The following is a 57,671-nucleotide window of genomic DNA, read 5'->3' as shown; positions in this document are numbered from 1 at the left end:
TGCCCCGCCCGACCGGTCCCAGATCCCTCCCGGATCCACTCCTGACACCAACCTCCGAAAGGTTCTCTCATGTCCGACGCCACTCCCGTCCACATCGGTGCGGTGGACCTCGGCGCCTCCTCCGGACGCGTCATGGTCGGCACCATCGCCGACGGACACCTCTCCCTCACCGAGATCCGCCGTTTCTCAAACAGCGTCGTCCCTGTACCTACCAGTGACGGCGAGCGTCTGTTCTGGGACGTGCTCCACCTGTGGAACGAGGTACGCCAGGGGCTGCTCACCGCTGTTCGCAGTGTCGGCCCTCTTTCCGCGATCGGCATCGACACCTGGGCGGTGGACTACGGGCTGGTCAATTCCTCCGGCGCCTTGTCCACCCAGGTCCACGCCTACCGCTCAGCACGCACCCAGGGGGTTCCCGAACAGGTCTTCGCCAGGATCCCCGCGCAGGAGGTCTACGCCATCAACGGGTTGCAGGTGCAGGACTTCAACACATTGTTCCAGCTCATGGCCCAGGAACGAGACGACGGCTTACCTCGAGAGCCTGACGGCACCAACACCCACACCTTGCTGCTCCTGCCGGATCTTCTCGCCTGCTTCCTCACCGGCAAGCGGATCGCCGAGGTGACCAATGCATCGACCACCGGACTGGTTGATGCATGCCGCAGGACCTGGTCCCTTCCCCTGCTGAAGCGCCTGCGCACGGAGATCGGTCTCGACCTGGATGATCTCCTTCCTGACATCATCGAGCCGGGAACCGTCATCGGAACAGTTCGGCCCGAGGCGGCGGATATCGTCGGCCCTGACGGGAGGCCCACTCCCGTCATCGCTGTCGGCAGCCACGACACGGCCTCAGCAGTCGTCTCCGTGCCGGCCACGGATTCCGACTTCGCCTACATCTCCTGTGGAACCTGGTCGTTGGTCGGCCTGGAGCTTGACGAGCCGGTGCTCACTGAGGCCTCTCGGGCCGCCAACTTCACCAATGAGCTCGGTGTCGACCACACCGTTCGCTATCTCAAGAACATTATGGGGCTCTGGGTTCTCAACGAGGCCGTTCGCACCTGGCACGACCAGGGCATGGAGATCGCCCTGCCTGAGGCCGACGCCGCCGCGGCAGACGCCGAGCCGTTACGAACCGTCGTCGATATCAATGATGCCTCCTTCTACAGTCCCGGCGACATGGCGGCGCGCATTGATGAAGCCGCACACGCCACCGGACAGCTGTGTCCTCGAGATATCGGGGAGTACATCCGCTGCATCAATGACTCCCTCGCCCTGGCCTACCGCCGCGCGGTGCGCCAGGCGGTGGAGCTCTCGGGGCGAGAGGTGAAGGTGCTGCACATCGTCGGCGGTGGTATCCGCAACCGGCTTCTGTGTCAGCTTGCCGCCGACGCAACCGGGCTCCCCGTGCTAGCCGGCCCTGCAGAGGGCACGGCCCTGGGAAACATTGTCATCGCCGCTCGAGGAGCCGGTGTGATCGACGGAAATCTGAGCGACCTACGGCGCCTGATCCGTAGCTCAAGTCGGCTGACGCGGTACACGCCCAACCTCGACGCCTCCTCCGACTGGGATGACGTAGAACGTCATCTCTTCGGCTGATCCGCGCCCGACCAGCCTCCCTCCGCACGAGAAAACACACGACTGGAGACAACAGAACCATGACTACTCAGAAGACCACTCACCTGACTCTGGATAAGATCCTTGCGCGAATAGGAGCCGCTGGACTCCGGCTGGATCATATGAACGCCGTTGAGGCAGGTGCTGGCAATATCTCGGTGTCGGTCACCGCAGACGCCGACGAACTGGGTCTGGCCGAGCACCTTCCGCAAGCACATCCTGGTACGAAGCTGCCACTGCCGGCTCCGGCGCTAGCCGGCCGGACAGTCTTCGTCACCGGCTCAGGATGCCGCCTACGCGACATTGCCGGCGCGCCCGAGGCGAATGTGTCCGCTTTCGTAATCGACGATGGCGGAGCCACCGGTACCTGGTACACCCACCCGAAACGGGAGTACCTGAGGCCGACGAGCGAGTTCAACTCCCATCTGTCCGTCCATAACGATCAGGTTGAGCGGCGCGCCGTGGGCTTTCAATCCGTCATCCACGCCCAGCCCCCTTACCTGGTCCAGCTGTCCCACATGAGAGATATCCGTAGCACCAAGGAGCTCAACCGCCGCATCCTGCGGTGGGAGCCGGAGACGATCGTTCAGCTGCCGTCTGGCATTGAGGTGCTCGACTTCATGGTCCCCGGCTCTCAGATGCTGATGGAAAGCACTGTGAAGGCCTTGCGCGATCACGTCATGGTCATGTGGTCCAAGCACGGGGTCATGGTGCGCTCCGATACCGACCCCTTGGCCGCCGTCGACAAGGTGGAGTATGCCGAGACCGGCGCCATGTACGAGGTCCGCAACCTCATGACGGGAGGTCTCGGTGAGGGGGTTACCACCGATGAACTGCGCGCGGTTGCCAGAGCATTCAATGTTCCGACCGACCTTCTCTGACGTCATCACGTCGATCTGACCACAGTGGCGTCTCATGACTTCTGAGCGATGATGAGCGCCCCACTCCACTAGGAAGACTCTTGACTCACTGAAACGACCCGACCGCGATTTTCCCAGATTTTTCCCAGGATTCTGTCCCTCGTCTTCACAGGGTAAGGGCGTTACATAGTCATCACCGCCGGACAGGGACGGTCTCGAGGGTTGGGGAGCCCAGTGACAGATCGCGACTCTGAGATGGTGTCGGGTCATAGGGAGCCCGGCGTCGCCGCTCCGGCGAAGGAGGAACCTCCTCCTCGGGTGCATGGGACCCCGGGTTGCAGGTGGGACCTCGCGAGGCTTGGGCCCGCGGTTCGGACTTCCGAACCGCGGGCCGAGTCCTTTCTCAGCCCCGCTGACACGCCCTCCCTGGCTTCTCCTGTCCCACCCTCGCGCTATCAGAGAATTCGTAGAGACCGCGGCGGACGAGGTACGCCAGGATAGGACGCATGACCGACTCAGCACAGCCCGTCTTCTCCCGCCGCTCCACCGCTCGCGTGAGCACGGACCGCCCTTCGCGCTACGGCAAGCAGCTGGCCGCTCACATGGGCCGCAAGATCACCAGCTCGTGGGATGAGGCCGCCCAGGCCGGTTCCCTGACCTTCGACCGCGAGGGGACGACCACCGGCGTCGTCGGGCTCTCCTGTCATGAGGGCGTCCTCCAACTCGACCTGGCCGCCGACGACGAGCACCTCGAGCGCCTCGAGCAGGTCACCGGAATCCACCTGGCCCGTTTCGGCGCCAAGGAGGGCCTCGTCGTGAGCTGGATCCGTCAGGACGGGACCCCGGGCACCACCCAGGGGCCGCTGACTCCGGAGGATCTGGAACGCATGCGTGCCGAGCGCGAGGCCCGCCAGGCCTCATCCTGATGAGGCATCGCGCGTTCGTAGGGCAGGTCGCGCGTTCGCACCCTATAACCCTCGAACGCGAGCCCTCAGGTACGACCCCGACGGCGGCTGCCTACGCGGCCGTCTCCTCGTCGGCGACGGGGTTGCCCACGCGCAGCATGAGGAGCAGACCGGTGGCCAGCACGGCGACGATCCCGAGGATCCCCCAGTAGTTCGCGCCCGGACCGACGATGCGCGTCCCCAGGTAGATGAAGATGCCGTACATCGCGGGCGCCATGAAGGAGACCGCGCGCCCGGTCGTCGCGTAGAGGCCGAAGATCTCTCCTTCCTGCCCCTCCGGGATGAGGCGGGCCAGGAAGGACCGGGCGGCCGACTGGGCCGGCCCCACGCAGGCCGACAGGAGCAGGCCCAGCACCCAGAAGGCCACGGTCCCGGCGGTGTGCAGGAAGAACACCAGCAGTCCGGCCACCACCAGGATGATGAGGCTGGCCATGATGACGTTGCGCGGGCCGAAGCGGTCATCGAGCCGCCCGGCCCAGATGGTGGCGATGCCGGCCACGATGTTGGCCACGATGGCGAAGATGATGACGTCGCCCGATGAGAAGCCGAAGGTGTTCTGGGCGATGATGCCGCCGTAGGTGAAGACCCCTGCCAGCCCGTCCCGGAAGACGGCGGCGGCCAGCAGGAACCACAGCAGGCGCGGCTGGAGGCGGTGCAGCTGGAGCAGGGTGCGCCACAGCAGCTTGTAGGACGTCAGGATCGATTCCTTGTGCCTGCCCTGATGGGAGACGGCCTCCTCCGGCTCAGCCTCCATGGCGGCCCGGTCTCGTCCCGGTTCAGCAGTCACCATCCCCTCACCGACCTCCGCGACGTCCTCGGCGCTGGAACGCCCAAGGCTGCGGGAGCGGTTGATGAGGACGGGAAGGGCGGACACACCGAACCAGGCCGCCGCCACCAGCATGGCGACACGCACCCCCATCCCGCTTCCAGCGGCGAAGGAGATCAGGGGGCTCGGCCCCACGAGGGCGACGTAGAGGATGAGCAGCAGGACGATGCCGCCGAGGTAGCCCATCCCCCACCCCAGGCCACTGACGGCACCGATGCGGTCCTTGGAGGCCAGGTGGTTGAGGATGGCGTTGTAGTTGACCGAGGCCAGCTCGAAGAAGATGTTGCCGAGTCCCAGCAGGACGATGCCGAGCCACAGGTAGCCGGGCTCAGGTCGCACCAGGAACAGAGCAGCCGAGACCACTACCACCACCGCGGTGTAGCCCCCGAGCCAGAAGACGGTTCGCCCGCCTCTGTCAGAGCGCTGCCCGGTCACCGGCGCCAGCAGGGCGATGAACAGACCGGCGATGGCCAGGCCGATGGACAGCGCCGACTCGTTGTCCGCCTTGGCCCCGAAGGAGTCACTGACCAGGTAGACGGTGAAGACGAAGGTGGTGATGACCGCGTTGAAGGCCGCCGACCCCCAGTCCCACAGGCCCCAGGCGATGACGGGCCAGGACAGGAGCCGGGTGCTGGAGCCGGCCTGCGTCGGAGCAGTCACTGTCGTGCTCATGGAAGAGACGATAGAACCATCCGGGCCGGTGAAGGTACCGAAAGGGGAACAGACCTGATAGTCAGTTCTCCCCGTTCCCCTCGGCGGGGCGACTCCTCTGAGCGGGCCGCTGCTCCAGGAGCAGCTCGGCCAGCGCCAGATCCATCGGCGTGGTCACCTTCATGGCGCGCTCGTCGCCGGGAACGACGACGACGCTGCCGCCACTGGCCTCAACGAGGCCCGCGTCGTCGGAGGCGGCGAGCGCCTCGTCTCCGGCCCGCGCTGCCCCGGCACGATGGGCCGCGACGAGCACGGAGGTCGCGAAGGCCTGGGGGGTCTGGACCGCCCGGAGCCGGTCCCGCCGGGGGGTGCCGACGACGGGCTCGGGCTCCCCCTCCTGGCGGGCCTCGACCTCCTTGACGGTGTCGGTCACGGGCAGCGCCGGAACCACGGCCTCGTGTCCGGCTCGCACGGCGGCGATCACCCGCTGCGTCACCTCCGGCGGCGTCAGCGCCCGCGCGGCGTCGTGGACGACGACGACGTCGGCCTGCGGCACGGCGGCCAGGGCCGCCGCGAGCCCCAGGGCCACGGAGGCCTGCCTGGAACGGGGCGACCCGGCGACGACCTCGATACCGCCGCACCGGCCCGCCTCAGGCCCGGCTGATTCGTCCGACAGGCCCTCGAGCTCGACGCGGAAACGGTCGGCCTCCTCGGCGGGGGCGGTGACGACGATGTGGCTGACGACGCCCGAGGCCATGAGTCCTGCCGCCGCCCGCCGCAGAAGGCTGACGCCACCCACCGGGACGAGGGCCTTGGGGACCCCGGCTCCCAGACGAGAACCGGAGCCCGCCGCAGTGAGAACAGCGACCGCCCCACCCGGAGCGGAATCGGGCGGGGCGGATGATTGCGATGAAGGGCTGGTGCTCACGAGCAGGACGCTACCGCGTACCCGACGGCCTGAGCACGAGCGCTGCGCGACCTAGGAGGCGAGGACCTCGTCCAGGCGGGACTCTGCCTCCTCCTCGGGAGTCTTCTGGGCCAAAGCCAGCTCGGAGACGAGAATCTGGCGGGCCTTGGCGAGCATGCGCTTCTCGCCTGCGGACAGACCGCGGTCCGTGTCACGACGGGAGAGGTCGCGCACGACCTCCGCGACCTTGATGACATCCCCGGAGGCGATCTTCTCCTGATTGGCCTTGAAACGGCGAGACCAGTTCGTGGGCTCCTCGGTCAGCGGCGCTCGCAGCACCTCGAAGACCTTTTCCAAACCGGTCTCGTCAACCACGTCACGGACACCGATGAGCTCAACGCTTTCGGCGGGAACCAAGATGGTCAGGTCACCCTGGGCCACCTCGAGCTGCAGATACGTCTTCTCCTCACCGCGTACCTTGCGCTGCCGGATATCAATGATCCGGGCGGCTCCGTGGTGCGGGTAGACGACAGTCTCACCGACTTCATAGGTCATAAGGATGACTCTCCAGACTGGTTTGCGGACCTCTAGTTTATCAGGTCATTCCGCGCAAAGATCGGGGACGTATCTCACAGAGGTCACGTCGGGTGAGGCCTGGGACCGGGGTCGAAAACTCCGGTGTCACCCGCACACGCAGATCAGTGCTCCGAGTCCCCATCCAGGCGATAGCCGAGTCCCCTGACCGTGGTGATAAGAACCGGTTTGGAGGCGTCCGACTCAATCCTGCCCCGGAGTCGTTTGACATGGACGTCCAGAGTTTTCGTGTCGCCCCCGTAATCGGGCCCCCACAGACGCTCAATGATCTGGCTGCGGGTGAGCACGCGGCCGGGGTTTCGCAGAAACAGCTCCAGGAGCTCGAACTCCCGCAGCGGCATGGCGACCACCTCGCCGTCGACTCTGACCTCGTGCCGTTCGACGTCCATCCGCACCGGGCCGGCGCCCAGAACCGGTTCGGACTCGGGGGTGGCGGCGCGGCTACGGCGCAGAACCGCCTTGAGCCTGGCCAGGAGCTCCCGGTAGGAGTAGGGCTTGGTGACGTAGTCGTCGGCCCCGATCTCCAGGCCGACGATCTTGTCCAGCTCGGTGTCCTTAGCAGTGAGCATGATGACCGGCACGGAGGAGGTGCGCCGGATGCGCGTGCACACCTCGGTCCCGTCCAACCGCGGCAGCATGAGGTCCAGCAGGACCAGGTCGATGGGGCCGACACCACCGGGGCGCCGGGAGGCCTCGAAGATCTCGACGGCGCGCTGACCGTCCTCGGCCTCGACCACCTCGAAGCCGTCGCGCCGCAGGCCGAAGGCGAGCGGGTCGCGGAAGTTCTCCTCATCCTCGACCAGGAGGATTCGAATCGGACCGCTCACCGGCATCATCGGCGACGTGGCCGACGCACCGGAGGGTGCGACCGGCCCTGCACCCGCCCCAGTGCCCGACGCTGCGGAGTGCCCGGCCGGGCTCATGACCCGCTCCCCGAGGAGTCACCCGCTGCGGCGTCGGCGGGCTCGCCCTCGGGCAGGCGCGGCAGCACGAGGGTGAAGGTGGAGCCGCGCCCCGGGGCGGACCACAGCTCGACGGTGCCACCGTGGTCGGCGGCCACGTGCTTGACGATACTCAGGCCCAGGCCGGTGCCGCCGGTGGCCCGCGAGCGGGCCTTGTCGACCCGGTAGAAGCGTTCGAAGACGCGCTCCTGCTCCTCCTTGGGGATGCCGATGCCCTGGTCGACCACGGCGATGCGCACGATGTCGGGGTCCTCCGCGTCCAGCGAGACGCCCACCGAGACCCGGGTGCGCGGCTCGGAGTAGCGGATGGCGTTGTCCAGCAGGTTGCGCACGGCGGTGGTGATGAGGGCGGCGTCGCCGCGCACCCGCAGCCCCTTGGTCCCCCCGGCCACGAGGGTGATCTGGCGGCCGTCGGCCTCGACGCGCACCCGGTCCACGGCCTCGGTGACGACGTCGTCGATGTCGACGGCCTCGGGCTCTGCCAGGGCGTCGCCCTCCTGGAGGCGGGTGAGCTCGATGATCTCCTGGACCAGGACGCCCAGGCGCCGGGCCTCCTTGCGCATGCGCCCGGAGTAGTCGCGCACGAAGTCGGGGTCGTCGGCACCGGCCTCAACGGTCTCGGCGAGCAGCTGGATCGCGCCGACCGGGGTCTTGAGCTCATGGGAGACGTTGGCGACGAAGTCGCGGCGCATGGCCTCCACCCGGCGGGCGGCGGTGTGGTCCTCGATGAGGATGAGGACACGCCCCTGGCCGATGCCGGCCACGCGCACCTGCAGGTGGAACTGGCCCGCGCCCGGCACCCGCCCCCGAGCCACGGTGACGGCCGCGTCCTGCGCCTGGCCCGAGGCGCGCACGCGGCTCACCATCGCCACCACGGTCGGCTCGATGACGGCGTCGTCGCGCACGATGTTGAAGGTGTAGGCCGACGCCGAGGCGCGCAGGACCTCGTCGTCGTCATCGAGGACGACGACTGTCGAGCGCAGCGCCGCCAGCACCGGGACGGCCGTGTCGGTCCCGGCCAGGCCGGCCAGGTCGGCGGCGCTCGTGGCCGCCCTGCGCTCACGCCGGGACAGCGCGATGCCGATCACCACCCCCAGGCACATGAGGCCGGCGGCGGCGAGGAGGAGAACGGTGACGGTCAGGCCCACGCTTCTAGGGTAGTTGAGTCCCCACGGCGCCTACCGGCCGGCTCCGGCCCTGGGCGTGCCGCTTGCGGCGGCGTCGTGGGGCTGCTGTGCTTAGGGACAACATCCTTGGCGGCGGCCTCGGCGGGATCGTCGAGCAGCGCCGTCGAGCCACATCGCCGACCGGCCCGATCCATCGGCCCTCGCCCGGAACAGGAGCAACCTCATGCGCGCCATCTTCAACCAGGAGCTCAAGCAGCTGGGCTCCGACCTCGAGTCCATGGCCAACCAGGTCGCCACCGCGATCGAGCGGGCCGCGGAGTCCCTGCGCCAGGGGGACATCGTCATCGCGGAGCAGGTGATCGACGCCGACGAGCGCATCAACGACCTCCAGCGCGACATCGACGACCTGTGCGTCATGCTGCTGGCCCGTCAGCAGCCGGTGGCCGGGGACCTGCGTAACGTGCTGTCCGCACTGCGCATGGCCCAGACCCTGGAGCGCCAGGGCGACCTGGCTCGCCATGTGGCGGCCATCGCCCGCGGCCGTTACCCCGAGCCGCCGCTGCCCGAGCCGGTCCTGGGCCTCATCCTTGAGATGGCGGACCTGGCGGTGCGCGCGGGCAAGGACGTCGCCCGCCTCATCTCGACGCGGGACCTGGAGCTGGCCTCCGTCATTCAGACCAACGACGCCGAGCTCGACGCCCTGCACCGCCGCTCCTTCCAGATGATCCTGGATCCGGCTCACGACCTGAGCCGCCAGCAGGTCATCGACGCCGTCCTCATGGGCCGGTTCCTGGAGCGCTTCGGCGACCACTCGACGTCGGTGGCCAGCCGCGTGGCCTACCTCGTCTCGGGCGCCTCCATGCCGGAGACGCACGACGCCGAGGATGCCGACGCGCTCCACTGAGCACCCGAGACTGACGAGACGGGCGGCGTCGGACCTTCCTGCAGGTTCGACGCCGCCCGAGTCATTCAGAATGCGACAGGCCGCCGGGGCTCACTTGCCCTGGTTGGCCACTGCCGCGATCTTGGCCTCGGCCTCGGGGTCGAGGTAGCGGCCGCCCTTCTTGAGCGGCTTGAGGGTCTCCTCGTCGAGCTCGTAGACCAGCGGGATCCCGGTGGGGATGTTGACGCCGGCGATGTCGTCGTCGGAGATGTCGTCGAGGTGCTTGACGATGGCGCGCAGCGAGTTGCCGTGGGCGGCGATCATGACGGTCTTGCCGGTCTTGATCTCGGGGACAATGGTGCCCTCCCAGTAGGGCAGGAGGCGCTCGAGGACGTCCTTGAGGCACTCGGTGGCGGGGATGGGCTCACCGGCGTAGCGGGGGTCGGTGTCCTGGGAGAACTCGGAGCCGGGCTCGATGGCCGGCGGCGGCACGTCGTAGGAGCGGCGCCACTGCATGAACTGCTCCTCCCCGTACTCGTCGCGGATCTCCTTCTTGTTCTTGCCCTGCAGGGCGCCGTAGTGGCGCTCGTTGAGGCGCCAGTCTCGCTCCACCGGGATCCAGTGGCGGTCGGCGGCGTCCAGGGAGAGGTTGGCGGTCATGATGGCGCGGCGCAGCATCGAGGTGAAGAGCTTCTCGGGGAGGACACCGGCCTCCTTGAGGAGCTCGCCGCCGTGGACGGCCTCGGCGCGGCCCTTGTCTGACAGCGGGACATCGACCCAGCCGGTGAAGAGGTTCTTCGCGTTCCATTCGCTCTCGCCGTGGCGGAGCAGTACGAGGGTGTAAGCCATGGGCCTATCCTGCCAGGATCACAGGCATGGCGCGAGGCCCTGAAGGCCGACCTCGGTGGGTGAGAGCGCAGCGCCACCCGCTCCCGCACTCATTGAGCTCATCAGGTAGCCCGCCGGATTCACTATGCGGACTGTCAAGGGTACCGGCGCATCGGCTCGGCGGCACCACTCACAGCGATACCGCCCAGTCACGGGATGAATTCACGTATTGAAAACACAACGGCTCTGGCGATGCGCCTGAGCGCATGACCAGAGTCGAGGTGCGAGGTGGCAATCAGCTCGAGAATGACTCGACGCGGGGTGCCGGCTCAAGTGAACCCGGCGCCTCCTTGTTCCCTCAGTTGCCGGGGTTGACCTCGTAGTAGGCCTTGCGCACCTCAGCGGAGACGCGACCGCGGTCAGAAACCTCAAGGCCCTGCTCACGGGCCCACTCGCGAATCTTCTGAGTGTCAGAAGGACCGCTGGAACGGCGACGACCGGAACTACGACGACCGCCGGTGCGACGCGCCTTTCCGACCCATTCCTCAAGGGACTCACGAAGAGCGGCTGCGTGCTCGTCGTTCAGGTCGATCTCGTAGGAGACACCATCAAGGGCGAAGGTGACGGTCTGATTGGCCTCGGACCCGTCGACATCGTCGACGAGGATGACCTGAGTCTTCTGTGCCATGATTCCTCATTCTGACTGGGGGGAGCGGGTCGGAAGGATGTATCCCGCTGCGGACAACGTTAGATTAAACAATAGTCGCCCTCAATGCAACACAGTTTTCGCCGCCCGCATTACCGGCCACCCGCCCGCTAATCACACGGTGATGCGTGGCGTCATACCACCCCGGACGCCTTGATGGTCGAGAAGAAAACTGTGAAAGCACTGAGGCACCCTTTGGAGATCCTCACGAGACCCAGTCGAACAATCCGGACACGACACGCACTCTCCCCCGACCCGCTAGAGGTATCCAACGATCAGTCAATCCGAGACGTCACATCTCCCAGATGACTCTCAGACAGCAGTAGGGGATTCTCTCAGCCGGAAGAGAATGTCCATGTCACCGCGGTTCTTGCTCTGCGGACGCCTCATGTGAAGCCGGGAGAATCCACCCCGGACCGAACCATCACCCACCTCCAACACTCGACGGCGAAGGATTTCAGCCACACGACCATCCCGGAAAGCGCGCACACGGAACAACCGCCGGAGCCACCGAATGTGCCGGAAGGCACATCGAGGGGCCACAGGTGAGGAGCAGGGGACACAAAAGCCCCGGGAGGCATTACCTCCCGGGGCTGAACGAGCCGCCTGTGGGAATCGAACCCACGACCTATTCATTACGAGTGAATCGCTCTGCCGACTGAGCTAAGGCGGCGCTGGCACAAGCAGCAGAGCCGAACATACCGGCCCTACGGCCGCCACCGCAATCCAGCGCCACAAGGAGAGCCGTGTTCCTCGACACAGTCAACCGTCCTCCTTGCCGCATCACAGCCGCGTCCGGAGACAGAGGCTCCTCCCTAGCCCCAGAAATCCCCGGTTTCCCCCGGCTCGGCAGTGGAACATGACAGCGGCCGGGCGCATCCTGGAGAGGATGCGCGGTCGGTCTCAGAAGCCGCCTCGTACCATCCGAACCGACCGGTCCCGGTATTCTCCGCACATCACATTCACCAGTCTCCCTCTCCGTAAGGATCCCCATGAGCGAGTCTCCGTCCAGTCACTCCCCCACCTCTTCATCGCCACAAGCGGGTGCTTCACCTTCGCCCTCCAGCACTTCCCGGCACGACCAGATCCAGGACCGTGGCGACGCCGGATACAACAAGGCTCTGAAGAATCGCCATCTCCAGATGATCGCCATTGGCGGCTCCATCGGCACGGGCCTTTTCATGGGTGCCGGCGGCCGGCTCAAGGACGGCGGGGCGGGACTGATGTTCGCCTATGCCGTCTGCGGAGTCTTCGCCTTCCTCATGGTGCGCGCTCTGGGCGAGCTCGCCATCCGCAGACCCTCCTCCGGCGCATTCGTCTCCTACGCCCGTGAGTTCCTCGGTGAGAAGGGCGCCTACATCACCGGCTGGTTCTTCTTCCTGGACTGGTCGGTCACCGTCATGGCCGACATCACGGCCGTGGCCCTCTACCTCCACTACTGGACGGTGCTGAAGGTTGTCCCGCAGTGGGCCTTCGCGCTCATCGCACTCATCCTGGTCTTCATCCTCAACATGCTTAACGTCAAGATGTTCGGGGAGGCTGAGTTCTGGTTCGCACTCATCAAGGTCGCCGCCATCGTGTCCTTCATGGTGGCGGCCATCGTCGCTATTTTCCTCGGGCTTCACACCGGAACAGACTCAGATGGAGGGGCGATCACCGCAGGGGCTCATAACATCCTCGGAAACGGGGGCTTCTTCCCGGAGGGATTCCCGATCGTCTTCGCCCTGACCCTCGGTGTGGTCTTCGCCTTCGGCGGCACGGAGATGGTAGGAGTGGCCGCCGGAGAGGCGAAGGACGCGGAGAAAATCCTTCCCAAGGCGATCAACTCAATGATCCTGCGTATCTTCGTCTTCTACGTCGGCTCGGTCATGCTGCTGGCGCTGGTCCTTCCCTACACGTCCTATTCGAAGACCGAGTCGCCCTTCGTCACCTTCTTCTCCGGGATCGGCGTGCCCTATGCCGGCGACATCATCCAGGTCGTGGTCCTCACCGCCGCGCTGTCCTCTCTCAACGCCGGCCTGTACGCCACCGGGCGCACTCTGCGCTCCATGGCCGTGGCCGGCGAAGCACCTCGGGTGGCGGCGGGACTCAACAAGCACCAGGTTCCCGCCGGAGGCATCATCATCACCTCCTCCCTGGGGCTGCTCGGCGTCATCCTCAACGCCTACCTGCCCGGTGACGCCTTCGACATCGTCATGAACCTGGCCGGAATCGGCATCGCCGGAACCTGGGGAGCCATCCTCGTCACCCACCTCGCCTTCCTGCGCCGGGTGCAGGAGGGCAAGGAGGTACGACCGGCCTACCGGATGCCCTTCGCCCCCTGGAGCAACTACGCGGCCCTGGCCTTCTTCACCGTCGTCGTCGCCTCGAACGTGGCCGACCCGGCGGGACGTTGGACCCTGGGCCTGTTCACCATTGTCGTTGTCATGATGGTGGCGGGCTGGTACGCGGTGCGAGGACGCATCCGGGGCGACCTGCTCGATGAGGTCCTCGCCGCCGAGGTGGACGGGGCCGCGTCCGCCCCGGCGCACGAGGCCTGACCGACAGGAGGCTGAGCCCATGCACGTCCACATCACCTACACCGGAGGAACCATCGGGATGGTGGACTCCCCTCACGGCCTCGTACCCGGCGCGGATCTGGAGGGGTGGCTCGACTCGCTGCTGGCGGGCACGCCCCTGGCGGACTCGGTGACAGTGACCTCGCTGGACCCGCTCATCGACTCCTCGAACGCCACCCCTCTGTCCTGGCAGGCGATCGTGGATGACCTGCGCGCCCACGCCGCTGCCGACCCACAGGCCGCCTTCGTGGTCCTGCATGGGACCGACACGATGGCCTACACCAGCGCCGCCCTGTCCTATGCGCTGACGGACCTGTGCGTTCCCGTCGTCCTCACCGGTTCCCAGCTCCCGCTCGGAGAGGTGGGAAGCGACGCCTCGGCGAATGTCACCGGGGCGCTCAAGGCCGCCACCTCCGGGCGCATCGGCGGGGTGACACTGTTCTTCGGCAATCGGCTCCTGGCCGGCAATCGGGCGACGAAGTCCTCCTCGTGGGCCTTCGCCGGCTTCGAGTCCCCCAATGCGGCCCCTGTGGCCACCACCGGCGCCCCATGGCAGTGGGCTCAGACCGCGCGGGCGGGGGCCGGTTGGGGGGATGCCGCTCCCTACTCCCGCCACGACGTCGTTGTGGTCGACCTGGTCCCGGGCATCACTGCGGCGCGTCTGGAGGCACTGCTGACGCCGCTGCCCGAGGCCGTGATCCTGCGGGCCTTCGGAGTCGGCAACGTACCGTCCCTCGAGCCGGGGCTGACCGACGTCGTCGAACGGGTGATCGCCGCCGGGACGGCCGTCATCGTCACGTCCCAGTGCCACGAGGCCGAGGTCCTCCTGGGGCACTATGAAGCCGGTGACGCGCTGGCTCGCAGTGGCGCCGTCGGCAGCCGCGACATGACCCTGGAGGCCACCTACGCCAAGGTCCAGTTCCTGCTCTCGCAGGGACTGGCAGGTGACGATCTGGCCAGGTGGATGGGACGCTCCATCGCCGGCGAGCTGAGCGAGTGAGCCGAAGGGGCCAGAAGCCCCGCAGCTCCGGCGGCTCCACCGCCCCGCTGAAGAATCGGTCCCGGATGACCTGAACGTCGTCCGGGACCGATTCTCACGACCTCCGGGAGCCGGGCCTGCCGGACACCCCCGCGATGGTCAGCAGGTGAGTCCCTTGTCCGGCATCGTCCCGTTGAGCAGGTAGGTGTCCACGGCCTTCTTGACGCAGTCGTTGGAGCGCCCGTAGGCGGTGTGGCCGTCACCCTTCCAGGTCAGGAGCTGGCCGGACTCGAGCTGATCGGCCAGCGCCTGGGACCAGGCGTAGGGCGTGGCCGGGTCACCGGTGGTGCCCACCACGAGGATCGGTGCGGCACCGGAAGCCGTGATCTTCTCGCGCTTGCGGCTCGACGTGTGGCCCCAGCCCTGGCAGTAGGCGTTGGGGTAGAGCAGCTGGGAGCTGAAGGTGGGTGAGGCCTCCTTGACGGCCTTGGCATTCTCCTCCCAGGAGGCGTTGTCCCCCTGGACCGGGTAGTCCAGGCAGTTGACCGCCATGAGGGCCTCAGTTCCGTTGTTGGAGTAGCTGCCGTCGCCCTTGCGGGAGGAGATGGTGTCGGCGATGGTCAGCAGCGTGCTTCCGTCCGGCTTCCCCATCTTGCCCATCGCCTGGGACAGTCCCAGGTTGAGGGTGGGCCACAGCTGGGTCTGGTACATCGATCCCAGTACCCCGTACACAGCCAGGTCGTAGGTCAACGGCCGCTTGTCGTCGGAGGTCGGGAGCGGCGCCGTCTTCGTGGACTCGAGGAACTCGCGGATCTGGGAGACGCCGGAGTCGACGTCCCCGCTCAGGGGGCAACCCACCTTGGAGCTCTGACAGCTCTGCACGTAGGCCCGCAAAGACGCCTCGAAGCCCTTGGCCTGGCCCATGGCCAGCTCCTCAGCACCCAGGGTGGGGTCGACGGCGCCGTCGAGGACCAGCCGCCCCGTGTTGGCCGGGAACAGCTCGGCGTAGGTGGCCCCCAGGTAGGTGCCGTAGGAGAAGCCCAGGTAGGTGAGCGCCTGCTGGCCGTCGACCGCACGCAGGATGTCGAGATCCTTGGCGGCACTGATGGTGTCGATGTGGTCCAGGAGTCCCGAGGTGCTGGTTTTCGACTCGCACGAGGCGTTCATCTTCTGAGCCCGCTCCTGGGTGGCCGTGGCCGAAGGGATCGCCGGGTCGTTCGCCCCGGCCCGTTCGGCGTCGAGCTCGGCGTCGGTCAGGCAGTCGACGGCCGTGGAGGCGCCCACACCCCGCGGGTCGAAGCCGACGACGTCGTAGGAGTTGGTGAGGTTCTTGGAGAAGTAGGAACCGACGCCGTCGACCAGCTCGATGCCCGACCCTCCCGGCCCGCCCGGGTTGACGAACAGCGACCCGACCGAGTCCTCGCTGGCGGCCCGCTTCTTCACTGCGATCTCAATCGTCTTGCCGCCGGGGTTGTCGTAGTCCAACGGCACCTTGACCTTGGCGCAGGTGAAGCCGGTGTCCTGCCCCGACTTCGCCTTAGCCATCCCCGTCTTGGCACAGGCGTACCAGGAGACCTTCTGGTTGTAGAAGCTCTCCAGCCCGGCCGGGACCGCTGCCGAGGCCGACGCCGTTGCCGGCGAGGCCTTGATGTCGGTTTCGTCCTGGCAGGCGGTCAGGCCCGCGCACGCAAGAAGCGCAGCGAGCGCCGAGACCAGACGCTTGGTACGAGGCTGATGAGAAGTCGCAGTAGTCACGACGTGAACCCTATGTTGCCGAACCACTGGGGGCCTCCTCCTGAAGGCGGAATGGGGACAAGTTCCCGTCGAGGCGCCCGGGCCATGGACGGGCCGGCCTCACTGACCGTTCTTGCAGGTCAGACCCGGCTCGGGCACGGTCCCGCTGATGAGGTAGGCGTCAACGGCGTTGTGAATGCATGGACCCGAGCGCCCGTAGGCGGTGTGGCCGTTGCCCTCCCAGGTGAGGAGCCGACCGGACTCGAGCTGATCGGCCAGCGCCTGGGACCAGGCGTAGGGCGTGGCCGGGTCACCGGTGGTGCCCACCACCAGGATGGGGGCCGCCCCCTTGGCGTGGATGGGTGCGGGCTTGCGGGTCCCGTTGTGCCCCCAGGCCCGGCATCGCGCATCCTGGTTGCTCAAGGCGGCGCCGAAGGTCGGCGAGCTCTGGAGGTTCTGCCGGTACTCCTTCTCCCAGCTGGTCACGTCGCCCTGGACGGGGATGTCCTGGCAGTTGACGGCGTAGAAGGTCGGTGTGCTGCTTCCGGCCGTCGCCCTCCCGTAGAGCACCTGGACGTAGGAGCCGTCCTTCTGGGTGATGGCCTGGTCGAGCGCGTAGGTGAGGAGGGGCCAGTACTCGGAGGAGTACAGGAAGCGGCGGACAACGCTGCGGATCGTGCGGCCGTCCACGGTGACATTCGGGTCCGCGGTCTTCAGCGGCGTCTGGTCGGCCGAGGTGATGAGAGCCCGGATCTGCTGCACCCCGGCATCGGCGTCACCCGTCAGCGGACATCCTTGGCCCTCCTGGACGGCCTGACCGGACTGGCACTGCTCGACGTAGGTGCGCAGCGAGGTCTCGAAGCCCTTGGCCTGCCCGGCGGCCCGGCCACCCAGTGACAGGGTGGGGTCGACGGCGCCGTCGAGGAACATGCGGCCGGTGTTGGCCGGGAACAGGTCGGCGTAGATGGCCCCCAGGTAGGTACCGTAGGAGAAGCCCAGGTAGTTGAGCTTCTGGTCCCCGGACAGCGCCCGCAGAACATCGAGGTCCCGGGCCACCGAGACGGTGTCCACATGGTCGAGCAGCCCGGCCGGCTTGGTGTGGGCGGCGCAGTTGGCCTCCTCCTGCTTGAAGTCCTTGGTGATCTCGTCGATCAGGGTCGGGAAGCTGATGTTGCCCTCCGCACCGCCGTCGGCGGCAGGATCCTGGGCGTCCCGGAAGGGGGTGGGGTCGTCTCCGACGGCGTCGGCGATGAGGGAACCGGGCAGGGGGTCGTCGACTCCCATGCCCCCCTGGGCGGCTCCGGCGGGCTGCTGACCTGCGCCGTCGTCGCAGGTGATGGCGGTGGAGGAGCCGACGCCGCGGGGGTCGAAGCCGATGATGTCGTGGGCCTGGTTGACGGTGGGCGAGAACTGGGTCTCGTTGTTCTCCACCATGTCCACCCCGGAGTAGCCGGGACCGCCGGGATTGGCGAAGAGGGTGCCCTGGCGCGTCGAGCCGGTGGCCAGGTGCTTCTTCATCGCGATCTCAATGGTCTGCCCATCCGGCTGGGAGTAGTCCAACGGCACTGTGACCTTGGCGCACTGAAAACCGGTCTTGTCAGCCGACTTCTCCATCCCACCGGTGGCTGCGCAGTCATACCAGTCGACCTTCTGACCGTAGAAGGACTCCAGCCCCTGGGGGACCGCCGCCTTGGCAACCGGAGCCGGCCCCGCAGCAGGCACCGCCGCGGCAGGAACCACGGCCCCCGCCCCCAGGCACACACCCGCCACAGCAGCCAGCGCCCCAGCAGACACCCGACGGCGCCTTGAAGCGACTCGTCGCGGACCGGAGAATTCATTCACGCCATTTTTCATGAACGTTATATTACAAACAGTAAACGGAACATGCCCGCGTCATGTGCAGGCATCTGAGGGACGAAAAAGAAGCGTGGTTGGGGCGCTTGACTCCAGCGTCCCAACCACGGTGACGAGTACCCACGACGCTCCTTGACGATCCTCAGTGGAGAGCCGGTAGGAGAGCGGCGGTTCCTCGAGGGCTCACTCCGTGCCGTGGCACGTCAGCCCCTTCTTGGGCATGGTGCCGGTGAGCAGGTAGGTGTCGACCGCCTTGGTGACACAGGGGCCGCTCCCGGAGCTGGCGTAAGCCGTATGCCCGTTGCCCTCCCAGGTGAGGAGCTGGCCGGAGTCCAGCTGATCGGCCAGGGCCACGGCATCCTCGTACGGAGTGGCCGGGTCGCCGGTCGTCCCGATCACGAGGATCGGCGCGGCTCCCTTGGCGTGGAGCGCCTTGGGCGGTTGGGTGCCGGTGTGCCCCCAGGCCTGGCACCCCAGTTCGACTCCATCGAAAGTGGATGCGAACCGAGGTGAGATCTTCTGCAGCTCCTCACTCTGCGCCTTCCAGGTGGCCATGTCGCCCTCGACCCGGTAGTCCAGGCAGTTGACGCTGATCAACGCACCGGTGCTGGCCAGGGGCTGAGCGTCAAGCTGGTCCGCGATAGACCTGAAGGCCCAGGCGTTATTCTCGTTGACGACCTCCCCAAATGCCTCATTCAGGGTGTCCCACGCGGTTTCCGGAGAATAGAGCATGACCGACACGACCTGCTTCATGTCGTCGCCCGTCACCGGACGGGTCACGTCCGAGGAGGGCACGGGCGACTGGTCGGCCGAGGTGAAGATGTCCCCGATCTGCTGGACGCCCGCGTCGACATCACCGGACAGGGGGCAGCTCTGCCCCGACTGGCACCAGGCGACATAGTTGCGCAGCGCCCGCTCGAAGCCCCGAGCCTGTCCCTTAATGAGCTCGGTGAAGCTGAGACTGGGGTCCTGGGCGCCGTCGAGGAACATGCGGCCGGTGTTGGCGGGGAAGAGCTCGGCGTAGTGAGCCCCCAGGTAGGTGCCGTAGGAGAAGCCCGCGTAGTTGAGCTTCTGGTCCCCGGACAGCGCCCGCAGCACGTCGAGATCCCGAGCCACCGAGACGGTGTCCACATGGTCGAGCAGCTCAGTCGGCTTGGTGTTCGCCGCGCAACTGGCCTCGAACTGCTTGAACTGTGCGGAGATGACGGCGGCACGCTGCTCGAACGTCATGCCGCCTTCTCCGGCATTGACCGGAGTACCTTCCGACGCCGCCTCCAGCTCGGTGTCGGAGGTGCAGTTCACGGCGGTGGAGGAGCCGACACCGCGGGGGTCGAAGCCGATGATGTCGTAGGCCTTCTGCACGCCGGCGAAGGTCGAGGTCACCGACTCGCCGATGTCGTTCACCCCGGATTCACCGGGGCCGCCGGGGTTCATGAAGAGGGTGCCCTGGCGCGTCGAGCCGGCGGCCAGGTGCTTCTTCATCGCGATCTCAATGGTCTGCCCATCCGGCTGGGAGTAGTCCAACGGCACCTTGACCTTGGCGCACTGAAAACCAGTCTTATCAGCCGACTTCTCCACCCCGGCAGTGGCCACGCAGTCATACCAGTCGACCTTCTGACCATAGAAGGACTCCAGCCCCTTGGGCACCGCAGCCTTGGAATTGGAAGAGGCTGCCGGAGCCGGACCCGCGGCAGGCACCGCAGCCGCAGGAACCACACCGGCCCCCACCCCCAGGCACACACCCGCCACAGCCGCCAGCACCCCGGCACCCACCCGACGACCTGAAGCGGTTCGACCCGAACAGGAGGAGTGTTTCACGTCATTTTTCATGGTCGCCATATTACAAATGCTAAACGGAACATGCCCGTGTCATCGGCAGGCATCTGAGGGACGAAAAAGAACCGTGGTTGGGGCGCTTGACTCCAGCGTCCCAACCACGGTGATGAGCATCCGCAGCACTCCTTGACGATCCTCAGTGCGGAACCTGCAAGAGGGCGGCGGTTCCTCGAGGGCTCACTCCGTGCCGTGGCACGTCAGCCCCTTCTTGGGCATGGTGCCGGTGAGCAGGTAGGTGTCGACCGCCTGGGTGACGCAGGGGCCATGCCCGGGATTCGAGTAGGCCGCGTGCCCGTTGCCCTCCCAGGTGAGGAGCTGGCCGGACTCCAGCTGATCGGACAGGGCCACGGCCCACTCGTGCGGAGTGGCCGGGTCGCCGGTCGTCCCGATCACGAGGATCGGTGCGGCTCCCTTGGCGTGGAGCGCCTTGGGCGGCTGGGTGCCGGTATGCCCCCAGGCCTGGCAGCCGAGGTCACCGGCCTCCGAGATGGTGGCGAAGCGGGGAGCGATTCTCTCCAGCTCCTTGCTCTGCGCCGTCCAGGCGGCCATGTCGCCCTCGACCCGATAGTCCAGGCAGTTGATGCCGACCGTCGCACCCATGTTGACCAGCGGGTGAGCGGTGAGCTGGTCCACGATGGTCCTGAAGGTCGAGGCGTCGTGCTGGTTGATGACCTGTCCCAGGGCTTCATTCACGGTGCCCCAAGCAGCTTCCGGAGAATAGAGCAGGAGCCCCACGACCTGCTTCATCTCCTCGCCCGTGACCGGACGGTTCGGGTCCGAGGAGGGCACGGGCGACTGGTTGGCCGAGGTGAAGATGTCCCCGATCTGCTGGACGCCCGCGTCGACATCACCGGACAGGGGGCAGCTCTGCCCCGACTGGCACCAGGCGACGTAGTTGCGCAGCGCCCGTTCGAAGCCCAGGGCCTGCCCCTGCCTGCGTTCGCTGTAGGTCAGGCTGGGGTCCATGGCGCCGTCGAGGAACATGCGGCCGGTGTTGGCGGGGAAGAGCTCGGCGTAGTGAGCCCCCAGGTAGGTGCCGTAGGAGAAGCCCGCGTAGTTGAGCTTCTGGTCCCCGGACAGCGCCCGCAGAACATCAAGGTCTCGGGCCACCGAGACGGTGTCCACATGGTCGAGCAGCCCGGCCGGCTTGGTGTTCGCCGCACAACTGGCCTCCAACTGCTTGAACTGCGTGGAGATGGCGGCGGCCCGCTGCTCGAATGTCGTGGCGCTGGCTGCGGCGTTGACTGGAGCGGCCCCCGCCATGGCCTTCACCTCGGTGTCGGAGGTGCAGGTGATGGCGGTGGAGGCACCGACGCCGCGGGGGTCGAAGCCGATGATGTCGTAGGCGCTCTGCACGCCGGCGAAGGTCGTCGTCGCCATGACGCCAACGCTGTCCACCCCGGACCCACCGGGGCCGCCGGGGTTCATGAAGAGGGTGCCCTGGCGCGTCGAGCCGGTGGCCAGGTGCTTCTTCATCGCGATCTCAATGGTCTGCCCATCCGGCTGGGAGTAGTCCAACGGCACTGTGACCTTGGCGCACTGAAAACCAGTCTTATCAGCCGACTTCTCCACCCCGGCAGTGGCCACGCAGTCATACCACTCGACCTTCTGACCATAGAAGGACTCCAGCCCCTTGGGCACCGCAGCCTTGGAATTGGAAGAGGCTGCCGGAGCCGGCCCCGCAGCAGGCACCGCAGCCGCAGGAACCACGCCGGCCCCCACCGCCAGGCACACACCCGCCACAGCAGCCAGCGCCCCAGCAGACACCCGACGATGCCGGAGGCCTCCGGATCGTCCCCCTTTGTCCACAACCGGGAGCAAGGACCGATCGGAGCAATTCCTTGGATGATGCTTCGTTCTCGTTATCGTTTCCATACCGAAGATGGTATGAACCGATCGGTCAGTGTGTGATCCCTCTCAGGGATGAGATGGACCGTTGCTCTCTCCCCCGCGAGCCCCATCGTCCTGCGGATCCTCGCAATGCACGAGCCCCCAGGACACGGCCCAGGCCCATATCCGATCGAGCTCCTCCTCCATGAGGTAGTGAGCCCGGGCCTCGGTGAGCGCCCGAGTACTCATTCCTCCCAGCGCCACCGTGCCTGCCTCGCTGCGCACTGTCGCCTGCACGCTCGGGCCTGCGCCGCGGATGGGACGAGCAGTTCGGGGGTCTCGAGCGATGACGAAGTCGTCCCGGGAGCCGGGCCAGGCGACGTCGTAGGAGCGCAGCAGCGTCCTGCTGTGGATACCGGTTCGGTCGAAGACGGTCCGCGGCCGCAGGGTCAGGTACCCCATGAGGAGGCACAGTGCCGCCGCGGCGAAGCAGGCGAGCATCCCCCGGTACTGCGCGTAGGTCATGATCGCCGCCCCGATGGCCACGCCCAGGGCGCCGACGGCGATGAGCCCCCAGGCGATGACTCGCTCCTGCGGGCTCGACCTACGGATGATCGGCTCGAACCGAGCGGCGCGGCCACCGCTTTCGGCCCCTGACTGTGTCACGGTCATGTCACGACTCTTGCACACCCGGCCGTGGCCGTCTTGGTTTTGGAGGTTGCGTCGGCCGGTGCTCCGGCCCTACGGAGGACACCTCACGCCACATCACAGGTCGGATGGGGCAGGGGGGGGCTCACCGTCCTTCGGCCTGGGGGCGCAGCTGCACCATGAGCGCCTCGACGGCCAGCAGGGGGGCGGCGTTGGAGCGCAGGCGGCTGCGGCACTCCTCGATGGCCCCGATGCGGGCCAGGGACTGCTCGGGGCTGGTCGTGCGGGCGGCCTGGTCGACGGCGTCGGCCAGGTCGAGGTTGACGCGCTCGACGTCGCTGCCCATCTGGGTGGTCAGGACGTCGCGGTAGAAGGACAGCAGGTCGATCATGGCCCGGTCCAGGACGTCGGTGCGGGCGCGCTTGGCGCGGCGCTTCTGGTCCTCCTCGAGCTGACGGATCTGGGCTCGCAGGGCCGCCGGGATCTTCCCGTCGCTCTCCAGGCCGAGGGCGCGGGTGAGCTCGGCCTTCTCGCGGGCGTCGCGCTCGGCGGTGGCCTCCTTGGCCTCGGACTCGGCGGCATCGACCAGGGAGGCGGCGGCCAGGACGGCGTCACCGACGCTGCGCAGCGAGACCGGGGCGAGCAGGAGACGGCGGCGGCGGTCCCAGGCGCCGGCGTCGGTGGCCAGATGGCGGGCGAGCCCGATATGCGACTGGCTGGCCCGGGCGGCTCGGGCGGCCAGCTCGGGGTCGGCGCCGTCTCGGCGCACGAGGAGCTCGGCGACGGCGTCGGCCGGCGGGATCCGCAGCGTCACCAGGCGGCAGCGGGAGCGGATGGTGGGCAGGACGTCGTCGGCGCTGGGGGTGCACAGCAGCCAGACGGTCTGGGGCGGGGGCTCCTCGATGGACTTGAGCAGGACATTGGTGGTGCGCTCGGCCATGCGGTCGGCGTCCTCGACGAGGATGACGCGCCAGCGTCCGGTCCAGGGGCGGCGCTGAGCCTCGCCGATGAGGGTCTTGACCTCCTCCATGGTGATGATGAGCTTCTCGGTGGTCAGGCGCACGACGTCGGGGTGGGATCCGGCCATGACGTCACGGCAGGGCTTGCACTGCCCACAGCCGGGCACGGGACCGGTGCACTGCAGGGCGGCGGCGAAGGCTCGGGCGGCATTCGAGCGGCCCGAGCCGGGCGGGCCGGTCACCAGCCAGGCGTGGGTCATGGCGAGCCCGACCGGCGATGTCGCTCCTGAGCCCGCTCCCCCGCCTCGCACGGCCTCGGGGGCGTCTCCGGCGGCGGCCTGCGCCTCGCGCTGCTCAGCGGCCTGGCGGGCGGCCTGGGCAGCGGCGGTGAAGGCTGCCACAGCGCTCTCCTGGCCGACGACGTCCTCCCACACACTCATGAGCGCGCCTCCTCGTCCGGCTCTGCGGCACTGCGGCGGGCGGCGGCCTCCACGAAGGCCTCCAGGCCGAGGAGCACGCCCTGGTGGGCCCCGCCGTGGGCGAGGTGAACACCGTGACGGCGCACCACGGCGACAACGGCCTCAATGACGTCGTCGGCCACCTGGTCGACGGGCCGATCGGCGTCGACGACGACGAAGCGTTCGGGCTCGGCCTGGGCCAGGGTGAGGAACTGCCGGCGCAGGGAGGTGCGGAAGGCGTCCCCCTCCTGCTCGAGGCGGTCCTTGGCGCCGCGACCGGCGGTGCGCCGCTCGGCCAGGGCGGGGTCGCCGTCGAGCAGGATGGTCAGGTCCGGCAGGAGGCCCTCGGTGGCCCACAGGGAGAGGTCGCGGACCTCCTGGGGGCCGAGCGAACGGGCTGCCCCTTGGTAGGCGACCGAGGAGTCGAGGTAGCGGTCGGCCAGGACGACGGCGCCGCGCTCGAGGGCGGGCCTCACGCGGGTGGCGATGTGGTGGGCGCGGTCGGCGGCGTACAGGAGGGCCTCGGCGCGCGGGGCGACGTGCCCGCCGTGCAGGAGGAGGCGGCGGATCTCGACGCCGAGCTCCGTGCCGCCCGGCTCACGGGTGAGGATGTGGTCGACATCCGCTGCGGCCAGGAGGTCGGCGAGGATGCGGATCTGCGTCGTCTTGCCGACGCCGTCGCCTCCCTCGAAGGAGATGAACAGACCGGGGCTGGGCGTAGGCGGAACGGGGGCGCCGGGAGCAGCGGGCGGGGCAGCGGTGGTCACGGGCCCAGGGTAACGGTCCATGGGGAAGGCCCCGGGAGCGTTGACTGGTCGCCGGCGAGCGCACTGGGCGAGGCGACGCCCTTTCCGCGAGACGACGTCATTGCCGCCCGCCACCTCTGACGCTCTCAGGCGGCTCCCTCAGTGATCCTGCCTGAGGTAGATGTAGCGGCAGCCCCACCAGGAGGCGCCCAGCCCCACTGCGGAGAGCGCGGCGATGAGCCCGAGCCCGCCGGCCAGCACCACCTGCTGGGGCATGGCCTCCAGTGCGATCAGCACCCCGATGACCGCGGGCCCTGCAACAAGGAGGCAAACAGCCAGGCCCCACATGATGAGCGCGGGCAGGGAGGTGATTACGCCATACGCGACGAGCAGGACAGGCCCCACCGCGGCGATCAGCCCGATGAGGAACAGATACGTGAGGTGCCGGCCCACGGTGTCGTTCGATAACCCACCCATTGCCAGGACCACTGCTGTTTCCCCGAGGAGCATGATCGCCCAGCCGACCGCGAGCAGGAGGTAGCGGGCAGCCAGGACATCAAGACGGGTAACGGGCAGTGCCCCGTAGAGCTGGCGCATCCGGGCCTCACGAGAGGGCCGCCATAGCATCAGGCCCACCATCAACACCGCGGCTAGCAGGTAGTACACCAGCTTGTCCGGGGAGAAGGGCCCCAGCCACCCCCTCACTCCGGGCACGGCCGCCCCCAGGGCACCGAGCGCGCACAGCCCCAGCAGCGCCACGGTATCCCGTCGCCTCCAGGTGAAGAGCAGCTCCAGACGCATGACGGCGCGCACCGTCTCCCACCGGGTCAGGGCGCCGGCCCCACGACTCCCCGACGCCGCAGGCGCGTCGGCTGGGCGCACGGCAGTGGACTCACTCATGATCATGTCCTTCTTCGTGACTCTATGTTCCTGATCAACCGTCAACAGCGCGTCCCACCCACATCGCCAGATCCTCAGTGGTCCTGCCGGGTGTAGATGCGGCGGCAGATCATCCAGGAGACGCCCAGTCCCGCTGGAACGAGCACGAGGAGCAGGGCCGTCAGGGCCAGGAGCATCCCGGACTGGGAGGCGGCGGTCAGGGATACCGCCTCGGAGCCCTTGACGAACCCGCCGAGCAGGCCCAGGACTGCGATCACCAGCATCATGACCACGATCCCCGTGAGGGGGCTGCGGTACCTGGCGAGCACCGGGAACATCACTGCGCAGATCCCCAGCACTGCCACCACCCACGCCAGCACGATCGCCCAGACCAGGGGATCGGCGGCGCCGAGGGCCCCGAGGAGATGGATGGCGGCCAGGAGGACTGAGACACCTCCGTAGGCCAGGCTGAGCAGGTAGTGGCCGGCAAGCACCTCCGAGCGGGTCACGGGCAATGCCCCGTAGAGCCGTAGGGCCCCTGAGGAGCGCGAGGGATCCCACAGGGTCAGGCACACCAACCCGCACAGGGTCAGGAGGAGGAAGGGTGGGAAGATCGCCAGGACGAGCACCAGCGGAAGCGGGAGCACTACCCCCAGCCAGCGGTGCGCGGTAATACCGGCCTGCGCGATGAGGATCAGCCCTATCATCGTCGTCAGGTACACCTGATTCCAGCTGATCAGCTCCAGGCGCATCACGGCGCGCATCGCCTCCCACCGGGTCAGGGCTCCCGCCCCCCGTACCGCCGCAGACGCGCCGGGAACGCGAGCGCCGGATGACTCGGGGGCAGCGGGCACGGTGGATACAGCCCGTGCGGCAGGCACAACGGACACGGACATGGGCGTGGACTCGGGCATGGTCGGTCTCCTTACTTCTTCTTGCTTCTTCCTCGGCCGGGCCTCAGTGGTCCTGGCGCCCGTACCAGCGGAGGGCCACCACCAGGGAGGCGCCCAGGAGGGCGGGGCAGGACAGGGCAGCCAGTACCGCGGGTACCGGCTCGCGCAGCACCTCAGTCACAGGTCCTGCCAGCAGCGGAGTGCCGCCGTAGAGGGCGCCGGCTCCCACCCCCAGGCACAGCCCCCACACCCACAGGGCCCTCTCCGGGGCCAGGCACAGGAACAGGGGCAGCCCGAGGGCCACGGACAGGCAGATGACGACCAGGCCGGCCATGAGGCCACCCCAGTCACCGGTGAGAGCGGCCACCGGTACGCAGACCAGGCAGGAGAGGAGCGCCAGGGCGAGCCCTTCGACCCAGCGGGCAGCGACCATCTCGCTGCGCCGCAGCGGCAGTGCTCCGTAGAGGCGCTCCATGCGGTGAGCCGCCTCGACGGCACTCTGGGCGTACTGGGCGCACAGTCCCAGGGCGACCCCCATCATCACCGTCGTCTGCAGACGGCCGACCAGGACGTCCATAGTGATGAACAGCGCGAGCGACAGGGGCAGGAGGAGCAGCGGACCACGACGGCGCAGCACGATGAGGTCGAGTCGCAGCACCGCCTCCACCCTGGCGCGCGCCATCTCGCCGCTGCCGCTTCCGGGGTCGGACTGCCCAGTCGGCGCAGTCTCTCCGATACGCCACCCTCTCACCGACACCGCCCTCGTCGTCCCCATCATCATGACGCTCACTGGTCCTGCCCGAGGTAGAGGCGGCGGCTCAGCGCCCACAGGCCGACGAGGGCGCAGGCGCCCAGGGCCAGGAGCAGGCAGTGGCCCGTCGTCGTCCGCAGTGCAAGGTCCCGGATCGGCCTGAAGCTGAGCACCAGCGCACCCAACCCCGCCAGGACCCCGATCGCGATCACCCAGACGTGGATCGCGATCACCCAGACGTGCAGGCCACGCCCACGCCCGAAGTGCAGGAACACGGGAATTCCCAGGGCCTGCCCCGTGATGAGGACAAGGGGAACGTCGAGCAGCTCACCCGGGAGCACACCCAGGGGGAGGCCTATGGCCGCGTAGAGGGCCGAGGCGGCCAGGACGGACAGCGCCGCGACCGCCCAGTAGGAATCGATGACCTCGGCCCGGGAGACGGGCAGAGAGGCCAGCAGACGGTTGATGCCGGAGCGCTCGGCGATCACTCCCGTTAGGCCCCCGGCCAGGGCGGTCCCCGTGAGGAATCCGCTGACCGGGACGATACTTCCGGAGACGATGCTGACGGCGCCCATAATGAGGAGAAGGCCGAGGAGGGAGGGCAGAGGACCTCGCAGGCTCAGAAGGTGCAACCGCACCAGCGAGAGCACCCGACCGCCCCGCCCGGGCCCGGTCGCGGCACCCCTCGTCATCGGGCCGGCCGGCACCTCGGCCACCGCGGCTGCCTCGGCGGGGTGCTCGCGTCGATCCGCGGTCATGAGGTCATTCACGGCCCGCCTCCTTGGCGATGTGCACGGCGAGGTCCTCGATGGTGGGAGCCTCGACGACGATGCGGTCAGCCAGTGCCTCGGCGGTGTCGGCCGGCATCATGGCCTCCCAGCCCAGCGAGGTGCTGCGCAGCCCAAGGCTGGCCTGGCGCACGGCGTCGGTCAGGTGCTCGGGGGTGCCGCGCACGAGTCGGAAGGAGCCGATGATCTCCTCGGCGGTGCCATTGGCCACGACCCTGCCCCGGCTGAGGATGACCAGGTAGTCGGCCAGCCGATCGAGGTCGGAGGTGATGTGGGTGGAGAACAGGATGGTGTGACCCTCCTCCACCATGAACTGGGCGAGCATGTCCACTATCTCGGCTCGGGCCAGGGGGTCCAGTCCGCCAGTGGGCTCGTCGAGGATGAGCAGCTCAGGATTGTGGGCCAGGGCCACCGCCATCTGCAGGCGCATGCCCATGCCCCGGCTGAGCTCCTTGACCTTCTTGGCGGGGTTGAGGCCCGCGGCCTGGAGCTCGGCGTCGTAGCGCTCCTGGGACCAGGTGGGGTAGAAGCGCCCGATGCCACGGCCCAGGTCCTTCAGGCGCCATTCGGGGTTGTAGGGCGGGGCATCGAAGACGACGCCGATGCGCTCATGGCCCAGGGTGGTGGCCGAGCCGGCATCGGGGTGGATCATGCCCAGGGCGGCCTTGATGGTGGTGGTCTTCCCCGAGCCGTTGGCCCCGACGAAACCTGTCACGTAGCCGGCGGGAACGGAGAAGGTGACATCACTGAGGCTGAAGTCCGGGTAGTGCTTCGTCAGGTGGGAGATCTCGACAGGGTTCACTTCTTGTCCTTGGAGGTGGTGGAGGTGGTGATGATGGTCTGAAGCATGGTGTGGAGCTCCTCGTCACTGAGCTGGGCCAGGCGCGCGCGCTCCACAGCGCGGTCGAGGTGCTCCTCGACCTCCCGCAGCACCTGCTCGCGCACCAGCTCGGAGTCCCGGGGCAGGACGAAGTAGCCCTTGCCGGGAACGTTGGCCAGGAAGCCGTCAGTGACGAGGTCGGAGTAGGCGCGGGTGGTGGTGATGACGCTGACACGCAGGTCCCGGGCCAGAGCCCGGATTGAGGGCAGCATCTCGTCGGCCTCCACCTGGCCCGTCAGGATCGCGTCCCTGACCTGCTGGGCGATCTGCTCGTAGATGGGAACTCCCGCCGTGTTGGACAGGACGACCGAGAGCGGCATAGCAACTCCTTCCGTACATGCACACTATAGACAGTAGGTGCACTACGGAGTCAAGTGCTGTTCGCCCGCATACGGCATGGGACACCGGCGGCCAGAGGTCGCCTCGGATCAGAGACGGCCCCGGCGACTGGCCCCAGAAGCAGGCCCAGTCGCCGGGTTCAGAAGCAGGTCCGGTCACCGCGCCCTTCAGACGCCACCACTACTCGCTGTGGACTGCCGCCACGGCACCGGACGGGGAAGGCGGGACGGGGCCGGGATCAGTCCCCGCTTCCCTGGAGACGGGTCTCGGTGTTGGTCCCGAAATCCTCCACCTTCGGGGTGTTGCCGGCCCAGACCACCTCCGCGCCGCTTCCCTTGATGACGACGCGATCGACGTCCTTGACGTAGACAGTCACGTTGCTGCCGGAGACGGTCAGCAGGCCGACGTAGTCGACGAAGACCTTCGTGTTGCTGGCGGTGACACTGAGGCTATCCACGTCACCCTCGACGCGGACGTCGTCGTTGGACTTGTCCAGGAGCATGGACGGGTTCGCCGAGACGGTCCGGTCCACGAACTCGAGGTCGCTCAGCCAGTCGCTGTCGGTGAGGGTCGCCCGAGCACCGGGACGGTCACCGCTTGCGGGCTGGGCGCTGGCCGCGGGGGCGCTGGAACCGACGGTGGTAGGCGAGGTTTGTTCCTGGGCACTCGGCGCAGCGGTCTCCGATCGGGGCGCCTGGGAGTCGGTTGTCGCCGTCGTGGCCTGGGAGTCGGTTGTCGCCGTCGTAGCCTGGGAGGCGGCCGCCGACTGCTTCGGGGCCGATTCCTCCTGGCCCGCTGCTGCGGCGGTCTCCTGGTCGGACGAGCCTCCGCCGACGGAGATGGAGCAGGCGCTGATGCCGGCCAGGGACAGGGCCACGAGGATGACGGCGGCCGTACGACGGGGACGGAGGGGATGAGTGGTCGGGGACATGGTTCTTCTCCGGTATTCAGATGCGGTGTGGGTGAGCGGGCGATATGACGAGCCGACCTGGTGGTCGGACGGTTCAGAAGGTCGGGACGAAGACCTCGACGCGGCGGTTGAGGCGGCGACCGCCGGGGTTGTCGGAGCCGTCGGGGTTCTCGTTGGGGGCTACCGGCTTGGTCTCGCCGAAGCCGACGGATTCGATCGAGGCGGTGACGCCGTCGGACTTCAGGGCGCTTGAGACGGCCTGCGCCCGCTGCTCGGAGAGGGTCTGGTTGGAGGCGTCGTCGGAGACGGAGTCGGTGTGGCCCTGCACCTGGACCTTGGGGGCCTTGGAGTCCTTGAGGACGGTGGCCAGGTTGGTCAGGGTGGTCGAGGCGTCGGAGCGCAGGTCGGATGAGCCGAAGTCGAACAGGACGCTGTCCTCCAGGGTGATGACGGTGCCGCAGGACTGCACCGGCTTGGCGGCGTCGATGGAGGGGAAGGTACCGACCTTGCCGGCCTTGGGGACCGGCTTGGCGGAGATCGAGGAGCCGTCGACGATGGCGCTGCCGTCACCGAGGTTGGTGATGGAGACCTTGCCATCGGAGTAGGTTCCCGAGCCGTCACCGTTGTTGGTGATGGAGACCTTGCCGTTGCTGTAGGTCCCTGAGCCGTCACCGTTGAGGGTGATGGACTCACCGGTGGAGGAGTCGCTGTAGGTCCCTGAGCCGTCACCGTTGACAGTGACCGAGACGTGACCGTCGCTGTAGGTGCCCGAGCCGTCACCGTTGACAGTGATGGAGACCTTGCCGTCGGAGTAGGTCCCTGAGCCGTCACCGTTGTTGGTGATGGAGACCTTGCCGTCGCTGAAGGTTCCCGAGCCGTCACCGTTGTTGGTGACCGAGGTGGATCCCGAGCTCGTGGTCATCGAGCCGTCGCCGCCCAGGACCGTCGAGCCGGAGACGAGCGATCCGCTCGCGTCGCAGCGGGCGGGCCTGACGGTAACGCCGGGCTGGGAGGTGATGGAGCGCGTGAGGTCCGGGGTGAAGACTCCGGTGGACTGGGTGAGCAGACTGAGGTCGGGCAGCGAGATCATGGGGATCGGGGGGATCTGTCCGGGCTCGTAGCCGGCAACGGCCTGCCCCGAGGAGCCCGCCGTTCCCGTCGCCGAGGCGGCGGCCCCGTCCGTGGTTCCGGCGGAGCCCTCGGAGTCCGAGGTGACCTGGGTCTGCGACTTCTGAGCCTGCGACGATGAACCGCCTCCGACGGACAGGGAGCACCCGCTCAGCGCGAGGGCGGCGATCAGGGAGAGGGAGGGCAGGGAGATGAGTGCTTTCGTCATGCCCCGAACGTTACTGAATCGTTGTCGCCGCGCGGTTCCCACCCTGTCGCAGTCCTGCGACAGGCCCCAGTGGGGTGACAGGGGCGTCCTCAGTCTCGACCGCCGGCAAGCCATGCGCTCACGGCGCATCCGATGGGCCCGCCACGGGCAGGCTCAGCCAGACGCGGGTTCCCACACCCTCACGGGAGGCCATGCGCACGCTGCCGCCGTGGCGGCGCACGATCGTGGAGACCAGCGCCAGGCCCAGCCCCGAGCCCGGCAGGCCCCGGGCGTTGCCGGCCCGGGCCAGCTCGCTCCACACCGCCGGCAGGTCCGCCTGCGGCACCCCGATCCCGGTGTCGGCCACCTCGATGGTGACGGTTCCGGACTCCTCCCGACCGCGCACCTCCACGGTCCCGCCGGGCCGGGTGTACTTCGAGGCGTTGGAGATGACGTTGTAGACGGCCGAGTACAGCAGGTCGCCGTCACCGCGCACATGCGACAGCGGCCACGGCACCTGGGGCAGATCCAGGCGGATCTTGGGTGCGCCGCCACGCGCCACCCCCTCCTCACCGACCGCCTGGGCGGCGTCGTGGACGGTCTCGGCGATATCGACGTCCTCCAGTGAGAGTGCGGCCGTCTCCAGGTCGGCCAGCTTGCGCAGGTCCGTCACCAAGCGCCCCATACGGCGGGCCTGGGCGTCGACGACGTCGACCCGGGCCTGCAGCTCCTGGGGCCGGGCCTGTGGCAGGTCGGCGACGGCGGCCCGCACCGCCGTCAGCGGATTCTTCAGCTCATGGTCCAGTCGACGCAGGAACTGCTGGTGACGGGACCACGCCTCCTCCTGGGCCTGACGTCGCCCCTGCTGCACCGCCAGGCGCAGCCTGCGGCGAATCACGGTCACAGTCAGGGCAACCAGCAGCAGAACGACCCCGATCTCCGCCACCACCAGTGGCATCGCCGTCGAGACGACCAGCGGGTCCAGTCCGAGGATCGCATAGGAGACCACCGCCGCAACGGCAACGGCCACCACCGCCAGCACCCATCCGATCCAGGCGATCCGCCGGGGCTTCTTCGTCGCGGGGTCCAGGTGGGTCGGGGCGGCTTCGGCGACGACTCCGGCCAAGGGCTCGACGGGTTGGGGCTCGGCCGCAGCCTGCTGGCGGCCCACCGGATCCCCCGCCATCGAGTAGCCGACCGGCGGCGCGCCCTGCGCTGCGGGCCGGGTGACCGGCATGGTGCGCGGCCCACCCGTGTCCACCGCCGGCTCCAGGTAACGGGTGCGGCCGTCCTGCACGGGCGCCGCGCGCGGTGGAACCGAGGGTGGCAGCTGCGGCGACGGTGGTATCGGCGACAGGCTCATGCCCGGACCTCGGCCCGGAATCGGTAGCCGACGGAGGGAACCGTCTCGATGTAGATGGGGTGGGCGGCGTCGTCGCCCAGAGCCTGGCGGATCTCGCGGATACGGTGGTCGACGGCGCGCGTCGAGGTGGCGAAGTCGATGCCCCACAGGGAGGCCAGCAGGTCGTCACGGGTGTGGAGCTCACCGGGATGGCTCATGAGGTAGTCCAGGAGCATCGTCGCCTTCGGGGTGAGCGTCACCTCGCGCCCCGACAGGGTCACTCGCCGCGAGGTCCGCTCCAGGAGCAGCTCTCCGGCCATGAGCCGGGAGGCGGAGGTCAGCGGCTGGGCCACGCCACGGGTGCGACGCAGCACCGCGCGGATCCGGGAGGCGAGCTCGGCGGGGTCGAAGGGCTTGGACAGGTAGTCGTCGGCGCCGTCGTCCAGGGCCGAGACCCGCTCATAGGAGGCGTCCACCTGGGTGAGCAGGATGATGGGGGTCCAGGCCCCACCGGCCCTGACCCGCCGCACCAGCTCCCGCCCGTCCATCCTGGGCATGAGGACGTCGGAGACGATGATGTCCACCTGGTAGGAGGCCAGGAGGTCCAGGGCCTCCACCCCGTCCGAGGCGAGCAGGACCCGGCACCCGCCGCGCTCCAGGTAGGGGCCCAGCGAGCGGCGGATGGGGGCCTCGTCGTCGACGAGCAGGACGGTGGCGGACGGAGCCGGTGCAGCGGGCTGGGTCACGGCAGTCTCACTGGCTGAGCTTCCCGGTGGTGTTGTTGGCACCGGTGTCCTGGATCGTCGGGTCGTCGCCCAGCCAGTGGACGGTGACGCCCGAGCCCATGATGTTGAGGTGGTCGATGTCGCGGGCGTAGACGGTGACGTTGGAGCCCTGGACGGTGAGGTCGTCGATGTCCTCGGCAGCGATCTTGACGTCAGAGCCCTGAACCGTCAGCTTCTCGAGGTCGCCGACCAGGTTGAGCGTCGTTCCGGATCCCTGGACGGAGTAAGTGCCGGAGACCTCGGTGCGCTGCCCATTGCTCTGGATGTCCTTCCAGGTGGCGTCCGTGATGGGGGCGTCGTCACCGTCCTTGTCGTCGTCGTGATCGCCGTCCTTGCTGCTGGAGGCGGCGGGGGCCTGAGCCGAGCCGCCGGAGGAGGTCTGGGAGTCGGCCGTCGCAGCCTCCTTGGCATCGGTCTTGGACGAGTCCTTGGAGCCGGCGCCCTGAGAGTCCTTCTGCTCGGCCTGGGCGGCCGGCGTACCGGAGTCCCCGGAGCCGGAACCGTTGACGGACAGGGAGCAGGCGCCCAGACTCAGGGACAGGGCCAAAGCAGCAGTGCCGGCGAGAACAATCTTGGGCAGACGCATGATGGGATCCTCTCAGGAAACGTGTGGGGAGTTGTACAAAAAATACAATACCGGCCGATTGTCCCCTCCTCGTCGCAGTACTGTCGCAGAACTGCGACACAGGCCGCGACGATGATCACGGGGCACCCAGCTTGCGCGTGTGGGGACATTCTGCGCCAACGAGGACCCTTACGTACGGTCGGGGACATTCGACGCCGTCGGGGACAGGAATCCGGTCCCCGGACGCGCGGACTGTCCCCGACCGGAGGAAGACGCACCCCGGCGCGCAGAATGTCCCCGGCTGAGACCGGCGGCGGTGGTCCGCCCCACCGCCGCGGCCCCTTTTACTCCTCCTTCGAAGCAGCCGCCTTGCTCGTCGCCGTCTTCGCGGCGGTCTTCTTGGTGGCGGTGGTCTTCTTCGCCGTCGTCTTCTTGGCGGCGGTCTTGCGCGTCGTGGTCTTGCGCGTGGTGCGCTTCTTGGCCGGGCCCTTGGCGCGCTTGTCCGCGAGCAGCTCGAAGGCCCGCTCGGCGGTGATGGTGGCCGGGTCCTCACTGCGGGGCACGGTCACGTTGGTCTGCCCGTCAGTGATGTAGGGGCCGAAACGACCGTCCTTGATGACCACCGGCTTGTCAGTGGCCGGGTCCTGACCCAGCTCACGCAGCGGCCCGCGGGCGGCCGCCTGCCCTCGACGCCGCTTGGGCTGGGCGAAGATCTCCAGGGCCTGCTCCAGGGTCACGGCGAAGATCTGCTCCTCGGTCTCCAGGGAGCGCGAGTCCGTGCCCTTCTTGAGGTAGGGCCCGTAGCGGCCGTTCTGGGCAGTGATGTCCTCGCCCGACTCAGGATCCTGCCCGACGACGCGCGGCAGGCTCAGCAGGTCCAGGGCCTGCTCCAGCGTCACGGTCGACAGATCCATGGAGCGCAGGAGGCTGGCGGTGCGGGGCTTGGGTTTGGCCGCCTTCTTCGTCTTCGTGGACTTCGCCGCCTTCGCCGTCTTGGTCGCCGCCTCCCCGGCCTGGGCGGCTGCGGAGGCCTCAGCCCCGGCCGTCTCCTCCGGGTCTGGCAGGACCTCGGTGACGTAGGGACCGTATCGGCCGTCCTTGGCGATGATGACGTGTCCGCTGACCGGGTCGACGCCGAGCTCGCGGCCATCGTCGGCGGCACGGGTGAAGAGCTCGCGGGCCTTGTCCACGGTCAGCTCGTCGGGGGCGAGGTCGGCCGGCACGTTGGCGCGCTTGCCCTCGGCGTCCTCCAGGTAGGGGCCGTAACGCCCCACCCGCAGGGTGATGCCCTCACCGATCTCGATGGAATTGACGGCGCGGGCGTCGATCTCACCGAGGTTGTCCACCAGGCCCTTGAGACCGTGGGCGCGCAGCGCGGCGGCCGCGGCGTCGAGATCACCCGAGGCGGCGGCCTGGGCGACCTCCTGTGCGACGGCGCCGCCCTGACCGTTGTAGAAGCGCCGCAGCCAGGCGACCCGGTCCTCCTCACCGGCGGCGATCCGGTCCAGGTCGCGCTCCATGGAGGCGGTGAAGTCGTAGTCGACGAGCTCGGCGAAGTTCTCCTCGAGCAGCCGGGTGACGGCGAAGGCGAGCCAGGTGGGCACCAGGGCCTGGCCGCGGTGGTCGACGTAGCCGCGGTCGGAGATCGTGGACATGGTGGCCGCGTAGGTCGAGGGGCGGCCGATCTCGCGCTCCTCGAGAGCCTTGACCAGGGATGCCTCGGTGTAGCGCGGCGGCGGCGTGGTCTCGTGGCCGGCGGCCTCGGCGGCCAGGGGGGCCAGCTCCTGGCCGGAGATCATCGCGGGCAGGCGCACGTCCTTGGAGTCCTTGGCGGCGGCGCCGGAGTCGTCCTGGTAGCGCTCGGCGTCGCGTCCCTCCTCGTAGGCGGCCAGGAAGCCGCGGAAGGTGATGACGGTGCCCGACGCCGTCAGACCGGCGGTGGAGAAGGTGGGGCCCGAGTCGCGCGACTCGCCGGCCGCCGGCGTCAGCGGCACCTCGACGGTCACGGTGGCGGTGGAGCCGACGGCGTCGGCCATCTGCGAGGCCACGGTCCGCTTCCAGATGAGCTCGTAGAGACGGAACTGGGCACCGGTCAGCTCGCCGGAGACCTGGGCCGGGGTGCGGAAGTGGTCGCCGGCGGGGCGGATCGCCTCGTGGGCCTCCTGGGCGCCCTTGGACTTGGAGGCGTAGACGCGGGGGCGCTCGGGGACGTACTCGGCCCCGTAGAGCTCGGCCACCTGCGAGCGGGCCGCGGCCACGGCCTGACCGGACAGGACCGTGGAGTCGGTACGCATGTAGGTGATGAAGCCGTTCTCGTAGAGGCCCTGCGCCACGCGCATGGTCTCGCGCGGGTTCATGCGCAGCTTGCGGGAGGCCTCCTGCTGGAGGGTGGAGGTGGTGAAGGGTGCCGCCGGGCGGCGCTTGTAGGGCTTGTCCTCCACACCGGCCACGCGCGGCTCTCCCCGACCGATGGCCTCGGCCACCGCGGTGGCCCCCACCTGGTGGAGGTGGACGGCGGAGGCCTTGAGCGCGGCGGGACGCAGCTGGCCGTCGTCGTTGAAGTCGCGGCCGGTGGCCACGCGCCGCCCGTCGAGGGTGACGAGCCGGGCGGTGAAGGAGGCGTCCTGGCGGGCGGCGACGTCCACTGCGGACAGGACGGTGGAGAAGGTGGCCTCCACTCCCCAGTAGGAGGCGGAGCGAAAGGCCATGCGCTCGCGCTCCCGCTCGACGACGAGGCGGGTGGCCACCGACTGGACGCGCCCGGCGGACAGACCGGCGCGGACCTTGCGCCACAGGACCGGGCTGACCTCGTAGCCCACGAGGCGGTCCAGGATGCGGCGGGTCTCCTGGGCGTCGACAAGGTGGATGTCCAGGTCGCGGGTGTTGTCCAGGGCCCGGGTGACGGCCTCGCGGGTGATCTCGGTGAAGACCATGCGGCGCACCGGGACCTTGGGCTTGAGGACCTGCTGAAGGTGCCAGGCGATGGCCTCGCCCTCACGGTCGTCGTCAGTGGCCAGGTAGAGCTCGTCGGCATCCTTGAGGGCCTTCTTGAGCTGGGCGACCGTCTTCTTCTTGTCAGGGTTGACGACGTAGTAGGGGGTGAAGTCGTCCTCGACGTCGACCGCGAACTTCCCGTAGGGCCCCTTCTTCATGGTGGCGGGCAGCTCGGAGGGCTGTGGCAGGTCGCGGATGTGCCCCACGGAGGCCTCGACGTCGAACTCCGGACCCAGGTAGCCGGCGATGGAGCGCACCTTGTTGGGGGACTCCACGATGACGAGCTTGGTGGACACGTAAAGCCTTCCTCACGGGTGGTGCGCGGCTGGCCGCGGCTGGTTCACGACGTCGGCGGGCCCCTGCGACCTCCGCGTGATCATGACGATCCAGGCGATCCGGGCCCCGACGAAGGGGGACGGTGGGGAGTCGGACTGTGCCGGCTCTCAGCCGACTGTAACGCACCACCCACCTTTTCCAACCAGGCAGTGTTCGGAAAAACGACTTTCGTCTCAGATGAGCTCGGCCAGGGCACCGCGTACGGCGGCCAGGCGCTGAGCGGCGATGTTCTCGTCGTAGGGCAGGTGCAGTCCGCGGCACTCAGCGGCCAGCTCGGCCAAGGAGCGGACCTCGGGGAAGCCGCGCGAGGCGAGCTGGGCGACCTCATCAACAACCGGCGAGCCCGAGGAGCCGGCCCCACCACCACGCAGGTCGACCCACTGACCCAGGCGCCTAGCCGCGCGGTCCAGGCTGGAGGTGACCGTGTGCAGGGCGTCGTTGAGCTGAGCGACCTGACCGCTCACGGCCCGCAGCACGGGGTCCAGTCCGCGGAAGCCGGACTCGAGCGCCTCGCACAGGTCCGTCAGGGAGTGCACGGCATCCACCTCGCTGCCGTCAAGGATGGACTGGGCGAAGCGCCCCACCATGAGGGTGAGCAGGCGCATGAGGGCCACGGAGAAGCGCAGCTCGGTGACCGACTGGTGCAGGACCTTGAGCCGCGAAGGCAGTCCGGTCAGCTCCGATCCCGCGGCCCCTGTGAGCTCGGCGATCCGCTCGGCGAGCATCTGCGTCTTGGTCTGGGTGCTGTTGCCGACGTCGTGGGAGACCAGCTGACCGATACGACCCACCCGCGCCTCCACCATCCGAGCGGAGTCGTGAGTGGCCTCCATGGTGGTGATGAGGCGCAGGTACTCGTCGAGCTCGAAGACCAGGGCGTTGGTGTCCTTCTCCATGGCGGCCACCGTGTTGAGGATCCGGGCCACGGCGCCCAGGCTCTCGGGAGCGACCGCCGGCACGCGCACCCCGGAGTTGACCAGGGCGGCCACCTCACGCGGCAGGGTCGCCAGCGTCATGTCGTGCAACGAGGAGAAGCCCAGGGCCGTCAGCTCCGCGGCCAGCTCGCGACCACCGAACTCGCCGAGCTGGTGGCGCGAGGCGCCCCGGGCCTCGAGATCGCGCTCCTTGGCACGCACCCGGCGGTAGGCCTCCTCGACCTTGTCCCGGGTCACGGCGTCCATCGGTTTGATCCGCACTGAGAGGTACCCCTGACGCAGCGGCACGATCGTGGCGAAGACCCGGTAGTCCAGACCGTCCACCGCGCGGTTGGTGATGTAGCCGCAGGCCGGACGCTGGGACTGCAGATCGTCCCAGATGAGGCGGAAGAGGCCGGCCGGCATGTCCAGGTGACGAATGATGTTGTGCGGAGCCCCGATGAGACGTTCACGCGAGTAGCGCGAGAGCGTATCGAATGTCCGGTTGGTGTTCTTAATAACACCTTTGAGGTCCGTGGTGGAAAAGAAGATGTCCTGTGGATCGAACAAGCGCTCGTACCCGACCTGCGATTCCATGGGTGCTCTCCTTCATGGTAGATGGTTCGCGGGAGCACCTCGTCGAGGACCATTTCCTTAGCTCCTCGCACAGTGCCGGAAAAACCTTAATGACACGCGCGGGCCCGCGGAAGACTATTTATGACATTGTCACCAATGAGGTGGAATCTATATTGTGGATTATCACCAACTACTCCCCCAGGCGGCTCAGACTCTCGCGGACCGTCGCCACCCGCTCACGGATGACGGACTCGTCCAGGGTCACGACGACGCCGCGAGCCTTGGCGGCCAGCTCGGCCAGCGAGGCCGTCTCCGGGAAGCCCTGCTCACCCACGGCGATGGCCTCCTGCAGGGCGGCCTCGGCGTCGACACCCTCGACGAGAGCCTGGGCCCCCTCATCCTGAAGCGCGCGGATCCAGCGCTGGAAGGGCCGCTTGACACGGTCGAGGTTGCTGACCACGGAGCGAAGATCGCCCTCCAGGCGCTCGGCCAGGTTCGCCGCCTCCTGGCAGGAGGGCACGAGCTCCTCCAGGTCGGAGAGCATCGCCTCGGCGAGGTCGCCGATGGCGTCAGCGGACTCCCCCTCCTGACCGTCCAGGACGGCGGCGGCGAAGATGCCGGCCATGAGGGTGTGCAGACGCATCATCGAGCTGCGGAAGCGCACCTCGGAGGCCGCCTCGTAGAGCGCCACCAGGGAGGAGTTGAGCTGACGGAGCACCTCGACGGCCTGAGCCCCGCGCTCCTTGACGCGCTCGGAGACAGTGGGGACGGAGGACTCGCCGTCGGGACTGGTCACCTCCTCCATGAGGGAGCCCACACGGTTGGCCCGGTCAATGACCGAGCGCACTCCGCCGGCCCAGGAGCCCAGGCCGTTGATGAGCTCCTGGTACTCGCCGAGCTGGTAGATGAGCTCGTCGGTGTCCCGCTCGATCGCCCCGACGGCCTGAAGGACGGCGAACATGGGATCGTCCGACTCGGCGCGCGGCGGCACTCGGACGCCCTCGACGACCAGCAGCGCCAGCTCGCGCGGGAGGGCGGCCCGGGCGAAGTTGTGCAGGTCGTGGTACTGGAGCCTCGCCAGCTCCTCAGTCAGCAGCGACGCCCCGTGCTCGGCGACCTCCCGGCGTCCGTGGCCCTCCTCGGCGTAGGCGCGCTCGGCGGCCCGGACGCGGGCGTAGATCTCCTTGACGGGGGTGAACATGGCGTGGTTGGTCGGGCGCACACGCACGGACAGGTAGCCGTCGGTCAGCGGGGCGATCGTGGCGAAGACCCAGTAGTCCAACCCGTCCTTGGCCCGATTGAGCACGTAGACGCAGGAGGAGCGCCCCTGCTCGAGCTCATCCCACATGAGCTTGAAGGCTCCAGCGGGCATATCATCATGCCGAATGATGTTGTGCGGAGAGCCGACGAGCTCCTCGGCGCTATGACGGGACAGCGAATCGAAGACCCGGTTCGTTCTGCGAATGACGCCCTTGGTATCCGTCGTTGAGAAGAACAGGTCCTCGGCACCGAAGCGGCGCTCGTTGCCATCGACGTATTCCATGACTCTCCTGCTGTTGCTGTATGAGGGAAATGAGGTCGGCGCCGGCTCACCGGCGGCGACACACTGGATGAGGAGACGGCTGAGATACCACTGGGCCGCTCTCTATGGGGCTACGCTACGGAGTAACGTTCTGGTGCACACGAATGTGGAGATCAACAACCAAGACGCATGACCGCATAAGCATGTCACAGCACTCGCGTCACTGCGTCACCGTTCGGTCTCAGATCGGTAACACAGTCGAGACACAGGTTGCGCTGTGGTCGAGCACAGCGCCTTCCTGTTGAATAGACGACGTGACTAACGCCCCCACCGAGAACCTCACCCGCGCCGATGGCTCCCCCTTACGCGTCCTGGTCGTCGACGACGAGCAGATGCTCGCCGACCTGCTCGCCTCCGCCCTGCGTTACGAGGGTTGGGAGGTCACGACCGCCGGGACCGGGATCGCAGCCGTCCGCTCCGCCCAGGAGATCGACCCGGACGTCATCGTCCTGGACATCATGCTGCCCGACTTCGACGGCCTGGAGGTCATGCGTCGGGTGCGTGGCCACCACCCGAATGTACCGGTCCTGTTCCTGACGGCCAAGGACGCCGTCGAGGACCGGGTGGCCGGGCTGACCGCCGGCGGCGACGACTACGTCACCAAGCCCTTCTCCCTGGAGGAGGTCGTGGCCCGGCTGCGCGCCCTGCTGCGCCGCTCCGGGGCCAGTGAGGAGAAGCCCGCATCCCTGCTGGAGGTCGGGGACCTGCGCATGGATGAGGACTCCCACGAGGTCTGGCGCGGTGACGACGAGATCCAGCTGACCGCCACCGAGTTCGAGCTGCTGCGCTACCTCATGCGCAACCCCCGCCGGGTCCTGTCCAAGCCGCAGATCCTGGACCGGGTGTGGAACTACGACTTCGGCGGCCAGGCCAATATCGTCGAGCTCTACATCTCCTACCTGCGCCGCAAGATCGACAAGGGCCGTGAGCCCATGATCCACACGATGCGCGGCGTCGGATACGTCCTCAAGCCGGTCGCCGGCACGGACGAGCGCGCCTGAGCACCCGCAGATGTCCCAGCAGCCAGCACCGACCAGGCGGCGGATGAGCCTGCGCTCGTGGCGGCCCGGCTCATTGCTCACGCCTCCTCGCAGTCTGCGCACCCGGCTGGTGGTCGGGGTGCTCGGGCTGGTCCTGGTCATGGCGGCGGTCATGAGCGCCTTCTCCACCGTCAGCCTGCGCCACACCCTCATGACGCGGACGGACAGTCAGCTGATGGCGGCCGCCCAGCGCGCCGCCGACAAGCGCCACGACCTGACGCAGGAGGCCAGGAAGGCCTCCGAGGAGGCGGCCCAGGAGGGCGCGGAGAAACCCGACGGCCAGCCCGACGGGACGGGCGGGACCGACGGCGACCCCGACAAGCAGGGGGTCCCTCCCGGCCTCGACGCCGCCGGGCAGTCCACCGGCACGCTGACGCTCATCACCGCGCAGACATCGGCCTCCGGCAGCGAGGCCGCCGCCTACATCGACAAGAACGGCCACTACGCGGCCATCTCCAAGGAGGACTGCCGGCTGCTGCTGTCCGAGGCCACCGAGGACCACCCCGTCACCGTCCACCTGCACCACCTGGGCAGCTACCGGGTGGTGGCCACGCGTGACGAGGCCTCGGGCAGCACGGTCATCACCGGGCTCTCCCTGGAGGGCGACAAGGCGCTCATCCGCACCCAGCTGCTCATCGAGTTGGCGGTGGCGCTGGTGGGAGCCCTCGTGGTGGCCCTGGCCGGGCGGACCATGGTGCGTTCCTCCTTGGCGCCCCTGGAGCGGGTGGCCCGCACCGCGCACCGCGTGGCCTCTCAGCCGCTGGAGCGCGGCGAGGTGAGCATCGAGGACCGCGTGGAGAAGGCGGACCTGGACTCCTCGGCCGAGGTCGGGCAGGTCGGCGGCGCCCTCAACACGCTGCTGGGGCACGTGGAGTCCGCCCTGGCCGCGCGCCAGCGCTCAGAGACGCAGGTACGCCAGTTCGTGGCCGACGCCTCCCACGAGCTGCGCACACCACTGGCCTCGATCCGCGGCTACACCGAGCTCATCCGCCGGGAGGGGGCCGATGCCGACCTGCCGGAGGAGGCCACCTACGCCCTGGAGCGCGTGCACTCCGAGTCGGTGCGGATGACGGCCCTCGTCGAGGACCTGCTGCTGCTGGCCCGCCTGGACGCCGGGCGCGAGCTGCGCCGCGAGGAGGTGGACCTGGTCGGCCTCCTGGTGGACACGGTGGCCGACGCCCGTGCGGCCGGCCCCGACCACGACTGGCAGCTGGACCTGGCCGTCCTGGAGCCGCCGGCCGACGCCACTGCCGAGGAGGCCGAGGACTTCCTGCCCGAGCCCCCACTGGTCATCGGCGATGAGGCCCGCCTGCGTCAGGTCATCGTCAACCTCCTGGCCAACGCCCGGGTCCACACCCCCGCCGGCAGCCACGTGACCACGACACTGGCGCGCGAGGGCGGCACGCTCATCGTGCGCATCCACGACGACGGCCCGGGGATCGCTCCGGACGTGCGCGAGCGCCTCTTCGAGCGCTTCGCCCGGGGGGACTCCTCACGTGAGCGGCGCACCGGCTCGACGGGCCTGGGCATGTCGATCGCGCTGGCGATCATCCAGTCCCACGGCGGCCGCATCGACGTCGACTCCTCCACCGCTCCCGAGGACCACGGGACCACCTTCACCGTCAGGCTCCCGGCCGCCACCGTCGAGGATTAGGAGCCAGAACCCACCCCTCAGGGCCGGCCACTGCACGAGGGCCGGGAGCCACTAAAAGAGGGTCGGCTGTACTCCACGCAGGTCGGGCCTTCGTGCAGTACGCACAACCCGTGGCCAGTAGGTCCCGACCTTCGTGGAGCGGACAACGAACGCCCCTCGGCGAGGGCTCACGTGCTCGACGGCGTCGAGTGCCCGTCAGTCGCGATGGCGGGGGTCGTGCTTGCGGCGGGTGCGGCCCCAGTCGGTGAGTGAGACGAGCGCGGACAGGGACAGGCAGGTGACGCCGACGACGGCCACAGACCCGGTGGCGTAGGCACCGAAGAGCTGCCAGCGCGAGTCCGGACCGTCCAGGTGCCGCCACACCCAGGCCCCCAGACCGAGCGCCCCCAGGGTGCACACGATGCCGGTAACGGCCAACAGAATGTTGCCGACGAACTGGTGCCACAGACGCGGCCCGGCGGCCGTCACCGGGATCGTCCCCACGGTGGTCAGCTCGGGCACCTCACCGGAGCCCTCCTCCCCGGTTCCCTCGCGCAGGGACCAGGGGGCGCGCCAGGCCCCGCCGGCCACGGCGAAGGCCCCCCAGGCCACGGGCACGAAGATCCCGGCCAGGACGTCGGAGGGGCGGTGCCACTGGCACACGAGGGTGGAGTAGCCCATGGCGATGGTGAACAGCGCCCCCGCCCAGGCCGACAGCGGCCGCCAGCGCCGCCCGGACAGCAGGATGAGGGCGACCGCGGCGGAGGCCGCCATGGTCGTGTGCCCCGAGGGGAGGGTGTTGGCGTTGTCCCAGCGCTCGGTGATGTTGAAGTCGGGCCGCCACAGGAACTGGTACTTGAGGATCTGGGTGGTCAGGTTGGCCCCGGCCACGGCGACGACGGCCCACACGGCGCGCCGGTGGCTGCGCCGCAGCAGACCGATGACGAGGATCGTCACCACGAGGACGACCGCCGCCGGCATGGACACCACGGACAGCAGGGTGCGGGCGTGGGCGCTCACGTAGTGCGAGCCGATCTCCGAGCCCTCCAGGGCCATGGCGTCAAGAACCTGGCCGGTGTGGGTGAATACGAACAGTCGCCACAGGCCGAGCGTCGCCGCCAGGCAGGACAGGGACAGCAGACCTCCGCGCAGACGCAGCTGTCCCAGGGAGCGGGAGGTCTGCGTCTGGAAGGAGGCCACCGGCCGATCGTAGGTTCTCGCCCGCACCATCCAATAGGAAGTCAGCAGCGATTCCTGTGCGGGACTGCTCACGGCTCGTGTGCCTCCACGTCGCTGAGCGGGTCATCGACCGGTGCGCCGGCGGCCTCGGTGATCGGCCCGTCAGGGGGCTGCGCCCCCGGGGGCCGGCTGCCGGTCCCTCCGAGCCGCGGCGGCCGAGTCCTTGGCGGCCCGTCCACCGGCGCCCCGGGAGCGCCGGCGACGACGCATCCACCACAGGCGCACGAGGATGCCGGTGACGATCGTCAGAATGACGACGACGGCGGCGATGATGGCCTTCATCCAGGTCTGCATGGGGGCAGGCAGGGCCTTGGCCTCCTCGGCCGCGGCGGCCGTGGGGTCCATGGGGACGCGCTCACCGGTGACCAGGAGACGGTGGGAGTTGACGCCGTAGGGCGTGCAGGTGATGAGGGTGACCAGGTCGCGTCCGGGGACCTTGCGCAGGGAGTCGGTCTCATCGGGCTTGACGACGGTGATGTCGGTGATCTCGTACTTGAGGGTCTGCCCCAGGGAGGAGATGTAGAAGGCGTCGCCCTTCTTGACCTGGCTGAGGTTGTCGAACATGGTCGCGGTGGACAGCCCGGTGTGACCGGTGAGGACTGCGTGGGTGGAGGGGCCGCCGATCGGCAGGCTCGTGCCGAACAGGTGCCCGACCCCCTCCGCCAGGGTACGGCTGTCGGTGCCGTGGTAGACGGGCAGGCTCACGTGGATGGAGGGGATGACGATCCGGGCCATGACCGGGTCGATGTCCATCTCATGGAGGTAGGCCTGGTACTGGGGGGTGTCGGGACGCTGCAGCTCGAGCCAGGGGTCGAGGATCGGCGCGCTCTCCAGGTTGTTGTTGTAGGTCTCGGCGGAGGCGCGCTCCGCGGCGATGGCCTCCGGCCCGGCCGCGTTCACGGAGGCGGTGTACATCGTGGCCAGGCGCTGCTGCTCATCGTTGTTGTGCCGAGTCGCCATGACCGGGTACAGGAGAACGGCGACGCCGAGCAGGACCAGGGCCAGTGGGAGCCAGGTCAGAAAGTGCTCGCGCAGGACCTTGCGGCGGGCCGCCTCGTCCGGGCCGGTCCCAGGGGAGACCGGTTCGCCCGGGCCGGGCCGCGGAGCCGCGCCGTCGGGCCCCTTCTCGGCCCGGCTCATGCAGGGCCGGGTAATGCGGTCGCGAAGTAATGGGGGTAGCGCTGTCACGGAGAACCGTGCCTTCCTTCGTCGGGTTGTCTGCGGAGCTCGCTGTGAGGGGCGGATGGGGATCGGTGGCGGGTTACCGATGGGGAGGGAGGATCCCTGCAACGCCCCGTGGGGGAGACGGGTTCTCCCGCCTCCCCCGCAGTGAGCAGTCAGCAGGATGACGACCGGATGGGGCTCGTCGCCCCGTGGCCGTCAGGAGCGGTCAGTGCCTGGCGGCGTGACGGCGCTTGTTGGCGTAGGCGGACACCGCGCCACCGATCACCAGGAGGGCGCCCGCGACCGTCAGGAAGATGACGCCGTTGGCACCGGTGAGCGGCAGGCGGAAGCCGGCGTTCTTCGGCACGTCGGTGACGGTCACCGCGGTCGCGGCCTTGGCCGTGGCCTTCTCAGCCATGACGCGGAAGGGGATCGGGTCGGCCTGGAGGTTGTAGCCCTCGGGCGCCTTGGTCTCAACGAGGCAGTAGTGGTCCTCGGCGGTCAGCTGGTCCTGGGACTTCGCCACACCGTTGACGTAGTCGTTGGCGCGCAGGTAGTTGATCTCCACGACGCCCTGGCCGGAGGTGGTGAAGGTCTTCTGCCCACCGATGGTCAGCGGGTCGACGGTCGAGGTGCTGGGGTCGGCGTCACGCAGTGTGGCGCCGCTCGCGGTCTTGGTGCACTCGTAGACCTGGAACTGGGCGCCGTTGTACGTGGTCTTGTCGGCCAGGTCGTCCGTACCGGTCTTGGTGACGACCACCTTGCCGTACTTGGACAGCGCGGGGGTGGTGGGGATGCCGGGGACCTTCGTGCCGGGGCGGTTCGGGTCCCAGGTGAAGTTGGGGCTGTCGTTGGGGATGAGGCCCGCGGTGTTGGACAGGTCTCCCTCCAGGTCGACGTTGGCGTCGAACGTGGCGGTCAGGGTCACCTGGATCTTGGTCTCGCCGTTGCCGTTGTAACGAGCCTCGGAGGCCTTGCGGCGGCCCTCCTCGGTGAGCTGGATGGTGGCCCAGTTGTGGTCGGCGCCATCGGCGGTGATGAGGGTGTAGTCGGTGGTGTTCGCCAGGGTCATCCCGTTCTGACCGACGATCTTGACGACCGGGGTGAGGGCGTCCTTCTTGATGCGCTTGTCGAGCTGGTCAACGACCTCGTAGCGCTTGATGCGCGCACCGCCCGGGTAGTCCACCTTCGGGATGGAGGTGGTGATGGTGTAGGTGATGTCGTGACCGGAGCCGGGGGCCGGCTTGTCCGTCACCTGCTTGTCCACACCGGAGATGGTGTTCTTGGGGTAGACGTGGACGTTGTAGTTCCACGCGGTGGTGTCCTGCGGATTGGTCATCGGCAGGGTGACGACGAAGTCCTCGGCGGGGATGACCTTGTCCGGGGTCCTGGTCTCGCTGACGAGGTAGGCGCCGACCTCGGTCTGAGCGTCGGTGAAGGCGGCCAGGCCATCACCACCGGTGGTGATCTTCTGGACGGTACCGGACTTGAAATCCTTGGTCTGGGAGACGTCGCCCTTGAGCTTGGCCAGGGTCTCCCAGCCCTCGGACGTGGTCAGGTCCACGCTCAGCTTGGTGATGGTGAACTCGACGCCGGAGACGGGCTTGCACTCGGCTGCAGGGTCCTCGTTACCGTCACCCTCCTTGACGCCGTTGGTGTCGGTCTGCTCGCACTTGTGGATGGTCAGCGTCGTGGCCGCGTCGGGGTCGATGGTGGAGCCGTTCGGGTCAGCGGGTGCCGCCGCGCCGGTCGGGGCGACGAGCGCGCCAGCGGCGAGCGTCATCGCAGCGGCGAGGCCGAGGCCCCGGCGCGTGGTGAGGGAGTGCATTTCTGTTCTCTCCTGTGTTGTTGGGATGGATGAGGGATGAATGGGGTGACCCGCGCGCGACGGAGCGGAGTCGTGGGTTCTTCTCGCGATCAGGCCGAGCGCCCGAACGAGGAAGTCTTTCGTTGACGTAGCGCCAGCAGGCCGGCGCCGGTAATGGCCGCGATCCCGACGGCGATGTTCATTCCGATGCCGCGTCCGCCGGACAGCGGAAGGGTGCCGACCTGGAGGTCTCGGACGGTGATCGTGTCCTCGGACTTGCTGGCCCCGCTGCGCGAGACCGTCAGTGCCGAGCCGTCTGGAGTCGCGGTGATGATCTCGATGCCCGTGTCGGTCACCTTGAAGCGGGCCGGCTTGGCCATGAGCTGGTGCCCGGCGGGAGCCTTGGTCTCCACCAGCCAGTACTCGCGGTTGATGGCCAGTCCCGTGGTGGTGAAGGTTCCGGTTCCCTTGCCGCCGGTGAAGGTCACACCGTTGGTCAGGGGCTTGGCACCCGGGGTGGAGGGGTCCATCGGGTAGATGTCGAAGGCCGCGTCATCCAGGGGGCCCTGACTACCGGTCTTGACGATCGACAGGACGCGCTTGCCGGCATGGGGCGAGACATTGGCGCAGGCCACGTCGTGGTCGGGCCGGGTGTCGGAGTCCTTGCCCGCCTGAGGAACGACCTTGTTGTACAGGCCGTGGCCGGGAACGAGGCGTGCCTTCTCCGTGGTGCAGGACAGCAGGTCATCGCGGTATCCGGAGGCCGACGGGTCGATCTTCACCGTGAAGGTGACGGTGTAGCGGATCGTCAGGCCCGAGTACAGCTGCTCGTTGTCGGACAGGCGGTAGGAGCCGTCGGGCTGGGCGGAGACCGTCCGGGCCGGCCCCGTCTCGCGCTGCACCTTGACCAGGGTCGGGTTGATCCCGGGGGCGAAGGAGGGCTTGTCGTCGATCGGCCCGGTGGACGCGGTCAGCGATCCCTCGTTGGTCACGCTCGCGGTGTAGACGACGTCGAAGGTCGAGCCGTTGCCCGGCTGAGTCGTGACCTCCTTGGAGAACCTCAGCCTGCCGGAGGTGGACAGGCAGCCGTGGTTGTTCCCCCCGCCGTCGGTGTCGCCTTCCATGGCGATGGTGTTGACCAGGCCGGAGGGCTTGCCGTCGGCGCGCTGGTGACCGCACTGGAAGTCGGACTCGTTGTAGCCCGGGGTGCTCTCGCGAACCGTGAAGGTCATCTGCACCGTGAAGGTTCGGCTGCCGCCGTCGGCCCCGGTCCGGGGAGCGGCGGCGAGGCTCTCTCCGGTGCCCGCCTTGATGAGGGTGATCGAACCGTTGAGGGTTCCGGTGGTGGGGTTGATGGTGGGAAGGGCGACACCCCGGGCGTCGACGCCCTTCTCCAGGATCCGCACCTTGCGCAGGTAGGTGCCGGCGGGCATCTGCGGGGTGTCGGTGAGGTCGGCGACCACCGGGCTGGCAGCCAGGGAGGTGTTGGTGACCGTCACCGTGTAGCCGGAGGTGAAGGTGCCGTCGCCGTTACGGACCACGTCGAGCGGGGTCTTGGAGGCCTTGAACCGGGGGCTGATGGGCAGAGTGCCGCAGGCTGCGGCCTCCTTGGGCTGCCCGTCGCCCTTCGTGGTCACCGAGGCCTTGTTGTAGACGGCCTTGCCCTGGCTGACGGCTCCGGGGGTGCAGGTCCCCTGGACACCGGGCAGTCCGGCGTCGGGACCGGAGACGTTGAGCACCACCGTGTAGATGTGCTTCTGGCCCGCGGGCAGGGTGATGCCGGTCTTGGTGTAGGCGACCCCGGCCTGAGGCGTCTCCGTGCCGGTGATGGCACCGCCGGAGATGCTGACCTTGTGGACGGTGACCCCGCGGGGAGCCTGCCAGGCGTCGTTGAGGTCGTAGGTGAGGCCCGCCTTGGCGGAGGGGTTGGTCACCGTGATGGTGTAGGTCTGGTCGAAGGTGGTGCGGCCATTGACCTTCTCGGCGCTCTTGGCGACCTTGGTGAAGGTCTTGGCGATACCGGCGTGCGGGAGGACGGAGTTGACGACCTTGATCCTCACGGCGCCCTGCGTGGAGTCGGGGACGGTGAAGGTGACGCCACCCGCGTTGCCCCTCGTCGGGGCCACGGCGGTGGAGGCGACCTCCTTCTCATGGTCGCCCGGGCTGGTGACCACCTTGAAGGCGGCCGGGTCCTTCCAGCTGAGGCTTCCACCGGCCGGAGAGCCCGGCTGCTTGAGCCCCCTGGCGTCACGGGCGTCCTCGGTGACGGTGCAGGTGGCGCCCACGCGCTGGGCGGGCAGGTCCGCGGCGTTGCCCTTGGCGTCCACCGTGATCTTGCCGGCGGAGATGGCCTTGCCGCCGGGACCCGGGGTGCAGGTGTAGCTCAGGGAGTAGGAGCCGGCCGTGGCGGCGTCGGAGGCTCCGTCGACGGTCTTGACCGCGCTGACGGGAGTCTGCTGGGGCTTCTGGTGCACGACGCAAGTGACGTTCCTGCCCTCGCCCAGCACGAACGTGTTGTCGCTGCTGACGGGCGCGTCACTGCCGTCGTCATCGGTGCAGACCCAGGGGCCGTTCTGCGAGTAGTCCTCGGGGCCCTTGCCTGCGGAGAGGACGTAGGTGCCGCCGGCGGTGTAGACCTTGCTGACGGCGGGTGTGCCGCTGGCGCCGGTGATGGTCTTCTGCCCGAAGAGACCCTCGGTGGCGGGCTTGGCGGTCAGGGTCCACTGCTCGGGCCTGGCGTGACCGGCGTCGACGACGGCCACGAGGGTGACGCGCCCGCGGCCGACGACGTACTCGTTGTGCCAGACGCACTTGACGGCGACCTCGTCCTGACGCTCAGCGAGCTGGGTCTCATCGAGGCGGATCGTGCGCTTGTCGAGGTCCACCGAGTCGGACTGGTCCAGGCGGGTGGTTCCGTCACGGCGCAGCAGCGGCGCTCCCCGAGTCCCCGCCGTACAGGTGACGTTGCGGAGGAACCAACCGGATGTCCGGACATCGCCGGTGTTGCGGTCGACAACGGCCTGCGGGTCGGCCTGCGCCTCCTGAACCGTGGCGGCGTCGTTGGGGGCCAGCAGGGTGTAGGTCCGCGGGTCCACGGCCTCGCCACTCCAGGTGGGGGTGAGTCCGGAGGGGGTACCCCAGTTCTCGTGACCGTAGGTGCCCTCGGGTGAGGCGTTGAGGTAGGTGAACTGAGGAATCGTCAACGACCCGTGGACGGATGGGTCGGCCTTGATGTCCTTGGCGAAGGTGACGGGGCGCTCCTGCTCCAGGGAGCCGTAGAGGCACCCGTAGGAGATGGACTGCTCTCGGGTGATGAAGCGCTCCTCAAGGCCCGCGGACTCAGCCTTGGACAGCTGGGCCTGACAGTTGTCGGAGCTCCCGTTGTTGACGAATCCCCAGAGCTTCAGCTTGTACCTGATGCCGGTGCTCGGGTCGGTCCAGGCCGTGTCCGAGCGGTCGGACTTGATATCGAGGATGTCGTCCGAGCAGCTGCGCCCATTTTTGTCCGTGTAGTCCTGGGACATATATCCATCGAATCGCACCAGACGGTTATTCTGGTACATATACACGTAGTTGCGCCCATAACGTCCAACATTTCCCCTGGAGTCATAGGCATAAGAAGTCGGGATCACCTCCCCCTCCCTGCCGTAGTCTCCAACGATCAGCCTGCCGTCGGAATCGATCTTTCCAGTACAGGTGTTAATCGTGTCTTTTTCCACCCAGGGGAAGTTCGCCTCGATCGTTCCGGCCGTCCGGACAGTGAAGCTCCCGTAGTAGGCCGTCTCCGGCCTGGCCGGGTTGGTGACCGCGCTGGTATCGGAGTAGATGGGACGGTTGACGTGCCTCATCATTCCGACAAGAAAAACCTGACCGGCCTTGACGGATGTGGTGTTGGATGGCTGGAACCCCAGGGAGGACTGACTGCCCCAGGAGGGGTCCCCCTCGAAGCCCGGGCAGCTCCCACCGAGCTCCCGGCGCCCGTAGCCAACGGTGGCGTAGGATCCGCTGCTCCCCTTGACCACACCGGTGGAGTAGTCGCCGCCGGCGGGCGAGTAGCGGATGCAGGCCCGAGTGGCGGCCCATTGCCACGGGAGCGCCGAGTAGTAGTAGCCGTCCGCCCAATCGGCAATGACGTCACTCCCCTCGGTGTTGCGCACGTACGCGATCTGCACCTCGGTCTCCCCCAGGGGGACGCTGAGGTCGCTCGTGGCCGCATCCACAGACGGCACCAGCCACGGAAAAGCCACCATCATTACCGAAACAATGGCAACAGAGCTGAACGCGGCAAAGAATTTGCACAGAATTCCGTCGTGCCCGCTTCGCGAGCACCTTGATATGCGGGGCATGCCGATGTGATTCCGATCATGAGAGACGGTAGCGCTGAGGTGCGCCACAAACTTGGCTGCCAAGAAATGTAGAACTCCCACAAGCATCCCGATACTCGAGAGCCCCCTCAGAGAACAACAATCGCGCATCTTTGCGCGACACAACCACTTTCCCCAGAGATACCGCAGATCGCCCTACGTCACAGTTGTGCATCGTTCATGGTGGGGAGGTCACGATAATTAAGGGCAGGCGGCGAACATAAATCGCCAGTCTCAAAAAAGAGAGATTACCTACCGCATGCTCACTGAAAGCAGGCGCCTTTTTGAATTTTTTTCGGCGCGTAATTCTCAGTCGACAGTGAGGAAGCCCATGGTCACAAGGCGCCGGGTCGCCTCGACCATCTCCGCGCGCAGCGCGGCCGCATCCGCACGATTCAGCTCACTGAGCGCGGCGACCGCGGAGGCGACCTGCCCGATGCTCAGCTCGCCGTCGGCCACCCCGGCCAGGGCGGCCACCGCCGTCGAGGCCTGCAGGGTCCGTCCCAGCCCTGCGCCCTGACGCAGCAGGATGACCGTGGGTTCGGCGGCCCCCGGGATGAGGTGACGCTCCTCGGTGACGTCGGGGGCCAGTACCGGGCGCAGGTCGGCGACGGCCTCGTCGTCGAGACCGGCGAGCAGCTCGCGCACCTCCAGCACCTGGGCGACATGAGGGCCCAGGACCCCCTGGCCGGAGGTGGTCACCTCCTCCAGGAGGCGCCAGGGCTCGCGGGGGCGCCGGGGACGGTGGACGATGAGGTAGCCGAAGCCGATGCCCCGGACTCCGCGGTCCTCGAAGTCGTCGATCCATGCCTCCAGGGCGGTCTCGAAGCCCCCGGCGTCACGCTCGAGGGTCAGGCCGCCGTCGCGCAGCCACATGGTGGCGTACTCCACCGGGTCCTGGACCTCGCGCTCAATGACCCAGGCGTCGAGCTCCTCGGGGATCCAGGCGGCCACGGCGTCACTCCACGCGCCGACGCCACGGTGCTCCCAGTTGCCCAGCATGACGGCGACCGCGCCGGGCTCGAGGTGTTCGCCGAGCCCGGCGACGAGCGCCGGCAGGACGGGGCCGCCGGCGTCGCGGTACTCCATGAGGGGCAGACCGGCCTCGCGCACCGCCGGCGGGGTGAGGACGAAGGGAGGGTTGGAGACGATGAGGTCGAAGCGACGGCCGGTCACCGGCTCCAGGAGGGAGCCGCGCAGGAGCTCCAGTCGGCCGGCACCGGAGTCGGAGCCGGCCTCAGAACCGGAGCCGGTGTCGGCGTTGGGGGCACCGATGACGCTCACGCCGGCCAGGGCCGCGTTGAAGGCGGTGAAGGCCAGGGCGCGAGCGGAGATGTCGGTGGCGACGACGCGCTCGGCGTGACGCAGCAGGTAGAGGGTCTGGATGCCGCAGCCGCAGCCCAGGTCCAGGGCGGTGCGCACGGGGGTGCGCGGGGTCAGGCCCGCCAGGGTGAGGCCGGCGCCACCGACACCCAGGACGTGGTCGGGGGCCAGGGCCCGGCCGGTGACGAGCTCACCCAGGTCGGAGGCTACCCACCAGCGGACCTCGCCGGCGTCGTCGACGGCCTCATGGGGGCGCAGGTCGAGGCGGGCACGGACGCATCCGGTCTCATCGGGCTCGCCGACCAGGCCGATGGCGGCCGCGCCCGCCGCTGCAGTGCGGGGCAGGGCGGCGTCGAGAGCGGTGGCGGGGACCGGCTCGCCGAGCATGAACAGGGCGGTCAGGACGGCCACGGGCGAGGGGGCCGGCCCGGCGGCCAGGGCGGTGCGCACGGCTCGCAAAGCGGGCAGACGAATCTCCCGGCGCAGGGCGGCGTCGGCGACCTCGCCCAGGAGCGCGGCCACCGCCTCCACTCCCCAGCCGGACTCGGCCAGGTCCGCCCGCAGGCTCACCGCCTGCTCGGGCGTGAGCGTCGGAGGCGGGAAGGACGACGACGGTTCGGACGCGGACCGGGCGCTCGCAGGGTTCATGAAACCGACCGTAACGCGGGGCGCCGCTCGCATCGGGCGCCCCGCCGCAGGGGCGCCCGCCGGCTCACAGGTGTGTTGGCTCCTGGCCTCGACGAGGATCGAATGCCCTGATGTCGGGGCTGGTTCGGCTGCTCACACTCGTTCGGGTGGTGCGGGGCGTGTACTGCACGAGGGTGGGGTGCTCCTGGAGGAGGGTCGGGTGCACTTCGGGTAGGCAGGGCCTTCGTGCAGTACGCACAACCCTTGACCACTAGATCCCAACCCGCGTGCAGTAGACCAGCCCGAGGTGAGACTCAGGGTGGAACCGACGTCGAGTCATGGCCTCCGGGCCTTCGCACGGGAGCCAGAAGGGGTCAGACAGAGGGGTCGGGCGGGGGCAGGACCTGTGACGAAGGCACCGGGCTCTACCACCCACTCACTCCTGCTCGGCCCAGTGTCCACAGCGCTGACATCAACCGGCCCACCGTCGAAGCGGCCACAGAGGATCCCTGGAATGCTGCGGTTCATCTTCGGCGTGCGGCGTCGGTGCGGGGGTGATGTCAGCACCATGGACACCAGTGGCCCAGCAGCCCTCTCCCCTCGGCCCGCCGTCGGCTCCAGGGCGACCGCCCTGCCCGGGATCCCTCCCGAGCACACCTCAGACGTGCGGAGACAAAAGACCGCCGGCTCACAGGAGCCGGGAGGCGAGCTCGGTGTACTGGCGGATCTTGACCTCGACGTCATCGATGTAGCTGATGAGCATGACCTCCTCGGTGCCGTGATTCTCGGCGAAGGAGGACAGGGCCCGGGCGACCTCGTCATAGGTGCCCACGATGATGGCGGTGTCGCGCTCAAGGTAGCGCTCGACCTCGGCGCGGTAGGCGGCGTCGAGGGTGGCCGGGTCGCGGAAGCGCATGGGGCGGCCGGTGCGCAGGCTGAAGCGGGCGTCGGCGGCCACGAGTGCCTGCTCACGGGCCTCCTCGCGGGTGGCGGCGGCGCTGACGCACAGGGCGGAGAGGGTCTGGCCCCCGTGGATGGAGCCGTAGCCGCCGCGGTGGGGTGCGCCGTCGGTCCGGGTCCCCTGGCTCTCGGGGAGGTGGGCGCGGTAGTGGTTCATGATCTCGACCTGTTGGCGGCCGGTGAAGAACTGGGCGTAGGCGTAGTTGAGGTCGTGGACTCCGGCCCAGGCGGCCGACTGCCCTGAGGAGCCCAGGAGCCAGACCTCCGGCAGCTGGGTCGGGCGGGGCTGGACCTCGACGGAGGCGTAGGGATGCGTGGCCGGCAGGTCGTCGCGCAGGAGGGCGACCGTCTCCTCAATGAGGGTGTTGATGGCGTCGGGATCGATGACGCGGCCCTGGTTGAGGGCTCCGGCCGCGCGCATGTCCCCGCCGGGGGCGCGGCCCAGCCCCATATCGACGCGGCCGGGGTGGAGGGCGGCCAGGGTGGCGAAGCGCTCGGCCATCTGGAGCGAGCCGTAGTGCATGGCCATGACGCCGCCCGAGCCCACATGGATGCTGTTCGTGGCGTCCAGGATGTGCATCATGAGCAGGTCGGGCGCCGACGACAGGAAGGATCCGGTGCTGTGGTGCTCAGCCAGCCAGAAGCGGTGGTAGCCGGACTCCTCCAGGCCGCGCCCCAGGCGGACGAGGTCCTCCAGAGTCCGGCGAACCTCTCCCCCCTCAAAGAGTGGGACCTGCTCGAGGACGCTGATCCGGCTGAGACGAGGACTCATGACTTCTCCTGACCTGGTGTGCGACGGTAGTGGGGCAACACCGCGGGACGGCGGCTCATTCCGACTGAGCGGACCGGCGGGTGGAAGCCCCCGCGCAGCGGACGCGAACGAGCCCCCTGGGGTGTGTCACCGCAGCGTCACCAGATAAGGTATACCTTCTTAAAGATAGGACAACTTTTAGTTGCACCTATGGCGTTGGCGCCTTACGGTTGGACCGACGGAGCCGCCCCGCACCGGCCCCACCTGGGCCGGCACAGGCCGGCGCAGGCCCGCACCAACTCGCACCGCGATTCGCATCATTCAGGAGGCACCCATGGCCGTTCTCACCATCGGAGACCAGTTCCCCGCCTACGAGCTCACCGCCGTCGTTCCCGGCAACCTCAAGGAGGTTGAGGCCAGCAAGCCCGAGGACTACTTCACCACCGTCTCCTCGCAGGTTCCCGCCGGCACCTGGCGCGTCGTCTTCTTCTGGCCCAAGGACTTCACCTTCGTGTGCCCCACCGAGATCGCCGCCTTCGGCGACCTCTACCAGGACTTCAAGGACCGCGATTGCGAGATCGTGGGCGTCTCGGTGGACAACGAGTACACCCACTACGCCTGGCGCCGCAGCCACGACAAGCTCCAGGACCTGCCCTTCCCCATGGCCAGCGACCTGAACCGCGAGCTCACCGAGGCCCTGGGCATCAAGCGCGCCACCGGTGAGGCCGACCGCGCCACTTTCATCATCGACCCCCACAACGTCATCCAGTCGGTCTCCGTGACCGCCGACTCCGTGGGCCGCAACACCGAGGAGGTCCTGCGCCAGCTCGACGCCCTCCAGTCCGACGAGCTGTGCGCCTGCAACTGGCAGGCCGGCGCCGCCACCATCGACGCCCTGGGCGAGATGAGCTGACGGGCCCCGCCCCAGCCCCCTGACCTCCACCACCTGAACGACGAAACGAGAACACATGAGCATCGACAACCTGCGCTCCGCCCTGCCCGAGTGGGCCAAGGACCTCTCCCTGAACCTGTCCACCCTGTCCCGCTCCTCCTCACTGACCGAGCAGCAGCAGTGGGGCACCTTCGTGGCCGCGGCCGCCGCGACCCGCAACGAGTCCGTCCTGGTCCAGGTCATGGAGGACGCCCGCACCCACCTGTCCGAGGAGGCCATCGGCGCCGCCCTGGGCGCGGCCTCCATCATGGCGATGAACAACGTCGCCTACCGCACGCGCCACTTCCTGGGCTCGGCCTACGAGAACGAGCGCATGGGCCTGCGCATGAACATCATCGGCACCTCCGGCGGTGTGGAGAAGGTCGACTTCGAGCTGTGGAGCCTGGCCGTGTCCACCATCAACGGCTGCGAGAAGTGCGTGACCGCCCACGAGGCCACCGTGCGTGGCGAGGGCCTGAGCACCGAGCAGGTCTGGGAGGCCGTGCGCATCGCCGCCACCCTGACCGGCGTGGCCCAGGCGGTCGGCGTCGTCGAGACCCTCGACTGACCCGGCCCCGACACGATCACCACAATAACGACGGCGGCCGCCGGTTCCCCAGGAGGAGCCGGCGGCCGCCGTCTGTCTAGATGTCTAGGAGCCAGTACCGCTCAGCTGCGGGGATCGGCGTCGATGGCGCCCTGGGTGTCGTCGAAGATCAGGTTGGAGATCTCGACCTGGACCATCTCCACCTGAGGGACGTCGTGCAGGAGGAGCGGGTCATCGGCGGAGGTCTGCAGGGCCAGCGTGCCGCAGCCGAAGAAGCGGTCGCTGACATCCTTGTCCAGCTGGATGTCGGAGATCCGGGTCAGGGGCAGGTCGTGGCCGACACGGCTGATGATGCCGGAGCGGGTGATGATGCGCTTGGTGGTGACCGTGTACGTGCGCATGTACCACTGCAGCCACGGCAGAATCAGCAGGGGGACGCTCACGACGAGGATCACCACCCAGATCGCCAGGACGCCCCAGGGCTGCCAGGTGGCGGGGGCCATGACCGAGGCGACGACGCCGACCACGAGCAGGAGGATCTCGACGACGAACCGCCACAGGAGGACCTTGATGTGGGTGTGCATGTGCCGCACCACGACCTCGTCGCGGCTCAGGAGCTTCTTCGACAGTGCCATGCCCCCATCGTGCCAGGCCGCCGGGGGTTCGCGCACCCGAAGGGCCAGGAGTCCCCGGTTCTCCACCATCAGCCGGGAGTGTTCGGGCCGCTGGGCGGGCGGGAGCGCCTCCGGGGGCAGGGCACCGGCAGAGCGGGGTGCGTTCACCCGGCGAGCATGCTCATGCCGACTGAGGCGACAACCGGAGCGATCCCCAGGATGACGAAGGCCGGCAGGTGGCAGGCGCCCAGCGGCAGGACGAGGCGCACCGCCAGGCGCTCGGCGGCCTCCTCGTCGCGA

45 protein-coding genes and 1 tRNA gene are annotated in these 57,671 nt (G+C 68.4%); 10 read left to right on the top strand and 36 right to left on the bottom strand.

Annotation, left to right across the window (positions count from 1 at the left end):
* Nucleotides 1-69 precede the first annotated feature (69 nt).
* The 3 genes from RIV12_RS07730 (at nucleotide 70) to RIV12_RS07720 (ending at nucleotide 3,400) form a co-directional block, all read left to right on the top strand.
* Complete coding sequence (locus tag RIV12_RS07730) at nucleotides 70-1,596, top strand: rhamnulokinase (protein WP_309323045.1); 1,527 nt, start codon at nucleotides 70-72, stop codon at nucleotides 1,594-1,596.
* A 59-nt stretch (nucleotides 1,597-1,655) separates the two neighbouring features.
* Nucleotides 1,656-2,495 (top strand): class II aldolase/adducin family protein, encoded by an 840-nt coding sequence (locus RIV12_RS07725; RefSeq protein WP_309323044.1) that lies wholly within the window; start codon nucleotides 1,656-1,658, stop codon nucleotides 2,493-2,495.
* A 485-nt stretch (nucleotides 2,496-2,980) separates the two neighbouring features.
* The gene (locus RIV12_RS07720; protein WP_075418202.1) at nucleotides 2,981-3,400 is read left to right on the top strand and encodes a DUF2218 domain-containing protein; all 420 of its coding nucleotides are present in this window, start codon (nucleotides 2,981-2,983) and stop codon (nucleotides 3,398-3,400) included.
* A 91-nt stretch (nucleotides 3,401-3,491) separates the two neighbouring features.
* On the opposite strand, the gene RIV12_RS07715 is transcribed toward RIV12_RS07720, so the two are convergent.
* The 5 genes from RIV12_RS07715 to RIV12_RS07695 all read right to left on the bottom strand — a co-directional run bounded on the left by RIV12_RS07715 (nucleotide 3,492) and on the right by RIV12_RS07695 (nucleotide 8,527).
* Nucleotides 3,492-4,937 (bottom strand): MFS transporter, encoded by a 1,446-nt coding sequence (locus tag RIV12_RS07715; protein ID WP_309323043.1) that lies wholly within the window; start codon nucleotides 4,935-4,937, stop codon nucleotides 3,492-3,494.
* A gap of 61 nt (nucleotides 4,938-4,998) precedes the next feature.
* Nucleotides 4,999-5,844: an IspD/TarI family cytidylyltransferase gene (locus RIV12_RS07710; protein WP_309323042.1), complete on the bottom strand. Its 846-nt coding sequence runs from the start codon at nucleotides 5,842-5,844 to the stop codon at nucleotides 4,999-5,001.
* A gap of 51 nt (nucleotides 5,845-5,895) precedes the next feature.
* Nucleotides 5,896-6,378 carry a CarD family transcriptional regulator gene (locus RIV12_RS07705; protein WP_003779424.1) on the bottom strand — a complete coding sequence of 161 codons (483 nt, stop codon included), beginning with the start codon at nucleotides 6,376-6,378 and terminating at the stop codon, nucleotides 5,896-5,898.
* Nucleotides 6,379-6,521: 143 nt separating this feature from the next.
* On the bottom strand, nucleotides 6,522-7,253 hold the full coding sequence (locus tag RIV12_RS07700) for a response regulator transcription factor (protein WP_075418205.1): 732 nt from the start codon (nucleotides 7,251-7,253) through the stop codon (nucleotides 6,522-6,524).
* An 83-nt stretch (nucleotides 7,254-7,336) separates the two neighbouring features.
* Nucleotides 7,337-8,527, bottom strand: coding sequence for a sensor histidine kinase (locus tag RIV12_RS07695; protein WP_309323041.1), 1,191 nt, complete (start codon nucleotides 8,525-8,527; stop codon nucleotides 7,337-7,339).
* A 202-nt stretch (nucleotides 8,528-8,729) separates the two neighbouring features.
* On the opposite strand from RIV12_RS07695, the gene phoU reads away from it, so the two are divergent.
* Nucleotides 8,730-9,410, top strand: a complete 681-nt coding sequence (gene phoU, locus RIV12_RS07690; RefSeq protein WP_003787867.1) for a phosphate signaling complex protein PhoU — start codon at nucleotides 8,730-8,732, stop codon at nucleotides 9,408-9,410.
* A gap of 90 nt (nucleotides 9,411-9,500) precedes the next feature.
* Here phoU and RIV12_RS07685 read toward each other — a convergent pair whose 3' ends face one another.
* The 3 genes from RIV12_RS07685 to RIV12_RS07675 all read right to left on the bottom strand — a co-directional run bounded on the left by RIV12_RS07685 (nucleotide 9,501) and on the right by RIV12_RS07675 (nucleotide 11,596).
* The gene (locus RIV12_RS07685) at nucleotides 9,501-10,238 is read right to left on the bottom strand and encodes a phosphoglyceromutase (RefSeq protein WP_009746805.1); all 738 of its coding nucleotides are present in this window, start codon (nucleotides 10,236-10,238) and stop codon (nucleotides 9,501-9,503) included.
* A 337-nt stretch (nucleotides 10,239-10,575) separates the two neighbouring features.
* Nucleotides 10,576-10,905 (bottom strand): histone-like nucleoid-structuring protein Lsr2, encoded by a 330-nt coding sequence (locus RIV12_RS07680; RefSeq protein ID WP_009395062.1) that lies wholly within the window; start codon nucleotides 10,903-10,905, stop codon nucleotides 10,576-10,578.
* A 618-nt stretch (nucleotides 10,906-11,523) separates the two neighbouring features.
* A tRNA-Thr gene (locus tag RIV12_RS07675) sits at nucleotides 11,524-11,596 on the bottom strand.
* A gap of 319 nt (nucleotides 11,597-11,915) precedes the next feature.
* Here RIV12_RS07675 and RIV12_RS07670 point away from each other — a divergent pair.
* Both RIV12_RS07670 and RIV12_RS07665 read left to right on the top strand, forming a co-directional pair.
* On the top strand, nucleotides 11,916-13,463 hold the full coding sequence (locus RIV12_RS07670; RefSeq protein ID WP_309323040.1) for an amino acid permease: 1,548 nt from the start codon (nucleotides 11,916-11,918) through the stop codon (nucleotides 13,461-13,463).
* 19 nt (nucleotides 13,464-13,482) lie between these two features.
* Nucleotides 13,483-14,481, top strand: coding sequence for an asparaginase (locus RIV12_RS07665; protein WP_309323039.1), 999 nt, complete (start codon nucleotides 13,483-13,485; stop codon nucleotides 14,479-14,481).
* A 138-nt stretch (nucleotides 14,482-14,619) separates the two neighbouring features.
* On the opposite strand, the gene RIV12_RS07660 is transcribed toward RIV12_RS07665, so the two are convergent.
* From RIV12_RS07660 to RIV12_RS07560, 21 genes are all read right to left on the bottom strand, one after another.
* A complete protein-coding gene (locus RIV12_RS07660) occupies nucleotides 14,620-16,242 on the bottom strand; it encodes an alpha/beta hydrolase (RefSeq protein ID WP_309323038.1) in 1,623 nt (540 codons plus the stop codon).
* Nucleotides 16,243-16,314: 72 nt separating this feature from the next.
* Nucleotides 16,315-18,048 carry an alpha/beta hydrolase gene (locus tag RIV12_RS07655; protein WP_309323037.1) on the bottom strand — a complete coding sequence of 578 codons (1,734 nt, stop codon included), beginning with the start codon at nucleotides 18,046-18,048 and terminating at the stop codon, nucleotides 16,315-16,317.
* A 183-nt stretch (nucleotides 18,049-18,231) separates the two neighbouring features.
* Nucleotides 18,232-19,878, bottom strand: coding sequence for an alpha/beta hydrolase (locus RIV12_RS07650; RefSeq protein ID WP_309323053.1), 1,647 nt, complete (start codon nucleotides 19,876-19,878; stop codon nucleotides 18,232-18,234).
* 183 nt (nucleotides 19,879-20,061) lie between these two features.
* Nucleotides 20,062-21,759: an alpha/beta hydrolase gene (locus tag RIV12_RS07645; RefSeq protein WP_309323036.1), complete on the bottom strand. Its 1,698-nt coding sequence runs from the start codon at nucleotides 21,757-21,759 to the stop codon at nucleotides 20,062-20,064.
* A 42-nt stretch (nucleotides 21,760-21,801) separates the two neighbouring features.
* Nucleotides 21,802-22,386: a hypothetical protein gene (locus RIV12_RS07640; RefSeq protein ID WP_075417646.1), complete on the bottom strand. Its 585-nt coding sequence runs from the start codon at nucleotides 22,384-22,386 to the stop codon at nucleotides 21,802-21,804.
* 121 nt (nucleotides 22,387-22,507) lie between these two features.
* Complete coding sequence (locus tag RIV12_RS07635; RefSeq protein ID WP_309323035.1) at nucleotides 22,508-23,761, bottom strand: DNA polymerase III subunit delta'; 1,254 nt, start codon at nucleotides 23,759-23,761, stop codon at nucleotides 22,508-22,510.
* Nucleotides 23,758-24,567: a dTMP kinase gene (gene tmk, locus RIV12_RS07630; RefSeq protein ID WP_428978923.1), complete on the bottom strand. Its 810-nt coding sequence runs from the start codon at nucleotides 24,565-24,567 to the stop codon at nucleotides 23,758-23,760. Before tmk ends, RIV12_RS07635 begins: the two co-directional genes overlap by 4 nt.
* Nucleotides 24,568-24,684: 117 nt before the next feature.
* A complete protein-coding gene (locus RIV12_RS07625; protein WP_309323033.1) occupies nucleotides 24,685-25,425 on the bottom strand; it encodes a hypothetical protein in 741 nt (246 codons plus the stop codon).
* A gap of 74 nt (nucleotides 25,426-25,499) precedes the next feature.
* Nucleotides 25,500-26,318 (bottom strand): ABC-2 transporter permease, encoded by an 819-nt coding sequence (locus RIV12_RS07620; RefSeq protein ID WP_309323032.1) that lies wholly within the window; start codon nucleotides 26,316-26,318, stop codon nucleotides 25,500-25,502.
* 43 nt (nucleotides 26,319-26,361) lie between these two features.
* Nucleotides 26,362-27,078, bottom strand: coding sequence for an ABC-2 transporter permease (locus tag RIV12_RS07615; protein ID WP_309323052.1), 717 nt, complete (start codon nucleotides 27,076-27,078; stop codon nucleotides 26,362-26,364).
* Nucleotides 27,079-27,083: 5 nt separating this feature from the next.
* Nucleotides 27,084-27,818: an ABC-2 transporter permease gene (locus tag RIV12_RS07610; protein ID WP_309323031.1), complete on the bottom strand. Its 735-nt coding sequence runs from the start codon at nucleotides 27,816-27,818 to the stop codon at nucleotides 27,084-27,086.
* Nucleotides 27,811-28,638 carry an ABC transporter ATP-binding protein gene (locus tag RIV12_RS07605; RefSeq protein ID WP_309323030.1) on the bottom strand — a complete coding sequence of 276 codons (828 nt, stop codon included), beginning with the start codon at nucleotides 28,636-28,638 and terminating at the stop codon, nucleotides 27,811-27,813. Before RIV12_RS07605 ends, RIV12_RS07610 begins: the two co-directional genes overlap by 8 nt.
* The gene (locus RIV12_RS07600) at nucleotides 28,635-29,036 is read right to left on the bottom strand and encodes a GntR family transcriptional regulator (protein WP_075404776.1); all 402 of its coding nucleotides are present in this window, start codon (nucleotides 29,034-29,036) and stop codon (nucleotides 28,635-28,637) included. The genes RIV12_RS07605 and RIV12_RS07600 overlap by 4 nt, the downstream gene beginning before the upstream one ends.
* A gap of 257 nt (nucleotides 29,037-29,293) precedes the next feature.
* Complete coding sequence (locus tag RIV12_RS07595; RefSeq protein WP_309323029.1) at nucleotides 29,294-29,986, bottom strand: DUF3060 domain-containing protein; 693 nt, start codon at nucleotides 29,984-29,986, stop codon at nucleotides 29,294-29,296.
* A gap of 73 nt (nucleotides 29,987-30,059) precedes the next feature.
* Nucleotides 30,060-31,301 (bottom strand): OmpA family protein, encoded by a 1,242-nt coding sequence (locus RIV12_RS07590; protein ID WP_309323028.1) that lies wholly within the window; start codon nucleotides 31,299-31,301, stop codon nucleotides 30,060-30,062.
* A 118-nt stretch (nucleotides 31,302-31,419) separates the two neighbouring features.
* The gene (locus RIV12_RS07585; protein WP_309323027.1) at nucleotides 31,420-32,643 is read right to left on the bottom strand and encodes a sensor histidine kinase; all 1,224 of its coding nucleotides are present in this window, start codon (nucleotides 32,641-32,643) and stop codon (nucleotides 31,420-31,422) included.
* Complete coding sequence (locus RIV12_RS07580; protein ID WP_309323026.1) at nucleotides 32,640-33,368, bottom strand: response regulator transcription factor; 729 nt, start codon at nucleotides 33,366-33,368, stop codon at nucleotides 32,640-32,642. The genes RIV12_RS07585 and RIV12_RS07580 overlap by 4 nt, the downstream gene beginning before the upstream one ends.
* Before the next feature lie 7 nt (nucleotides 33,369-33,375).
* A complete protein-coding gene (locus tag RIV12_RS07575; protein WP_075417656.1) occupies nucleotides 33,376-33,993 on the bottom strand; it encodes a DUF3060 domain-containing protein in 618 nt (205 codons plus the stop codon).
* Nucleotides 33,994-34,316: 323 nt separating this feature from the next.
* Nucleotides 34,317-37,262 carry a type I DNA topoisomerase gene (gene topA, locus RIV12_RS07570; protein WP_075417657.1) on the bottom strand — a complete coding sequence of 982 codons (2,946 nt, stop codon included), beginning with the start codon at nucleotides 37,260-37,262 and terminating at the stop codon, nucleotides 34,317-34,319.
* Nucleotides 37,263-37,475: 213 nt separating this feature from the next.
* Nucleotides 37,476-38,810: a PAS domain-containing protein gene (locus RIV12_RS07565; RefSeq protein WP_075417658.1), complete on the bottom strand. Its 1,335-nt coding sequence runs from the start codon at nucleotides 38,808-38,810 to the stop codon at nucleotides 37,476-37,478.
* A 169-nt stretch (nucleotides 38,811-38,979) separates the two neighbouring features.
* Nucleotides 38,980-40,332: a PAS domain-containing protein gene (locus RIV12_RS07560; RefSeq protein WP_075417659.1), complete on the bottom strand. Its 1,353-nt coding sequence runs from the start codon at nucleotides 40,330-40,332 to the stop codon at nucleotides 38,980-38,982.
* A 293-nt stretch (nucleotides 40,333-40,625) separates the two neighbouring features.
* On the opposite strand from RIV12_RS07560, the gene RIV12_RS07555 reads away from it, so the two are divergent.
* Complete coding sequence (locus RIV12_RS07555) at nucleotides 40,626-41,372, top strand: response regulator transcription factor (protein ID WP_075417660.1); 747 nt, start codon at nucleotides 40,626-40,628, stop codon at nucleotides 41,370-41,372.
* A 10-nt stretch (nucleotides 41,373-41,382) separates the two neighbouring features.
* Nucleotides 41,383-43,065 carry a sensor histidine kinase gene (locus RIV12_RS07550; RefSeq protein WP_428978922.1) on the top strand — a complete coding sequence of 561 codons (1,683 nt, stop codon included), beginning with the start codon at nucleotides 41,383-41,385 and terminating at the stop codon, nucleotides 43,063-43,065.
* A gap of 195 nt (nucleotides 43,066-43,260) precedes the next feature.
* On the opposite strand, the gene RIV12_RS07545 is transcribed toward RIV12_RS07550, so the two are convergent.
* The 6 genes from RIV12_RS07545 to RIV12_RS07520 all read right to left on the bottom strand — a co-directional run bounded on the left by RIV12_RS07545 (nucleotide 43,261) and on the right by RIV12_RS07520 (nucleotide 55,300).
* A complete protein-coding gene (locus tag RIV12_RS07545) occupies nucleotides 43,261-44,244 on the bottom strand; it encodes a phosphatase PAP2 family protein (RefSeq protein ID WP_075417738.1) in 984 nt (327 codons plus the stop codon).
* Between the two features lie 141 nt (nucleotides 44,245-44,385).
* Nucleotides 44,386-45,423 carry a class C sortase gene (locus RIV12_RS07540; RefSeq protein WP_256695478.1) on the bottom strand — a complete coding sequence of 346 codons (1,038 nt, stop codon included), beginning with the start codon at nucleotides 45,421-45,423 and terminating at the stop codon, nucleotides 44,386-44,388.
* A gap of 250 nt (nucleotides 45,424-45,673) precedes the next feature.
* A complete protein-coding gene (locus RIV12_RS07535) occupies nucleotides 45,674-47,275 on the bottom strand; it encodes a SpaH/EbpB family LPXTG-anchored major pilin (RefSeq protein WP_075417662.1) in 1,602 nt (533 codons plus the stop codon).
* 89 nt (nucleotides 47,276-47,364) lie between these two features.
* On the bottom strand, nucleotides 47,365-51,474 hold the full coding sequence (locus tag RIV12_RS07530) for a SpaA isopeptide-forming pilin-related protein (RefSeq protein WP_309323024.1): 4,110 nt from the start codon (nucleotides 51,472-51,474) through the stop codon (nucleotides 47,365-47,367).
* A gap of 453 nt (nucleotides 51,475-51,927) precedes the next feature.
* Nucleotides 51,928-53,589: a DUF7059 domain-containing protein gene (locus RIV12_RS07525; protein ID WP_309323023.1), complete on the bottom strand. Its 1,662-nt coding sequence runs from the start codon at nucleotides 53,587-53,589 to the stop codon at nucleotides 51,928-51,930.
* A gap of 667 nt (nucleotides 53,590-54,256) precedes the next feature.
* Nucleotides 54,257-55,300, bottom strand: a complete 1,044-nt coding sequence (locus RIV12_RS07520; protein ID WP_309323022.1) for an MsnO8 family LLM class oxidoreductase — start codon at nucleotides 55,298-55,300, stop codon at nucleotides 54,257-54,259.
* Nucleotides 55,301-55,613: 313 nt separating this feature from the next.
* Here RIV12_RS07520 and RIV12_RS07515 point away from each other — a divergent pair, with 313 nt between their 5' ends.
* The gene (locus RIV12_RS07515; RefSeq protein ID WP_309323021.1) at nucleotides 55,614-56,192 is read left to right on the top strand and encodes a peroxiredoxin; all 579 of its coding nucleotides are present in this window, start codon (nucleotides 55,614-55,616) and stop codon (nucleotides 56,190-56,192) included.
* A 55-nt stretch (nucleotides 56,193-56,247) separates the two neighbouring features.
* Complete coding sequence (ahpD, locus tag RIV12_RS07510; RefSeq protein WP_309323020.1) at nucleotides 56,248-56,778, top strand: alkylhydroperoxidase, AhpD family; 531 nt, start codon at nucleotides 56,248-56,250, stop codon at nucleotides 56,776-56,778.
* Nucleotides 56,779-56,879: 101 nt separating this feature from the next.
* Here the strand turns inward: ahpD and RIV12_RS07505 are convergent, their stop codons facing one another.
* Nucleotides 56,880-57,392 (bottom strand): PH domain-containing protein, encoded by a 513-nt coding sequence (locus RIV12_RS07505; protein ID WP_075417739.1) that lies wholly within the window; start codon nucleotides 57,390-57,392, stop codon nucleotides 56,880-56,882.
* Nucleotides 57,393-57,671: the final 279 nt, after the last annotated feature.

It is taken from the genome of Actinomyces stomatis, assembly GCF_031292835.1.
In the GTDB taxonomy this organism is placed as follows: domain Bacteria; phylum Actinomycetota; class Actinomycetes; order Actinomycetales; family Actinomycetaceae; genus Actinomyces; species Actinomyces stomatis.
This window is presented reverse-complemented; position numbering and strand designations above follow the sequence as displayed.

Bases quoted from the DNA above. Each gene is read 5' to 3' on its own strand.
- RIV12_RS07665 (WP_309323039.1), top strand. From the start codon at position 13,483: ATGCACGTCCACATCACCTACACCGGAGGAACCATCGGGATGGTGGAC.
- RIV12_RS07700 (WP_075418205.1), bottom strand. From the start codon at position 7,253: ATGATGCCGGTGAGCGGTCCGATTCGAATCCTCCTGGTCGAGGATGAG.
- RIV12_RS07565 (WP_075417658.1), bottom strand. From the start codon at position 38,810: ATGGAATCGCAGGTCGGGTACGAGCGCTTGTTCGATCCACAGGACATC.
- RIV12_RS07625 (WP_309323033.1), bottom strand. From the start codon at position 25,425: ATGAGTGAGTCCACTGCCGTGCGCCCAGCCGACGCGCCTGCGGCGTCG.
- RIV12_RS07640 (WP_075417646.1), bottom strand. From the start codon at position 22,386: ATGACCGTGACACAGTCAGGGGCCGAAAGCGGTGGCCGCGCCGCTCGG.
- RIV12_RS07655 (WP_309323037.1), bottom strand. From the start codon at position 18,048: ATGAAAAATGGCGTGAATGAATTCTCCGGTCCGCGACGAGTCGCTTCA.
- RIV12_RS07575 (WP_075417656.1), bottom strand. From the start codon at position 33,993: ATGCGTCTGCCCAAGATTGTTCTCGCCGGCACTGCTGCTTTGGCCCTG.
- RIV12_RS07680 (WP_009395062.1), bottom strand. From the start codon at position 10,905: ATGGCACAGAAGACTCAGGTCATCCTCGTCGACGATGTCGACGGGTCC.
- RIV12_RS07550 (WP_428978922.1), top strand. From the start codon at position 41,383: ATGTCCCAGCAGCCAGCACCGACCAGGCGGCGGATGAGCCTGCGCTCG.
- RIV12_RS07635 (WP_309323035.1), bottom strand. From the start codon at position 23,761: ATGAGTGTGTGGGAGGACGTCGTCGGCCAGGAGAGCGCTGTGGCAGCC.
- RIV12_RS07730 (WP_309323045.1), top strand. From the start codon at position 70: ATGTCCGACGCCACTCCCGTCCACATCGGTGCGGTGGACCTCGGCGCC.
- RIV12_RS07705 (WP_003779424.1), bottom strand. From the start codon at position 6,378: ATGACCTATGAAGTCGGTGAGACTGTCGTCTACCCGCACCACGGAGCC.
- RIV12_RS07590 (WP_309323028.1), bottom strand. From the start codon at position 31,301: ATGACGAAAGCACTCATCTCCCTGCCCTCCCTCTCCCTGATCGCCGCC.
- RIV12_RS07585 (WP_309323027.1), bottom strand. From the start codon at position 32,643: ATGAGCCTGTCGCCGATACCACCGTCGCCGCAGCTGCCACCCTCGGTT.
- RIV12_RS07560 (WP_075417659.1), bottom strand. From the start codon at position 40,332: ATGGAATACGTCGATGGCAACGAGCGCCGCTTCGGTGCCGAGGACCTG.
- RIV12_RS07505 (WP_075417739.1), bottom strand. From the start codon at position 57,392: ATGGCACTGTCGAAGAAGCTCCTGAGCCGCGACGAGGTCGTGGTGCGG.
- RIV12_RS07595 (WP_309323029.1), bottom strand. From the start codon at position 29,986: ATGTCCCCGACCACTCATCCCCTCCGTCCCCGTCGTACGGCCGCCGTC.
- ahpD (WP_309323020.1), top strand. From the start codon at position 56,248: ATGAGCATCGACAACCTGCGCTCCGCCCTGCCCGAGTGGGCCAAGGAC.
- RIV12_RS07725 (WP_309323044.1), top strand. From the start codon at position 1,656: ATGACTACTCAGAAGACCACTCACCTGACTCTGGATAAGATCCTTGCG.
- RIV12_RS07720 (WP_075418202.1), top strand. From the start codon at position 2,981: ATGACCGACTCAGCACAGCCCGTCTTCTCCCGCCGCTCCACCGCTCGC.
- RIV12_RS07685 (WP_009746805.1), bottom strand. From the start codon at position 10,238: ATGGCTTACACCCTCGTACTGCTCCGCCACGGCGAGAGCGAATGGAAC.
- phoU (WP_003787867.1), top strand. From the start codon at position 8,730: ATGCGCGCCATCTTCAACCAGGAGCTCAAGCAGCTGGGCTCCGACCTC.
- RIV12_RS07670 (WP_309323040.1), top strand. From the start codon at position 11,916: ATGAGCGAGTCTCCGTCCAGTCACTCCCCCACCTCTTCATCGCCACAA.
- RIV12_RS07535 (WP_075417662.1), bottom strand. From the start codon at position 47,275: ATGCACTCCCTCACCACGCGCCGGGGCCTCGGCCTCGCCGCTGCGATG.
- RIV12_RS07615 (WP_309323052.1), bottom strand. From the start codon at position 27,078: ATGATGATGGGGACGACGAGGGCGGTGTCGGTGAGAGGGTGGCGTATC.
- RIV12_RS07620 (WP_309323032.1), bottom strand. From the start codon at position 26,318: ATGCCCGAGTCCACGCCCATGTCCGTGTCCGTTGTGCCTGCCGCACGG.
- RIV12_RS07540 (WP_256695478.1), bottom strand. From the start codon at position 45,423: ATGAGCCGGGCCGAGAAGGGGCCCGACGGCGCGGCTCCGCGGCCCGGC.
- tmk (WP_428978923.1), bottom strand. From the start codon at position 24,567: ATGGACCGTTACCCTGGGCCCGTGACCACCGCTGCCCCGCCCGCTGCT.
- RIV12_RS07600 (WP_075404776.1), bottom strand. From the start codon at position 29,036: ATGCCGCTCTCGGTCGTCCTGTCCAACACGGCGGGAGTTCCCATCTAC.
- RIV12_RS07645 (WP_309323036.1), bottom strand. From the start codon at position 21,759: ATGGAAACGATAACGAGAACGAAGCATCATCCAAGGAATTGCTCCGAT.
- RIV12_RS07650 (WP_309323053.1), bottom strand. From the start codon at position 19,878: ATGAAAAATGACGTGAAACACTCCTCCTGTTCGGGTCGAACCGCTTCA.
- RIV12_RS07715 (WP_309323043.1), bottom strand. From the start codon at position 4,937: ATGAGCACGACAGTGACTGCTCCGACGCAGGCCGGCTCCAGCACCCGG.
- RIV12_RS07525 (WP_309323023.1), bottom strand. From the start codon at position 53,589: ATGAACCCTGCGAGCGCCCGGTCCGCGTCCGAACCGTCGTCGTCCTTC.
- RIV12_RS07520 (WP_309323022.1), bottom strand. From the start codon at position 55,300: ATGAGTCCTCGTCTCAGCCGGATCAGCGTCCTCGAGCAGGTCCCACTC.
- RIV12_RS07515 (WP_309323021.1), top strand. From the start codon at position 55,614: ATGGCCGTTCTCACCATCGGAGACCAGTTCCCCGCCTACGAGCTCACC.